Source organism: Streptomyces sp. NPDC048295 (assembly GCF_040652135.1).
Lineage (GTDB): Bacteria > Actinomycetota > Actinomycetes > Streptomycetales > Streptomycetaceae > Streptomyces.
In genome coordinates this window covers 170840-226251 of record NZ_JBEZLL010000012.1, presented here as the reverse complement: position 1 = coordinate 226251, position 55412 = coordinate 170840, and the positions used below count along the sequence as shown (strand labels likewise).

Below are 55412 nucleotides of genomic sequence, written 5' to 3'. Positions count from 1 at the left end.
CAGCAGGAGTACCCCAACGTCCCGATCGGCTACAGCGGCCACGAGACCGGCCTCCAGACGACCCTCGCCGCCGTCGCGCTCGGCGCCGCGTTCGTCGAGCGCCACATCACCCTCGACCGCGCCATGTGGGGCTCCGACCAGGCCGCCTCCGTCGAGCCGCAGGGCCTCACCCGCCTCGTCCGCGACATCCGCACCATCGAGGCCTCGCTCGGCGACGGCGTCAAGAAGGTGTACGAGTCCGAGCTCGGCCCGATGAAGAAGCTCCGCCGGGTCGCGGGCGTCGTCGCCGAGAGCACCGAGGCGGCCCCGGTCGCCGAGCCGGTCGCGGTCTGACGGGCCGACCGGTGAACCTCGCCTTCGTCGAGAGCCCGGTCCAGCTCCTGAACGTCCTGGAGTGGGCCTACACAGAGGGAGGCGGCGACCGGGTCCTCACGGACATCACGGTCGTCGTCCTCCCCCCGGTCGACCCGATGTCGCGCGGTCAGCTGCGCCGGATGGCGGAGCTGGCCCGCGACGAGGGCATCAACGTCCGTTGGCAGGAGGCGCGCGGCGGCGCGGGCGCGCCCCTGAAGAGTCTGCGCGACCTGTCCGGACTGGTCCGCAGGGCGCAGCACGTCGTCATCGGCGACCCGTTCTCCCGGTACGTACAGCTCCTGCTCACCATGGTCCGGGCCCGCCGCCTCACCGTGGTCGACGACGGCACGGCCACCATGGAGTTCGTCGCCCAACTGGCGCGCGGCGAACGCCTGGTGCGCTGGCACCGCAAGGGCAGCTCGGGCCCCCGCGAACTGGTCCTGGCCCCGGTCACGGCCCGCGCCCGCAGCCGCTTCACCCCGTCCGCCACCCGTACGGTCGAGGTCTTCACGGCCATGCCGGTCGAGGCTCCGCCCGGCGTGACCGTCACCCCCAACACCTTCGCCTGGACCCGCGCCCGCTTCGGCCCGCCGCTGCTCACCAAGGGCGCGGACCTGGTCGGCACCTCCCTGGTCGAGACGGGCGTGGTCGACCGGGACCAGTACCTGGAGGCCGTGGCGTCGCTGTCCCGCACCCACGGCGCGACCCGCTACTTCGCCCACCGCCGCGAGTCCACCGACAAGCTCCACGCCCTGGAGGCCGCCACCGGCCTGGAGATCGTCCGCCCCGACCTTCCCCTGGAACTCATCGCCCGCCGCGGCCCCATCGGCCGCACGGTCCTCAGCTTCCCCTCCACGGTCGTCCACACCCTGCCCCTGGCCCTGGCCGGCACCGAGGTGAAGGTCGCCGTCTGCGACATCGCCCCGGAATGGCTCCGCGAGACGGCGTCCCCGCGCGCCCAGGGCTTCCTGAGCGGCGTCACGGAGACCGCCCGCGGCGTACAGCGCCTGGCGCCCTGGCGGGCCACGGCGGTGACGGAGGCGTAGCCGGTACGTGCGGGGGCAGCCTCCGCATGGTGAGAAGTCGATCGGTAGCCGCACCTGAGGCGGAGGAGCGCGTGGGGAGCGGCTCCGTGGGCCCGAGGAGCCGCCACTGCCTGCCGGACGGTTCCGAGTTTCGCCCCGCCCCCGCCCTGACCGGCAGGCGACAGGCTCGGGGCCGTCAGACGTGCATGACCTGCACGTCGTAGGAGGGGATCCGCTTGTCGCGGGTCAGGATCGTCATTCCCTCGGTCTGGGCCCGCGCGATCAGTATCCGGTCGAACGGATCGCGGTGATGTGCGGGCAGTCTGTCCGCCCGCACGCCGTGTCCCGCGGTGATCGGAGTCGCAGGGACGGATCGGCGGGTGGACCAACCACTGGACCAAGTTTGCCGCGATCCGGACGCATGCGCCGGTGACGGCTCTTGCCTGCCGGGTCGGGGGCGGCGGTCGGTGCCGATGCCGCGCGCAGGCCCGAGCAGTCCGTGAGGGATCACCCTGACCCGTAAGCAGTAGGCGTCCAGGGTTCGTTGGGGGTGAGCCCTGATGGTGGGAAGGGGCCTCCGGGCGCGAGCATCGGCGCATGACGACGATGCGGACGGCGACGGAGCGACAGGGTGGAACGGCCGGTGGACCCGGCATGGCCGGTGTGCCCGGGGTGACGCTGGGAACGGCACTCCTCGCGGGGCCGGCCCTGATGGCGGGGTACGGGGTGGTGCGGCTGGTCGGGCGGGCCGTCGGCGACTACGGGCCCGGAGTGTGGTGGACGGCGGCGCATCTGCTGTTCCTGGCCGGGGTGCTCGCCTTCGTGCCGGTCTTCCTGGGGCTGCGGGGTCTCGCCGGGGAGCGCGGGGGCAGGCGGATCGCGGGCGAAGTGGCCGCCTGGACCGGGCTGCTCGGTGCGGCGACGGTGGTGGCGCAGGCGGTCATCGACCTGGGGGTCGCGTTCGTCTCGGCGGACAAGGAGGCCATGGGCGAGCTGTTCGACCGGGTGCAGGGCGTGCCCGGGGTGATGCCCCTGGTCTACACCGTGGTGCCGATGCTGTTCTGGCTCGGGCTGCTGGCCCTCGTCACCCTGCTGGCCCTGCTCCGCCGTGACCTGGTCCGGGCGTGGGCCCCGGTGCTGGTGCTGGCGGGGACGGTGGCGATGGCCGTGAGCCTGGACCTGCTGCCGGTCGGGGCCCTGTGCATCGGGGCTGCCCTGCTGCCGGTGCGCCGGGGGCTGTCCGGCTGAGGAGGAGGGCGGGGGAGGGGCGCCGGGCGGGTCCCGGAGTGGCGGAATCCGGACCGTGCCCACGCCGTCCGACGGTCATGGGGCAGCGGCTTCGTCCCGGGTGGGACGCCGCCCGTCCGGCGGGCTGCGCGATGCGGCAACGGGACAGGGGTCCTTCAGCCATGGCGACGGCACCCCGCAGCAGGGCCTGTTCCTCCGCCAGGAGGACGGGTCCCGCTTCTTCACCTGCTACGCGTATCCATCCAGCGGGTCCGAGACCCGGGCACGGGCGTACTACGACCGGTGCAACACGGCCGTGCCGGCCCAGGACACCGACTCCGGCACAGGCCTGGCCAGACACTGGCTCCCGCTGGCATCCCCGACCAGCAGCGATACGGCAGTCCGGTCAAGACCACAGCGGCCGGCTTCACGACGATCGCCACCGCGTACTGCGTGAAGTGGCAGCCGAAGCCGCGTGTTCGCCCGCACCGCCGTCGTCGGCACAGCGACCGGCGATGTCCGGTTCTCGATCAACGGGTCCGCCCGGGGAACCTCGGCCCCGGCCGGATCCGGGCTCGATGTCACCGACGTCATCGACGGCGTGGAGATCGGCGACCGGTTCACCCCCGACGTCCAGGCCCGGCGTCACAGGCACTGGCAGGATCGCCGCACAAGTCCGCATGATCTACGGAAGGCAGACGTGACCACCTTCAACGAGCTCCCCGCTGTCCTGTACTCCGCCCATCGCGGCGGCGCCGGCGAGGCTCCGGAGAACAGCCTGGAAGCGCTCCGCTCAGCGGTGTCGTGGGCCGATGTCCTCGACATCGACACGCAGGTGCTCGCCGACGGCACACCCGTGCTGATGCACGACGCGACCGTGGACCGCACCACGGCGCGGTCCGGACCGGTGGCCTCGTTCGGGCTCGCGCAGTGGCTCCAGCTCCGCGCCGACCCCGCCACCTGGTTCGCCGCTGCGTCTCCCGCCCTCACCGTGCCCACGGTCGCCCAGGTCCTCGACGACCTCGGCGGAGCGCGAGCAATGACCGTGGAAGCGAAGGACCCGGCAGGGGTGCAGGCGCTGGCCCGTCTGGTTCTGGACCGGGGACTGCAGGAATCCGTGCTCATCAACACGAACGATCCGGCGGTGGTACCGCTCATCCGGGCGGCCGGGTGCCGAGCGCATCTGTGGCGGTCCGCCGCACAGATGGCCGGCGACGACTTCGGCGCGTTCGTCGCCGCGGGGGCCGATGTCCTCGACATCGACATCGCCGCGTCCGACGCGCTGATAGCCGCCGCAGTGGCCGCGGCCCCGCCGCTCGGCGTGTGGGCGCACACCCTGACCCGCCGCGTGCAGCGCGACCGCGCGCTCGCCCTCGGCTGCCGCGGCATCGTCACCGACTATCCGGGGTACGTGTCCGGGCGGGCGCCGCGCCGCACGGCCACGTCGACGAGCACTGGGTTCTGGGGGCTCGGCTGGGTGCCCTCCGGCAAGGCCCGCCCCGTGCTCGACTCCAGTGGCCGAATCCCTCTCCCCGCACCCACCTCCTCGACCGACACCCAGGTGCTCCTCGCCGGCGAGGTGAGCGCCGCCCCGGCGAACGGGACCTTCGAGGTCCGGTTCAGCGTGCCGACGGCCGGAGCTTCCGGCTGGTCGCTGTTGTCCCTGCACCTCGGCCGGGACGACGCGCCCACCAAGATGTCCTCGGCCGAGATCCTGCACGACGGGTACACCGTCCAGGTCAGCAACAACAGCAGCCTGCGGGTCTACCGCGACGACGCCGCGGCCGGCACCAGCACCCAGCTCGCGAACACTGCATCAGGCGCCACATTGGCCGCGGAGACCGTCTACACCCTGCGCTGCGCCATCACCGCCACCCAGCTCACGGTCTCCGTGCCCGAGGCAGGCGTTTCCACCACGGTGACGGACAAGACGCACAGGGCCCCCTGGTCCGTGTTCGTCGGCCGGAACCACAACGCCTCGGCCACCGGCCTGATCCGCATCATCGGCGTCACCACCAGCTGACCGAAGCACCCCTGGGACTGGGCCGGCGGATCGACCAGGGCTGCTTCTCCGCCCCCACGCAGGTTTCGCTCAACGTCATCTCGCTTAGGCTCACTTGGCATCGCGGCCTCATTCGAGCTTCCTTCGACAGGAGATCAGATATGTCCGTTCCAGAAGGTGCCTACGCAGTTCAGTTCGTGATCACGGCCTACGCCGAAGGCGTCGAGATCGGCACGAACTTCGAGATCCCGTTCAGCACGTCCCTGTCCCAGCTGCCGCACGAGGACGCTGCGGCACAAGCCGCCGCCGAGGCCTACATGGCCAGCATTGCCGCCGCCTACTCGTCGGCAAGGGTCTACGCGAACCGCGTCTACCTCTGCCGGCAACCCGGCGACCCCATGCCGACATCCGCGGACGAGGCCATAGCCCCCGCCTGACCACACCCACAGCGACGCCCCCGTGCACCGGCACGGGGGCGTCCTCAGGTCTGGAGGCATCATGGCCGTACCTTTGTCCGCCGCCGCCGCCGTCCTCGCCGTCCTCCGTGCCGAGGGCGTGCACGTAGTCGGAGTCGGCAACTGGCGCACCCGCAACCGCGCGGGCCGCGGTGCGTGGAATCGGTGGTTTCCCGTCGATCTCACCGGTGGTGTTCCGGCCGGTGTGCCGTCCGGGTGTCCGGCCGATGCCGGGATCCCGCCACCGGGTGTCCGGCCGGCACCGGGTTCCCGTCGCGGCCGCGGGGCCCGGCGGACGCGGCGCCGCAGCGGCTCGGCGCCGTGGGTGGCCGCCCCCGGCGGCGGCGGAGTTTACCCATCCCCCTTCCGCGTCACTCGCCTTCACACCATCTTTTATTCGTCTATGTGGCTGAACTTTTCTTGTTTCATGGTCAGTTGAAGGGGGAAGGGCCTTACCCTTCACCAGGTGAGCCAGTTGATGTCCCGCGATTCCGATGCCCAGCCGCCCGGCGACGAGGCGCTGCCCGGCACCCTGCCCGAGGGTCTGCGTGCCGAGCTGATCGCCTTCCGGCGCGACCTGCACATGCACCCCGAGCTGGGCAACCAGGAGTTCCGTACCACCGCGGCCATCAAGGCCCGGCTGGAGAAGGCGGGACTGGAACCCCGGGTGCTCGACACGGGGACGGGGCTCATCTGCGACGTGGGCACGCGGGACGAGTCCACCGCGCCGATGCTCGCCCTGCGCGCGGACATCGACGCACTGCCCATCCCGGACACCAAGACCGGCGTCCCCTACCGCTCCACCGTCCCCGACCGGGCGCACGCGTGCGGACACGACATCCACACCACCTCGGTCCTCGGCGCCGGCCTCGTGCTCGCCGGGCTGGACCGGCGGGGGCTGCTCCCGAACCCCGTGCGGCTGATCTTCCAGCCGGCCGAGGAGGTGCTGCCCGGCGGTGCGCCCGACACGATCCTGTCCGGGGCGCTGGAGGGCGTCGGGCGGATCATCGGAGTGCACTGCGACCCGAGGGTGGACGTGGGGCGGATCGGGCTGCGGGTCGGGGCGATCACCTCGGCCTGCGACCGGCTGGAGGTCAGTCTCGACGGCCCCGGCGGACACACCGCCCGCCCGCACCTGACCACCGACCTGGTCACCGCCGCCGCCAAGGTCGCCACCGAGGTGCCCGCGCTGCTGGCCCGCCGGGTCGACGCGCGCGCCGGGCTCGCCGTCACCTGGGGGCGGCTGGAGTCCGGTCACGCCTGCAACGTGATCCCGCAGCACGCCGAACTGTCGGGGACCGTCCGCTGCCTGGAGCTGGCCGCCTGGCGGGAGGCCCCCGACCTGGTGCACGCCGCGATCGACGAGGTGGCCGGAATGTACGGCGCCAAGACGGTGATCGACTACGTCCAGGGCGTCCCGCCGGTCGTCAACGACGCCGCGGTCATCGATCTGCTCGCCGGGGCGATGACCGCGCGCCGCGGATCGCGGGCGATCGAGGACACCGAGCAGAGCCTGGGCGGCGAGGACTTCTCCTGGTACCTGGAACACGTGCCCGGCGCCATGGCCCGGCTCGGCGTCCGCACCCCCGGCGACAGCGCCCGTCTCGACCTGCATCGCGGCGATTTCGACGCCGACGAGGAGGCGATCACGGTGGCCGTGGAGCTGTTCACTGCCTCCGCGTTGCTCGACGGCAACCATCCGTAACCGGACTCGTCACCGCTGGTTCGCGACGATCCGATAACGGCTTCCGTACAGGGCTTTATCTGACATCTACGCGCGTTACGATCGCCGCGAAACCAGCGCCGGAAGAGGCGCTTCGGTCAGGTTTGAAGGAGCCTTCCCTTGCGCCGGATCACCCGGATCACCACCGTGGGCCTCGCGTCCGCGGCGCTCGCGCTCAGTGCCACGGCCTGCGGCGGCAAGACGTCGTCGGACGCTGGTTCCGACTCCAAGGGGGCCAAGACGGCCCTCGCGTACGACATCGGTGGCCGCGGCGACCAGTCGTTCAACGACGCCGCCTTCGCGGGCCTGGAGAAGGCCCAGAAGGAGCTCGGATTCAAGGGCACCGAGGCCGAGCCGTCGGACGGCGAGTCGGACGCCGACAAGGTGCAGCGTCTCACCACGCTGGCCCGCGCCGGCAACAACCCGGTGGTCGGCGTCGGCTTCGCGTACGCGCCCGCCATCAAGAAGGTCGCGCCGAAGTTCCCGAAGATCACCTTCGGCATCATCGACGACGCCTCGGTGACCGGCAAGAACATCGCCAACCTGGTCTTCAACGAGGAGCAGGGCTCGTACCTCGCCGGTGTCGCGGCGGCCAAGGTGAGCAAGTCCAAGACGGTCGGCTTCATCGGCGGTGTCGAGACCCCGCTGATCAAGAAGTTCCAGGCGGGCTTCGAGCAGGGCGTGAAGGACACCGACCCGTCGGTGAAGGTCCTCTCGCAGTACCTGACCCAGCCGCCGAACTTCGACGGCTTCTCCAAGCCCGACCTCGGCAAGGCCGCCGCCCAGGGCCAGCTCGACAAGAAGGCCGACGTCATCTACGCGGCGGCCGGTCTGGCCGGCTCCGGGTCCATCGAGGCCACCGCGAAGGCGGGCAAGTGGGCCATCGGCGTGGACTCCGACCAGTACAGCCAGAAGGGGCTGGCGGCGTACAAGGACCAGATCCTGACCTCGGTCACCAAGGACGTCGCGGACTCCGTCTACAACCTGATCCAGTCGGTCAAGGACGGCAAGCCGCAGTCCGGTGAGATCCGTTACGGCCTGGACAAGGACGGCGTCGGCCTGGCCGACTCCAACCCGGCCTTCACCAAGATGACCGACGTCATCGCCGCTGTCGACAAGGCGAAGAAGGCCATCATCGACGGCAAGGTCACCGTCAAGACCACCCCGTAACGGCAACTGCCGTACGGCTGGTTTCCCCGGGCCCGGAGCGTGCATCGCCGCTGCTCCGGGCCTCACGGGGTGTTCGTCCGAGAAGTTCCGCCCGTCACAGCGTCGCTCCACCACGGGGCCGACCCCCGGTCTCCCTCCGTACCGTGCACAACTGCCTTACGATTCGGCAGCACTACGCGTGTAGACAGCCCTCCGGCGCGATAACTTCACCCCGCCCCTGCCCCTCCGCCCCCGCTCCTGTCCGGCCAAGGAGAGTGCGTCATCAACGCGTCCAGCCCCCCCGCCGTAGAACTGCGCGGCATCACCAAGCGTTTCCCCGGTGTCGTCGCCAACCGGGACATCGACATCACCATCCGCAAGGGCACGGTCCACGCCCTCGTCGGTGAGAACGGTGCCGGCAAGTCCACACTGATGAAGATCCTCTACGGCATGCAGAAGCCGGACGAGGGCACCATCACGATCAACGGGACCGAGGTGGCGTTCGGCAGCCCGGCCGATGCCATCGAATGCGGCATCGGCATGGTGCACCAGCACTTCATGCTCGCCGACAACTTCACCGTCCTGGAGAACGTGGTTCTCGGCGGCGAGAAGCTGCACGGCATCGGCTCCGCCGCACGCAAGAAGATCATGGAGATCTCGGACGCCTACGGTCTGGGGGTCCGGCCCGACGCCCTCGTCGAGGACCTCGGCGTCGCCGACCGTCAGCGCGTGGAGATCCTCAAGGTCCTCTACCGGGGCGCGCGCATCCTGATCCTGGACGAACCGACCGCCGTGCTCGTGCCGCAGGAGGTCGACGCGCTCTTCGACAACCTGCGCGAGCTCAAGGCGGAGGGCCTGACCGTCATCTTCATCTCGCACAAGCTGGGCGAGGTGCTGTCGGTCGCCGACGACATCACGGTGATCCGCCGCGGCACGACGGTCGGCACCGCGGACCCGGCCGACACCACCACCAAGCAGCTCGCCGAGCTGATGGTCGGCAGCGAACTGCCCTCTCCCGAGACCCGTGAGTCCACGGTGACGGACATCCCGATGCTGCGCATCGAGAACCTCGCGCTCACCGTGACCGATCCGGACGGCGCGGTGCGCGATGTGCTGGCCGGGATCGACCTCACCATCCACAAGGGCGAGGTGCTCGGCATCGCCGGCGTGGAGGGCAACGGCCAGACCGAGCTGATCGAGGCCCTGATCGGCATGCGGAACCCCGACGGCGGTGTGATCACCCTCGACGGCGACGACATCTCCCACGCCCCCACGCGCAAGCGGCGCGAGAGCGGCATCGGTTACATCCCCGAGGACCGTCACCGGCACGGTGTGCTGCTGGAGGCGTCCCTCTGGGAGAACCGTATCCTCGGCCACGTCACGGAGCGGCCCAACAGCCGCGGCGGGCTCCTGGACATCAAGGCGGCCCGCGCCGACACCGAGCGGATCGTGCGCGAGTACGACGTCCGCACCCCGGGCATCGAGGTCACCGCGGCCTCCCTCTCCGGCGGCAACCAGCAGAAGCTGATCGTCGGCCGCGAGATGAGCCACGACCCGAAGCTCCTGATCGCCGCGCACCCCACCCGCGGCGTGGACGTCGGAGCGCAGGCGCAGATCTGGGACCAGATCCGCGAGGCGCGCCGCGAGGGCCTCGCCGTCCTGCTCATCTCGGCGGACCTGGACGAGCTGATCGGGCTCTCCGACACTCTGCGCGTCATGTACCGCGGTCGGCTGGTCGCCGACGCCGACCCCGGCACCATCACCCCGGAGGAACTGGGCTCGGCCATGACCGGCGCCGCCACCGGTCATCTCGAGGCAGCACCGGAGGACGAGGACCGATGAAGAAATTCGACAAGGACCGGCTGATCCTGGGCTTCGCCGGCCCCGTTCTCGCCCTGGTCGTCGCCTTCGTGCTCACCACCGTGGTGCTGCTCGCCTCGGGCAAGAACCCGTTCGAGCCGTACCGGCTGATGTTCGACTCGGCGACCTACGTCGACGTGCAGGTGCTGATCATCAACCAGGCGGGTACGTACTACCTCGCCGCCCTCGCGGTCGCCGTCGGCTTCCGGATGAACCTCTTCAACATCGGCGTCGACGGCCAGTACCGGCTCGCCGCGATGGTTGCCGCGCTGGTCGGTGCGAGCGTCGATCTTCCGGGAGCGCTGCAGATCGCGCTGATCGTGATCGTCGCGATGCTGGTCGGCGCCTTCTGGGCGGGCATCGCCGGCTTCCTGAAGACCACGCGGGGGGTGAGCGAGGTCGTCTCGACGATCATGCTCAACTCCATCGCGACCGCGCTGATCGCCTGGCTGATCCTGCCGAAGAACTTCGGTGTGCAGCCCGCCGGGTCCAACAACCTGACCACCGGCGACATCCCGGAGTCCGCCTGGTTCCCCGGCCTGTCCATGGGAGCGGAGGCGGGGGAGATCTACGGATTCACCTTCGTCGCGGCCGCCTGCGGTGTCATCTACTGGTTCGTCCTGAACCGCACCCGCTTCGGCTTCGACCTGCGGGCCACGGGCGAGAGCGAGAGCGCCGCCCAGGCCTCCGGTGTGGACGCCAAGAAGATGGTCCTCACCTCGATGCTGATCTCCGGAGCCGTCGCCGGTCTCGCCGGCATGCCGACGCTCCTCGGTGACACCCACACCTACAGCCTCGACTTCCCGACCGGGATCGGCTTCACCGGCATCACCATCGCCCTGCTGGGCCGGAACAACCCGATCGGCATCGCCTTCAGCGCCCTGCTGATCGCCTTCCTGGACAAGACATCCGCCTCGCTCGACCAGTTCGGGTACGAGAAGGAGATCGCCACGATCATGCAGGGCCTGATCGTGATCTCGGTCGTCGTCAGCTACGAACTCGTGCGCCGTTACGGAACCCGCCGCCAGCAGCAGAAGGTCGGCGAGGAACTCGCCGCCGGCCATGCCCTCAAGACCGAGAAGGAGGCCGCACTGTGAGCGCAACCCAGGTTTCCGCCGCGAGCGTCGCCCCCAAGAAGGGCGGCGGCCGCCGCAAGCTCACCCTGCCCGTCATCCTGCTGATCATCGCGGGCGGGCTCGCGCTGGTCTCGCTCGTCCGCCTGATCAGCGGTGCCAACGACGTGACCTCCGTCGGTCAGGTCGCGGGCGCCCTCGAACTGGCGGTCCCGATCGGCCTCGCCGGACTCGGCGGCCTGTGGGCCGAGCGCGCGGGTGTCGTCAACATCGGTCTCGAAGGCATGATGATCCTGGGCACCTGGTTCGGTGCCTGGGCCGGGTTCCAGTGGGGCCCGTGGGTGGGTGTCCTGTTCGGCATCATCGGCGGCGCGCTCGGCGGCCTGCTGCACGCGGTCATCACCGTCACCTTCGGGGTGAACCACATCGTCTCCGGTGTGGCCATCAACATCCTCGCGGTGGGACTGACCCGCTACCTCTCCAACTTCGCCTTCGACGGCGTGGAGGGCGGCTCGTCCAAGCAGTCCCCGCGGATCGAGGCGATCGACCGGATCACCATTCCAGGCCTGTCGGACTGGCTTCTCGATCTGCAGGAGAAACACTGGTTCTTCGTCTCCGACGTCGCCGGGGTCGTCGGTGGCCTGATCACCAACCTGTCCTGGCTGACCGTCGTCGCGCTGCTGCTGATCCCCGGCACCTGGTGGGTGCTGTGGCGCACCTCCTTCGGCCTGCGGCTGCGTTCCTGCGGCGAGAGCCCGGTCGCCGCGGAGTCGCTCGGCGTCAACGTCTACAAGTACAAGTACATCGCCGTCGTCGTCTCCGGTGGTCTGGCCGGACTCGCCGGTGCCTTCCTGGCGATCGTCTCCACCGGCATCTACCAGGAGAGCCAGACCGGTGGCCGCGGCTACATCGGTCTCGCGGCGATGATCTTCGGCAACTGGATGCCCGGCGGGATGGCGCTCGGTGCGGGCCTGTTCGGCTTCACCGACAGCCTCAAGCTGCGCGGCGGTGCCGAGAACGTGCACGCGATGCTGCTGCTGCTCGCGATCCTGCTGGTGGTCGTACTGTTCTGGCAGCTGTACCGGAAGAAGTACGTGGCCGCGGTGGCCTCGGCGGCGGTCTCCGCGCTGCTCTTCACCTGGTACGCGCTGACGGACCAGGTGCCGAGCCAGTTCGTCGACGCCGCTCCGTACGTCACGACCCTGCTGGTCCTCTCGCTCTCGGCGCAACGCCTGCGCATGCCGAAGGCGGACGGTCTCGTCTACCGCAAGGGCCAGGGCAAGTGACGGCCGCCGCGGAGGTCGACTGGGCGGCGCTGCGGAGCGCCGCACAGTCCGTGATGACCCGCGCGTACGTCCCGTACTCGCACTACCCGGTCGGCGCCGCGGCGCTCGTCGACGACGGCCGTACGGTCTCCGGCTGCAACGTCGAGAACGCCTCGTACGGCATCGGGCTGTGCGCCGAGTGCGGCCTGGTCTCCCAGCTGCACGCCACCGGGGGCGGCCGGCTCACCCACTTCACCTGCGTGGACGGGGCCGGCGAGATCCTGGTGCCGTGCGGCCGGTGCCGGCAGCTGCTGTACGAGTTCGGCGGCCCCGAGCTGGTCCTGGAGACGCCCGACGGACTGCGCACGCTCGACGAGATGCTGCCGCAGGCGTTCGGCCCGGGCCATCTGAAGTAGCGGGCGCCCGCGGCGCGTCCACCGTGGCCCTCCCGCCCGCCGGGAGGGCCACCCCCATCTCCACCCTCTATGCGCGTAGAGTCATTCGGGACTCTTGCGTACCGTACGTACCGGCCGGAAGGACTCCCAGGACATGGACGCCATCTCCGTCATCCGCACCAAGCGGGACCGAGGCGAGCTGACCCCCGAGCAGATCGACTGGGTCATCGACGCGTACACCCGCGGTGAGGTCGCCGACGAGCAGATGTCCGCGCTGGCCATGGCGATCCTGCTGAACGGCATGAACCGCACCGAGATCGCCCGCTGGACCGCCGCGATGATCGCCTCCGGCGAGCGGATGGACTTCGCGTCGCTCTCCCGGCCCACCACCGACAAGCACTCCACCGGTGGTGTCGGCGACAAGATCACCCTGCCGCTCGCCCCGCTGGTCGCCGCCTGCGGCGCCGCCGTGCCGCAGCTCAGCGGCCGGGGCCTCGGCCACACCGGCGGCACCCTCGACAAGCTGGAGTCCATCTCCGGCTGGCGCGCCCACCTCTCCAACGAGGAGATGCTGAACGTCCTGGACACCACCGGCGCGGTGATCTGCGCCGCCGGTGACGGGCTCGCCCCCGCCGACAAGAAGCTCTACGCGCTCCGCGACGTCACCGGCACCGTCGAGGCCATCCCGCTCATCGCCAGCTCCATCATGTCCAAGAAGATCGCCGAGGGCACCGGCGCGCTCGTCCTGGACGTCAAGGTCGGCTCCGGCGCCTTCATGAAGACCATCGAGGACGCCCGCGAACTGGCCTCCACCATGGTCGCGCTGGGCACCGACAGCGGAGTGCGCACCGTCGCCCTGCTCACCGACATGGCCACCCCGCTCGGCCTGACCGCGGGCAACGCCCTGGAGGTGCGCGAGTCGGTCGAGGTACTGGCCGGCGGCGGCCCCAAGGACGTCGTCGACCTCACCCTCGCCCTGGCCCGCGAAATGCTCGACGCGGCCGGGCTCAAGGACGCCGACCCCGAGAAGGCACTCGCCGACGGCTCGGCGATGGACGTCTGGCGCCGCATGATCTCCGCCCAGGGCGGCGACGTGGACGCCCCGCTCCCGGTCGCCCGCGAGCAGCACGTGGTCACGGTCCCGTCCACCGGCGTACTGACCCGCCTGGACGCCTACGACATCGGCGTCGCCGCCTGGCGCCTCGGCGCGGGCCGCGCCCGCAAGGAGGACCCTGTCCAGGCCGGAGCAGGCGTCGAACTGCACGCCAAGCCGGGCGACACGGTGACGGCCGGCCAGCCGCTGCTGACGCTGCACACCGACACCCCCGAGAAGTTCGACTACGCGTTGAAGGCCCTGCCCGACGCGTACGACATCGCCCCGGCCGGCACGGCGTTCACCGCCACCCCGGTGGTGCGGGAACGTATCGCCTGACCTGCTGCTTTCCCATTCGGGTGAACGGGACCGGCGGACCGCCGCCGGTCCCGTTCGGCATGCTGGACTCGGTGGCACACCGACAGGAGGAGACCGCCATGAGCGCACTCACCGTCGACCCCGCCCCCGGCCACGGCCGGGAGTGGGACGACCTCGTCCGGATCTGGGAGGAGACGGACGCGCCCGAGGGCTGCAAGGTGGAGATCATCCAGGGGATCATCACCGTGTCGCCACCGCCGTCCAAGGACCACAACACCACTGCGGAACTGCTCCAGCGCAGGCTCTACGGCGTCATCCCCGAGGACTGGGGGATCTACCAGACGCTCGGCGTCTCGGTACCGGGGCGGGCCGGGCTCTACATTCCTGATCTCGTCGTCGTACCGCGCGCCGTGGCGACCGGACCGGGCAACCGCGTCCCGGCAGAGGAGGCCCGGCTCGTCGTCGAGATCACCTCGCAGGCCAACGCCAACGCCAACCACGACCGCATCGGCAAGGTGCACGGCTGCGCGGAAGCCGGTGTCGAGCTGTTCCTGCTGCTCGACCCGTGGCACTCGGGCCGCCCCACCGCCACGCTCCACGGGGAGCCCGACGGCGGCACCTACCGGGTGCTGGACACCGTCGAGTACGGGGAGAAACTGACACTGCCCGAGCCGTTCGGGCTGGACCTGGACACGGGGATCTTCCCGGTGGGCTGAGCCGAGCGATGTCGCGGCGCCGGTCCTCCCGGTGCGGTCCGGAGACGCGAGCGGCCCGCCGGGACGGATTCCTCCGTCCCGGCAGGCCGCTTTCATGCGGTCGGTGCGGCTATGCGCTCACTTGCCGAAGTACGCGTTGTAGATCGACACCGACGACTTGTTGCCCTTCTTGTCCGTGACGTTCGCCCGGTAGGAGATGGACTTCCCCTTGGCCGGGTTCTTCACGGAGATCTTGCCCGCCTTGACCGTGGACTTCTTCCAGGTCTTGCCGGCGTCGTAACTGACGTACACGGTCAGCGACTTGAGGTTCTTTCCGGCGGCCGCACCCTGCACCGTCACGGGCACGGAAGCGGTCCGGCCGGCCGTGACCCTGCTGTCCGCGGTGACGTTGGGCGTGAACCGCACCGTGGAGACCGGCAGCATGGCCGGGCCCGAGGTCCGCTTGGAGCGGAAGGTCCAGCTCGCGTCGATCCGGGTGGAGACCGGGGAGAGAGCGGTGCTGCGCCGCATCGAGGTCGTCAGCCGGTAGTCGGCGGCGGCGGACGGCACGGCGATGGGGGCCAGGCCCGTCAGCGGGTCCTCGTTCTGGGCGAACTTCTTGCCGTTGCGGTACAGGACCGTCTTGGCCGAACTGTAGGCGGAATCACCGAGGTTGCCATGTCCGTCGGTCACCATCGGCAGCATGCCGACGATGTCGTTGCCGTCGCGGAGGACGCCGTACTCGGCGTTGACCGCCGGGCCGAACACCGCGGTGTTGACCTTCTTCGTGTAGGACTTGCCCGCCTTGAAGCTCTGCGGGGCGCCGAGGGAGTACGACGCCTCGGTCACCGGGTAGCCGTCCTCGTCGACTCCGCCGTCCTGGGCGAAGTCGAAGCTCCATGTCGCCTTGTCGGAGGTGGAGACGTAGGAGGTGACGCTGCCGGGGATCTTGTGGAGGGACAGGGCCGCCCAGCCGCCGTCCCAGCCGGGCAGCGAGCCCGAGGCGGCTACTTCACCGGTCTTGCCCTTGGCGGGCGAGCCGAGGGAGAGACCGACCTTGGCCAGCTGGCCGGCGGTGTACTTCCGCTCGTAACCGGTGGCCGCCCGGGTCACCGGGCCGCCGGTCACGATGTCGTACCGGGTCGAGGTCCCCTTGGACCAGCTGCCGATCCAGTGCTGGGAGAGCGAACCGTCGGTCACGTCCGGACCGAAGTGCGCGGTGCGGAAGTTCTTGTACGTGTCGAGGATCCAGCCGTAGGTGTAGCCGGTGTCCTCGGTCGTGAACTGGAGGTCGGGCGAGGCCAGCAGGGACTTCGTCCCGGTGGCGGGCACGGTGATGTTCACCGGCTTCGCCTTGCGCGCGTCGAGCGTCACGGTGAGGTTCTTGGTGACGTCCAGCTTCGGCTGCGTCAGCCAGTCGGTGCCCTTGGAGTAGTCCTCCGGGTCGACGGTGACAGCCCCGTTCAGCGTGTAACCGCCCCGGGGAAGGCGGACCTTGGCCGTGCCGTCGGTGTTCGTCGGGGAGAGCCACTGGCCGAGCGCCGTTCCCGAGAGGCCGAAGAGGTCGGTCTCGGCGGTCTCGGAGGGCTTGCCGTCGCGCCCGATCGTCCTGATCGTGACGTCGTACGACTCGATCTCGCGCTCGACCGCGGCCGCGGTGCGGACGCTCTGGCCGCCGCCGGTCCCGACGACGTACGCGGAGTAGGTGCCGTCGGCCGTGCCACCGAGCTTGGTGTTCACGGTCAGCGGCACGTCTGCGGTGCCGCCCGCGGGGACGGTCACCTTGTCCGCGCCGAGGCCGAAGAATCCGGCCGGGGCGGGCTTGCCCCCGGGGCCGGTGGCCGTGACCGCGAGGTCGAGGGTGACATCGGTCGTGCCGAGGTTGCGGTACGTCACGTTCTTGGTGACCGGGGTGTCGTCGGTGTGCGGCCACTGCTGCACCCCGAAGCTCACCGACACCGGGTCGGCGACGACGGTCTGGGCGATCGCCCGGTCGACCGCGATCCGGCCCGTGCCCTGCTCGAACGGCGTGTACGCGCCCGGCTTGGCCGAGGCCGTCAGCGCGCCCTTGAGCTCGGCGTACTTCCACTCCGGGTGCTGCTGCTTGAGGAGCGCCGCGGCGCCCGCGACATGCGGGGTCGCCATCGACGTACCGGAGATCGTCAGATAGCCGGGCGGGTTCTGCCCGACCTCCTGGTCGATGGCGGAGCCGGGGGCGGCCGCCGCCGTGATGTCCACGCCGGGGGCGGTGACATCGGGCTTGATCGCTCCGTCGCCGACGCGCGGGCCACGGCTGGAGAAGTCGGCCAGCTGGTCCTTGTCGTCGACCGCGCCGACGGTCAGCGCGGCGTCCGCGCTGCCCGGGGAGCCGACCGTACCGGCCCCGTCGCCCTCGTTGCCCGCCGCGATGGCGAACAGGACACCCTTGTCGGCCGACAGCTTGTTGACCGCCGCTTCCAGCGGGTCCACCTCGGGGGTGTCGCTGCCGCCGAGGCTCAGGTTGATGACGTCGGCGCCCTGTGCGACCGCCCACTCCATGCCGGCCAGGATGCCGGAGTCGTCGCCGAAGCCGTCGTCGTCGAGCACCTTGCCTTCCAGCAACTGGGCGTCCGGGGCGACGCCCTTGAACTTGCCGCCCGACTTGGCGCCCGAACCGGCCGCGATCGAGGAGACATGGGTGCCGTGGCCGACCCGGTCCTTGGTGTCGGGCGAGGCGGTGAAGTTCTTCGTGTCGAGGATCCGGCCCTGGAGATCGGGGTGGGTGGCGTCCACACCGGTGTCCAGTACGGCGATCTTGACGCCCTTTCCGGTGTAACCGGCCTTCCAGGCGGCAGGGGTACCGATCTGCGGCACGCTCTTGTCGAGGCTCGCCCGGCGCACCCCGTCGAGCCAGACCCGGTCGATCCCGGCGGCCGTGGTGCGCTGCGCACCGTGCGCCGACTTGTCGGTGAGCGCCTGCCAGATGTCCTGGGCGTCACGCTGCGGCGTGGTCACCGACTGGGCGTTCAGCGAGTTCAGGGTCCGGCCGACCCGGGTGGAACCCGCGTCCCGGACCTCGGCCTTCGCGGCCGCCGCCCGGGCGCCCCGGTAGGAGACGATCAGCTTCAGGCCCGCCTTCTGGGCCCTGCGGTTCTCCACCCGGTTCAGCTCGGTGATGTCGAACAGCCGTTGGTCCAGCTTGCCGGAGCTGATCAGCCGGTGGGCGTCGGCCGGGACGAGCAGGGTGTGCCCGTCGCGTATCTGCCGCTGCACGGGTATGTGCTCGCGGCCCTTGGCGGCCCGGAAGGACACGAGCTTGCCCTTGGCGTCCACGGTGACGCGGTCACCGGTGACGAGCGTCAGCTCGTGCCGGTCGGCGGACCGGGCGCCGCCGGAGCGGGTGGTGTCGGGCTGGGCCACGGCCGGGCTGGTCATCCCGGCCGCGAGCACCACGGCGGCGGCCATGGCGACGGTCGAAACACACGCGTTTCTCACGTGTCTGCGCAACTCTCCCCCTGGAGAATCAGGCGGCCCCGAGGGGCCACTGGTCAGTCGGCACCGCTGGGACGCCGGTGCCGGCCGGTTCACGTACCTAGAGGGGGAATCGACGGGAGAGGTTCACAGAAGGCGCACAGGTAACCGGAGTTGACGGAAGTTCACCGGTCGGGTGCGTGCGGATGCGGGGAGGCGGAGGAGGGTGCGGGCGACGCGAGGGCGGCTGCCGGGCGGGTACGTGGCGTTCGCCCGGCCCGGGGGACCCGGAAGGCAGCAGGCCCGGGCAACGATGAGTTTCGGCCGCCGGACCGGTCTGTCTGGTGTGGAACCCATGACCCCGAAGCTTCTCGTCGTCACCGGCCGCGTCACCAGGGCCGCGGTGCCGGGACTCTGCGCCGAGCTGGAGACGCTGCTGTACGACCCCGACGGCTCCGTCCGCGACCCGGACACGGGGGTGGACTGCGACGTGGGCGGGGTGGTGCATGTGGATCTGGCCCTGGTCGAGGCGATAGCGCGGCTGGGGCTCGTCGCACGACGGGCGGGCGGCAGGAGGCTGCGGCTGCGCAATGTGCCGCCCGAACTGCAGAGCCTGCTGGACCTGGTCGGGCTGGCCGACGTGGTGGACGTGGGGTGCGGAACGGGAACGGGGGTGGAGGCCGGGGCGGGGGAGGACGGGGGCTGAACGTCCGGGCCGCCCCGGGCCCCGCCCCGCTCGGTCCGCGCGCCCGGCCACCCCGGCCCGTACGCAGATCACCGGCGTGAGCCGGGCCGTCCCGCCGTCGACCGGTGCCGCCGATGCCGGCAGACGCGGGGCCGGGGCGGCTGCGGGGCGCCGGGCCGAGTGGCCGACGGCGTCGTCGCAGGCCGCCTCGGGCTGCGACCCCGGCTCACCGCCCCGCCCGGAGGACCGGGCCGAACCGGGCTCGGGGCCGCCGGTGGCGGACGGCTCGCCCATCCACTGGGCCGGCCCCCGGCCACCGGCCGCCGGCACCCCCCAGCCGGCCACCAGTCCGTTCCGTATGCCGCGCCTCAGGCCGCGTCGGCGTCGAGACGGTCCGGCAGTCCGAAGAGCGGGAACCAGCGCGGGGTGTCCAGGAAGCAGTGCATCCCGGTGATCGCCCCGTCCGAGATGTCGATGACCTGCACCGCCCATGGCACGAACCCGGGCCCGTCCGGATCCGGCTTGTAGTGCGCGAACGCCGGGGTGCCGTTCGCCGATGTCGCCACCAGCCGCGAGCCCGCACAGCCCGCACCGATGGAGAGCATGAAGCCGGTGATGTCGTCGTGCCCCTGGAGCCAGAGGTCGAACGGCGGCATGGTCATCACCGCGTCCTCATGGAGCAGCGCCGTCAGCGCCACCATGTCGTAGCCCTCGAAGGCCGCCACGTACCGCTCAAGGAGCTTGCGCTGCTCCTCGTCGAGCGGATTCGAGGCGTCGACGGGCTTGCCCTCGTGTTCGGTGAGGGTGGCCCGCGCCCGCTGGAGGGCGCTGTTGACCGAGGCGACGGAGGTGTCGAGCAGCTCGGCGACCTCGCTCGCCCTCCAGGCCAGCACCTCGCGCAGGATCAGCACGGCACGCTGCTTGGGCGGCAGGTGCTGGAGCGCGGCGACGAACGCCAGGCGCACCGACTCCCGGGCCACCGCGGCCTCCGCCGGGTCGGCCACCGTCGGCAGGATGCGGCCGTCCGGCATCGGCTCCAGCCAGGTGTTCTCCGGCAGGGGGTTGAGCGCCGCCTGGGCGAGCGGTGTCGGGCCCGTCAGATCGACCGGACGGGCCCGCTTGTTCCCGGCGTTCAGCATGTCCAGGCAGACATTGGTGGCGATGCGGTACAGCCAGGACCGCAGCGAGGAACGCCCCTCGAACTTGTCGAAGTTGCGCCAGGCACGCACCAGCGTGTCCTGCACCGCGTCCTCCGCCTCGAAGGCCGAGCCGAGCATCCGGTAGCAGTAACCGGTCAGTTCGACCCGGTGTCCCTCCAGACGGCTGTCGATATCCGACGGCGCTGTCAGATCACTCATCGTTCCACCCCTGTTGTGCTGTGACACCACTCACTCCAGCACTTCGGAAGCTACCGCAGGCCACTGACAACGGGGGCGGGAAGTACCGAAGCCGCCCGGTTCCGGTCACGTTCCGGGCTTGCGCCCGTACACGTACACGTCGTCGCCGTTCCTCAGCAGATTCCAGTACGACTTGGCGTCGGCGGTACGCATGTTGACGCAGCCGTGCGACCCCGGCGGGTTCCACATCTTCACGCCCACGGCGTGGAAGGCCTGACCCCCGTCGAAGAACTGGGAGTACGGCATCGACACGTGGTAGAGCGACGAGACATGGTTGATGTGGCGCCAGTAGATCTTCTTCGCCCCGGTGCGGGTCTCGTACTTGTCCCGCCCGGTCCGTACCGGCACGGGGCCGAACTTCAGTTTGCTGCCGTCCTGGATCCAGCTCAGCTGCCGGGTCAGGTCCACGCATGCGATGCGCCCCTTGTTGGTGGGGCACTTCTTGTCCTTGTTCGGGTTCTTTCCGGCGGCCTTCTGGGCGGTGAGCGTCTTCATCGTCCGCCAGGTGACCGGGCCCGCGTACCCGATGGTGGGAGTGACCCCGTAGGTGCTCTGGAAGGACCGGATCGCCTTGCAGTCGGCCGCCGACTGCTTGCCGTCCACCGGCCGCTTCAGATACTTCTCGACCTGCTTCTGGTACGGCCCGGTGGACGACGTGCAGGACGCCGCCTGCGCCGAACCGCCGGTGGCCAGCACCAGCGCCGGTACCGCGGTCAGCCCCGCGACCGACAGCGCGAGCCCGCGCCGCAGCCGTGCTCCCCGTATGTTCCCCGCGACTCTCATGTACGCCAACTCCCCTTCGCGCGTCGTGCGGTGATTCCGCCTGCTAGACGCCCGTCGGGGAGTGGATGGTTGTGCGCCGGATGTATCGGTTCTGTACGGAGGCCGTGCCCCGGTCCGGCACGGCCTCCGTTTCTCAGTGCGGTACGGACGCCACCGGCACCGGCCGGCGCCGCTCGGCACGGGCGGCCCGCGTCCCGTACAGCGTGATCGAGACGACACCGAGGACCGCGAGCAGTCCCAGCGACACGGTCCCGGCCCAGCCGCCGGCGTGGAAGGCGACCGCGCCGAGCGTGCCGCCCGCGCTGGAACCCAGGTAGTACGCGGACTGGTAGAGCGCCGACGCCTGGGCGCGGCCCTTCGTCGCGGTGCGGCTCACGGACGAGGAGGCGACCGCGTGCCCGGCGAAGAAGCCCGCCGTGATCAGGACCAGACCGAGGAGCACGGCGGCCAGCTGGTCGGCGAGCGAGAGCAGCAGGCCGGCGGCCGTGGTGGAGACGGCCAGGTACAGCGCGCCCCGGCGGCCGAGCCGGGCGACCAGCTTGCCGGCCGCGGCGGAGGAGACCGTGCCGACGAGGTAGACCAGGAAGATCGAGCCGACGACGCCCTGCGGGAGGTTGAACGGGGCCTCCACCAGGCGGTAGCCGATCACCGTGTAGACCGCGCCGAACACCGTCATGAACAGCGCGCCGATCGCGTACAGCCGGCGCAGCAGCGGATCGGCGAGGTGTCCGCCGACGGTCTTCGCGAGGGCCTTCGGGTTCAGCGTCCCGGGGGTGAAGTTCCGCGCCCGGGGGATCATGAAGTGGAAGACGACCGCGCAGGCCACGGCCAGCACCCCGACCGCGCCGAGCGCCGCCCGCCAGCCCCACAGCTGGGCGATCCAGCCGGTGAGGATACGGCCGCTCATGCCGCCGATGCTGTTGCCGGCCACGAACAGCCCGATCGCGGCGACCAGTGCCTTCGGCCGTACCTCCTCGGCCAGATACGCCATCGCGGAGGCGGGCAGCCCGGCCAGTGCCGCGCCCTGGACGGCGCGCAGCGCGATCAGCCAGCCCAGCGAGGGGGCGAAGGGGACGAGCAGCCCGACCAGCACGGCGACCGTCAGCGAGGCGGTCATCATCTGCCGCCGTCCGAACCGCTCGGAGAGCGCGCTCATCGGCAGCACGCACAGCGCCAGTGCGCCCGTCGCCGCGGAGACCGTCCAGCTGGCCTGCCCGGCCGTGGCGCCGAGGGAGGCGGAGACGGCGGGCAGCAGGGCCTGCGTGGAGTAGAGAAGCGCGAACGTCGCGACACCTGCGGCGAAGAGCGCGAAGCTCATCCGGCGGTAGCCGGGGCGGCCCGGTTCGAGACGGTCCGGCGCGACGGAGCCGGCGGTGGCGGCGGGAGCGGCGACGGGGGACGGCTGGGGCGAGGCGGCCACGGTGAGCGTGGACGCCCCGGTACTGGCAGGAGGCATGCTTCGAAAGTAGGCTCTCCGGTTTCATGCGTCCAATGCACGAAGTGGCGATAATCAATCCCATGGTGCATGAACGCAGCTCACAGCCCCGGCTGTCACCCAGTAGTTACGAAGAAGACATTCGCGCCGTGCTCGCACCGCGACTGGCCCACTTCGAGGCGGTGGCCCGCCACGAGCACGTCACCCGCGCCGCGCAGGAGCTCGGCGTCCCGCAGTCGACGCTGTCGCGGGCGATGGTCAGGCTCGAACAGGACCTGGGAGTCGCCCTGTTCGCCCGCAAGGGCCGTACCGTCTCGCTCACCCCGGCGGGCCGCACCTTCCTCGGCTCCGCCGAGCGGGCCCTCGCCGAGGTCGAGAAGGCCGCCGACTCGGTACGGGCCGACGCAGACCCCGCCACCGGCAAGGTCGCCTTCGGCTTCCTCCACACCATGGGCTCGGAGACCGTCCCCGCCCTCCTGCGCGCCTTCCGCGCCGACCACCCCCGGGTCCGCTTCCAGCTCGTGCAGAACTACGGCGAGGCGATGATCGAGCGCCTGAGGGCCGGTGGCCTCGACCTCTGCCTCACCTCACCCGTCCCGGACGCCCCCGACCTCGTCGCCCGCCGCCTGGACGAACAGCGCCTGCGCCTGGTCGTCCCCGAGGACCACCGCCTCGCCGGCCGCCGCCGCATCCGCCTCGCGGAGGCCGCCGACGAAAAGTTCGTCACCCTGGAGCCGGGCTACGGCCTGCGGCGCATCACCGACGACCTCTGCGCCGAGGCGGGCTTCACCCCCCGGGTGGCCTTCGAGGGCGAGGAGGCGGAGACGCTGCGCGGCCTGGTCGCGGCCGGCCTGGGCGTGGCCCTGCTGCCGCCACCCGCCGTGCCCCGCCCCGGCGTCGTCGAACTCACCGTCACGGCCCCGAGGGCGGCCCGCGAGATCGGCGTCGCCTGGCTGGACGGCCACCCGGACACACCGCCGGTGGCCGCCTTCAAACGCTTCCTGCTGTCGAGGCGGGGGCACCTGCTGCCGGACTGACCAGAGCGCCCCGGAGCCGTGCCTATGATCGACTTCGGCCGGCCCGGAGCGTCTGACCTGCGCATCCCGTGCCGTCCGGTACCTGAGCACGCAAACGAGGGAGAGCACATGAAGAGCGCCGTACGCGGCCTGACGGCCGCCGCTGCCACCGCGGTCCTCGCCGGCGGCCTGACCGTCGCCCTGCCGGGCGCGGCGAGCGCCAACGACTACGGCTACACGTGCAAGAACTGGAAGACCGGCAGCTCCACATGGTCCGCCTCCTGCGCCGTGACACGCGGCAAGGCCCGCACCGTGACGGAGTGCTCCAACCGGACGGTCTACGGTGCCTGGGTCGGCAAGGGCAACTGGAAGTTCGGCGGCGACTGCGGCAAGTACGCGCTGCGGGCCTACGACGTCCAGTGGAAGAAGGCCTGACCTTCCTCTCGCGGCTCCGGCCGCGGTCCCGGCGGACCGCGGCGAGACCGCGCCCGGGGCCGGCGGGCACCCCGCGTGCCCGCCGGCCCACCGGCTCCCGTCAGGCCCGCAGCGACTTCCCGAACCCCGCCGCCAACGGCATCCGCAGCCCCAGCGGGGGCGGCGCGGCCAGGGCGTCGGCCACCGGGCGTGCGTAGGCCCGGCCGAACAACGATCCGCGGACGAAGTCCGCGGCCAGGGACATGACTTCGGCGCGGTGCTGGCGCAGCCCGTGGCCGTCCGAGTGGACCTCGAAGCGGCAGGTGTCGCGGTTGGTCTTCTTGGCGCGCTCGGCCAGCCGGAAGGACAGCTCGGGGTCGGTGCGGGCGTCGTTGGTGCCGTGGACGAGCAGCACGTGACGGCCCAGCAGATGCTTCACCGGCTCCGGTTCCTCCGCCCCGCTCCCGGGCAGCCAGGGGGCCATCGCCAGCACGGAGTCGACCGCCGCGTGGCCGCCCGCCCGGAGCGCGGCCCGGCCGCCCATGCCGTGGCCGGCCAGGCAGACGGGAACGTCGCCGTAGCGTCGTACGACCTCGTCCACCGCCCACTCGGCGTCCGCCGCGAGGTGTGCGTCGGTCGCGTTCCAGCCCCGGCAGCGGTAGCGCACCACATGCACGGCGAGCCCGTCCTCCTGGCCGGCGCGGGCCAGGGTGCGGGCCAGGGGGAGCTGGAGTGCGTAGGAGAGAGGGGAGGGGCGGCGGTGCGAGTCGGCCTCGCCGTCCGGGAGCAGCAGGACCACGCCGCTGACCGCGGTCGGAGCTCCGGCCGCCCTGACGGCCCGTCCCAGCCTTGCGGCGGGCAGGGGGAGTGCTCGCTGTGCCATCAGTTCTCCTTCGAGGGGGCCACCGCACCCGTACGTGTGAGGTTTGGGGAGCCGGGGGTTGATGTACCGGTGACGTTCGTATGGTCGTGTGGCTGTGGCTGGCTGTGGCTGGCTGTGGCCAGGAAGGTTCGCCGCTTCCCCGGCGTTGTGTGCGACCCCGGGCCGCGCGTCGTGCGGTGCCCGGAGTACCACCGCCCGGTCCGGGGCGGCCCGGTCGCGGCGCGCCCGGGCGAGCTGACCCGGCAGAAGGCCGACGCACGGGGGTGGGAGCGATCCGCGGACCCGTGTCCGCCTCCAGGGCGTCGGTCATGTCCGTGTGCATCGGCAGGGGCCCGTGCAGGGCCGGGTGAGGACGGGCGGCGTCGAGCGCGGGGACGCCGTCGGCACGTCGTCCCCGCCCGTGACGAAGTGCCCGGGGAGCCGCTGCCGTCCATCGGCACCGTGGCCGGCGGCGACATGGGCGTCACCCGCTTCCTGACCACCTCGGACGGCGCACACGTCACCACCCCGAAGTTCCTCGGCGGGGCGGCCGGGGAGCTGACCGGCGCACCTCGCGAAGGAGAACCGCGTCACCCGGGCCGAGTCCACCTGTACGGCGTGCGGCTTCACCGCCGGCGCGGACCACGCCGGCGCGACGAACGCCCTCGCCGGGGCGGCCGGGCGGGTCCTCCGCGACGTGGCCTGGCCACCGGCACAGGAGGCCTGTGCGTTTGCGCGTGGGTGGAGTCACGACAGAACAGTGTCAGAAGGCCGGGTGTACTCCACCTGTATTGGCGGTCACTGTTACGTATCGGCGAGCGACAATCTACGCGCGTAGGGATTAGAGTGCGCAGATGATGAGCCCGACCCTTCACGTGCCCGGCCAGGACCAGATCCGGCGTGCACCCAAGGTGCTTCTGCACGACCATCTCGACGGCGGCCTGCGTCCGGGGACGATCGTCGACCTCGCTCTCGCGAGCGGATACGAAGGACTGCCCGAGACCGAGCCCGACAAGCTCGGCATCTGGTTCCGCGAGGCGGCCGACTCCGGATCGCTGGAGCGCTACCTGGAGACGTTCGCCCACACCTGCGCCGTCATGCAGACCCGCGAGGCCCTGGTCCGGGTGGCCGCCGAGTGCGCCGAGGACCTGGCCGCGGACGGTGTCGTGTACGCCGAGGTGCGGTACGCCCCCGAGCAGCACCTGGAGGCCGGGCTGACCCTCGAAGAGGTCGTCGAGGCGGTCAACGAGGGCTTCCGCGAGGGCGAGCGGCGAGCCCGCCTGGACGGGAACCGGATCCGGGTGGGTGCCCTCCTCACCGCGATGCGGCACGCCGCCCGCTCCCTGGAGATCGCCGAGCTGGCCAACCGCTACCGCGACCAGGGCGTGGCCGGTTTCGACATCGCGGGCGCGGAGGCGGGCTTCCCGCCCACCCGGCACCTCGACGCCTTCGAGTACCTCAAGCGCGAGAACAACCACTTCACCATCCACGCGGGCGAGGCCTTCGGGCTGCCGTCGATCTGGCAGGCGCTCCAGTGGTGCGGCGCGGACCGGCTCGGTCACGGGGTCCGCATCATCGATGACATCGAGGTCGCCGAGGACGGCGGTGTGAAGCTCGGCCGCCTCGCCTCCTACGTACGGGACAAGCGCATCCCGCTGGAGCTGTGCCCGACCTCCAACCTCCAGACCGGCGCCGCCGCCTCGTACGCCGAGCACCCCATCGGGCTGCTGCGGAAGCTGCATTTCCGTGCCACCGTGAACACGGACAACCGGCTGATGAGCGGTACGAGCATGAGCCGTGAATTCGAGAAGCTGACCGAGACCTTCGGATACACGCTCGACGACATGCAGTGGTTCACCGTCAATGCGATGAAGTCGGCGTTCATTCCTTTTGATGAGCGTCTGGCGATGATCAACGATGTGATCAAGCCCGGATACGCCGAGCTGAAGTCCGAGTGGCTCTTCGAGCAGACCTCGGCGACCAGCGTTTCTTCCGCTTCCGTCGGCTGATCGACGCCCTTGCGCGGAAAGGCCGGGAAGTCGAATTTCCGGCCTTTCCCGGTGTGTCGGAATGTTTGTGGGAAGGGCGGTGGGACGACTACGTTTCGGAACCCCCACGTCCCTCTCCCCAAGGATGAATTTCACATGAAGCAGTCTGCTGCCAGGACTCTCGGCGTTGCCGCTCTCGGTGCCGCTTTCGCCGCCGCCGCGGGTACCGCCTCCGCCGCCGTGCTGCCGGCCGACGCCGCGGGCACCGCCCTGCCGGTGGCGACCACGGCACTGGGGACCGCGACCCAGAGCCTGCCGGTCCAGGAGACGACCACCAAGCTCCTGGGCACCGGCCAGCAGAAGCTCGTCGGCGGGGCCACCGCCCCGGTCAAGAGCCTGCTCGGCGGCCTGCCCGCGGGCGGCATGAAGACCAGCGGCCTGTCGGCCAACGGTCTTCCGCTCGGCGGCTGATCCCCGTACACGCCTGTGGGGCGGACACCCGGACCGGGTGTCCGCCCCACAGGCGTATCCATGTGCGCGAGGGTCACCAGTCGGTGGCCGACGAGGTCCTCTCGGACGGGAACAGCAGCCACAGCGCCAGGTAGAGCAGGAACTGCGGCCCCGGCAGCAGGCAGGAGACCAGGAAGATGACGCGCATGGTTCCCGCGGAGGTGCCGAAGCGCCTTGCCAGCGCTGCGCACACTCCGCCGATCATGCGTCCGTCACGGGGGCGGGCAAGTGCGGCCATGGTGGGCTCCTTCGCGAACCGTTGCTGAGGGAGCAGCTCCGTCGTGCTCCCGATGGCTCCATGGTGGCTCGGAGAACGGGGGCAAAGCGTCGCTCTACGGGGCGATCCCGACCCTGGGAATCGTCGGGGTCGCACCCTGACCCGTCTCGTCCCTGCGGTGGGGCACCGCCCCGGTCTCGTCCCCGGTGCGGCGTACCGCCCCGGCCCGCCCCTGCTTCCGGCGGCGCAGCCGCGCCCGGCACATGGGGACGACGAGCAGATGGGCGAGCGCCACACCGGCGGTGTTCAGCAGCAGCGAGTCGACGTCGACGACCTGTCCGGGCACTCCGGTCTGGGCCAGTTCGATGGTCGTGGAGATCAGTGACCCCGCCGCGACGGTGCGGGCCAGCGAGGCCCAGGGCGAGACGGTGACCCGGCCGCCGGCCATCGGCAGCAGTACGCCCAGCGGGGCGAGCAGCAACAGCCCCTCGCCGATCCGGCGGGTCGCCTCGACCGGGCCGAGGGACAGGTCGGCTCGGATGCCGGCGAGCGGCTGGAGATTCGAGGCGGTCGTCCAGGGCACGTCGAGGGGGCGCAGTGTCAGCCACCCGACGAGCAGCAGATGCGCGAGGAGGAGAGCTACCCCGGCCGCGCGGAAACGGATGACGGTTTGACCGTCCGAACCTTGACGCACGCCCCCCAAGACGCCGCGAACGGCAGGATCGGTTCCGCCGGGCCTGAATCCGGCCCGGCGGGCGTCCGACCGGCGCCGGAGGGCGGGCGGCCGGACCGGCGCGGGCCGGTCAGCCGCCGGTGCCCGCCACCGGCGTCGGGACGGTCTTCGGTCTCGCCTTCATCTCCGAGGTGCACAGATAGCCGCGCGGCGCGTAGTTCCCCGGCCCGCCGAGTACGACCGTGCCCTGCGGGGCGAGCGTCTTGCTCTCCGCGTACGTGCACACGATCTGCGCCAGCGCCTCGGACCGCAGGTCCTCCGGCTGTTCGCTCAGCCGCAGGGTGCCCTGCCGGTCACCGGGGCGGGCCGCGGCGACCCGCAGGTTCTTCGGTACGGCCGTGGAGTACCCGGCCCGCCGTTCCGCGGTCGGCGGCTTGCGGCGCAGTTCGTCCAGGAGCGCCTGCGCGACCGGCACCCGGTCCGAGCCGTTCCCGTCGGCCCGCACCGTGCGGTCCACCGTGACCAGCTGCGAGGAGCAGACCAGATAGATCTGTACGGGTATGCCCTTGAGGGCCTGTGTCGTGACGCTCTCCGCGGACATCGAGCACGGCACCTGGGACGGCGCGGCCCCGGCGTCCACCGGCACCGTGGTGGACCTGATCCCGCAGCCCGCGGCCAGCACGGCGCCGGCCACGGCCCCGGCCAGTGCCAGGGCCGAACGGCGCGCCCGGCGGTTGTCGCTGCCCATCACGTCGCGTCGCCCTCCTCGTCCCGGTCCCCGCTGTCGTGCCCGTCGGCGGAACGGGTGAGCTGCTCGGCATCGCGCGGAAGCCGCAGCACGAAGACCGCGCCGTCGCCGTCCGGCGAGTTCGCGGCCGTGATGTCACCGCCGTGGATGTGCGCGTTCTCCATGGCGATCGACAGGCCGAGACCGCTGCCCTCGGAGCGCGGGCGCGAGGCACTGGCCTTGTAGAACCGGTCGAAGACGTGCGGCAGCACATCCTCGGGGATACCGGGTCCGTGGTCGCGGACCTCGATGACGAGTTCGTCGCCCTCGGTCCGCACCGCGACCCGTACCGGCGAACCGCCGTGCTTGAGCGCGTTGCCGATCAGGTTCGCCAGGATCACGTCGAGCCGGCGCGGGTCGAGGCGGACCATCATGCCGCGCTCGGCGTCCAGGTCCACCGCGTCCAGCCAGGCGCGGGCGTCGATGCAGGCGGTGACCTGGTCCGCGACGTCGACGGTGTCCAGGACGAGCCGGGCCGTACCCGCGTCGAAGCGGGTGACCTCCATCAGGTTCTCCACCAGGTCGTTCAGACGCCGGGTCTCGCTCACCACCAGGCGCACCGCGGGCGCGATCATCGGGTCGAGGCTGTCCGCCTCGTCCTCCAGCACCTCGGTGACGGCGGTCAGCGCGGTGAGCGGGGTGCGCAGCTCGTGCGACATGTCGGCGACGAACCGCCGGCTCGCCTCGTCCCGTGCGCTCATGTCCGCGACCCGCTTCTCCAGCGAACTCGCGGTTCTGTTGAACGTACGGGAGAGATCGGCCAGTTCGTCCGTGCCGGAGACCACGAGCCGGGTGTCGAGCTTGCCCTCGCCGAGCTTGCGGGCGGCGTCGCCGAGCCGCTGCACGGGCCGCAGCACGGTGGTCGCCGCGGCCTGCGCGAGCAGCGCCGAGCCGATCAGCGCCAGCCCGGTGGCGATCCCCAGGGACCAGGCCAGGGAGTTGAGATCCTGCCGTTCCTGGTCGAGGGACTTCAGCATGTAGCCGGTCGGACCGCCGCCGATGATCTTCGTGCCGCCCACCAGGTACGGCGTGCCGCGGATGCTGGTCCGCTGCCAGAACAGGTGGTACTCGTACTTGTTGCCCGCTTCCAGCGGCTGCTTCTTGTTGACCGCCTTCTGGAGCGACAGCGGTACGTTGTCGAGCGTGAAGCTGTCCAGGTCGGAGTTGCCGACGATCGGCTTGCCGGTGTCGCGCTCGTCCACCAGCAGCACGCTGTAACCGGGCGAGCTGCTCGCCATCTGCACGGCGGCGTTCTGCAGGTCGTCCCTGGTGGGGTGGAGCGGCAGCGAGGCCGCCCGGCCCTGCATCTCCTGACGGAAGTCCCCGAGCGCGGAGTCCTGGGTGCGGGTCAGCACGGCCTCGCGGTTCAGCCAGTACGCGATCCCCGACGCGGACACCGCGGCGGTCAGAGCGACCAGCGCGAACACCACGACGAGACGCAGTCGCAGACTGGTCCAGCGAAGCCCGGTGAGCAGACTCCGTTTGACGGCATTGCTCACTGAGGCGAGTCCAGCCGGTAGCCCACACCCCGGACGGTGCGGATCAGTGTCGGCGAGGACGGCACGTCCTCCACCTTGGCCCGCAGCCGCTGCACGCACGCGTCGACCAGCCGGGAGTCACCGAGGTAGTCGTGCTCCCAGACCAGCCGCAGCAACTGCTGCCGCGACAGGGCCTGGCCCGGGCGGCGGCTCAGCTCCAGCAGGAGGCGCAGCTCGGTCGGCGTGAGCTGCAGATCCTCCCCGTTCTTGGTCACGGTCATCGCGGAACGGTCGATCACCACGTTCCCGAAGGACGCGGAGTCGGTGGATTCGCGTTCACCGCGGCGCAGCACCGCGCGGATGCGGGCGTCGAGCACCCGGCCCTGCACGGGTTTCACCACATAGTCGTCGGCACCGGACTCCAGCCCGACGACGACGTCGATGTCGTCGCTGCGGGCGGTCAGCAGAATGATCGGCAGCTGGTCGGTGCGCCGGATACGCCGGCACACCTCGAAGCCGTCGATACCGGGCAGCATCACATCCAGCACGATCAGGTCCGGCCGCTGCTCACGCAGCAGTTTCAGGCCGTCCTCTCCTGTCGCCGCAGTGGCCACACGGTGGCCCTGGCGCGACAGCGAGAGTTCGAGGGCCGTGCGGATGGCGTCGTCGTCCTCGATCAGCAACAGGAAAGGCACGCTGGTCATTCTGACCCATGGCAGAGCCTCAGTTCGACAGTTGGGGCCGACTCATACCTCCGGCACGCCCTCGGCGCACGGACGGCAGGCCCTGTGACAGGCCTGTGACAGTCGGCGGACAGCGTCATGAAACTGCCCCGGCAAGCTCATTGGCACAAGGAACGGACGGACTCCACCGATGGGGGGCGCGAGATGAACGCAACTCACAGCATCACCGCAAGCGCAGTTGTCACGCGTCTCCACGACGTCGGCCGGGGCACCGAGAAGTCCGGCGCCGGGAATGGACGGGGGTGCGTTCGTGGCGCCGGGCGTCAGCACCCGTCGTACATGACGGTGGTTGACGTGCCCGTGGGGGGCAACGGGGGGAACAACGGGGGCAAGGCGTACGGGGAGGGCACGGAGGAACGGACGGTCCCGGCGCAGGGCGAGGACGCCGAAGCGGCGTTCACGGCCTACGTCCAGGAGCGCCGCGCCTCCCTGTACGCGACCGCCTACCACCTGACCGGCGACCGGTTCGAGGCCGAGGACCTGCTGCAGAGCGCCCTGTTCTCGACGTACCGGGCGTGGGACCGGATCAGTGACAAGGCGGCGGTCGGCGGCTATCTGCGCCGCACCATGACCAATCTTCACATCAGCGCCTGGCGCAGGCGCAAGCTCAACGAGTACCCGACCGAGGAGCTGCCGGAGACGGCGGGCGACACGGACGCGATGCGCGGCACGGAACTGCGCGCCGTGCTCTGGCAGGCGCTGGCGCGGCTGCCGGAACTCCAGCGCACGATGCTGGTCCTCCGTTACTACGAGGGCCGCACCGATCCGGAGATCGCGGCCATCCTCGACATCAGTGTCGGCACGGTGAAGTCCAGCATCTGGCGGTCGCTCCGCCGGCTGCGCGAGGACGAGGTCCTCAGCTTCGGCCGTGACGAGGAGGAGTCCTTCGGCGAGCTGGTGGCCTGAGGCGAGGGGGGAGCACGGGGGAACACGGGGGCGCTGCTTCGGGGGAGGCGGCGCAGTACGGGGGAATTGCTGCGGGGTCGGACGGGCCGGGGGGGCCTGTCCGACCCCGTTCGCGTGTGTACGGGGCGGGCCCGCTATGCCGTCCCGCGTGCCGCGGGCGCCCGCCGGCAGCGGCCCGCCGCCGCCGCGGCCAGCCGGCCCAGGGCCTCTTCCTTGCCGCAGGGGTGCGCGCCCAGCGCCGTCTGCCGCGCCACGATCCGCCGCTCCGCCCGCATCAGTCGCCACCCGCGCCGCAGCAGGAACAGCACCGACTTGCGTCCTTCGCGCAGGTCCCGCAGCAGCCGGCGGCGGAACGTCGTCGTCGGACGGCCGCGCAGGCAGAGCGCGTCCGCCAGGACGCCCAGCTCCTGGCACCGCTCGACTATGTCCGCCGCGAAGATCCCCTCGGCCACGAACAGCGGCGTGCGCTCGATGTGGAGGGCCTCCCGGTCGACCCGGGAGCTGGTGGAGATGTCGTAGACCGGGACGTGGGTGCGGCCCGTGCGGCAGAGTTCCTCGATCGCGGCGACCGCGGCGTCGGCGTCCCAGGACTGCGCGGAGTCCCAGTCGATGTCCGTGCTGCCGGGGACGAGCGGCAGCGTGGGGTCGTCGCCCTCCTTGTAGAAGTCGTCCAGGCGCAGCACCGGCAGGTCGGTGCGGGCGGCGAGGGAGGACTTGCCGGAGCCGGAAGGGCCCGCGAGCAGCACCACGCGGGTCGGGATCGGTTGGGAATTCACAGAACATGAGTGTGAGGCATTGACCCGCGCAGGGGATCCCCCGGTGCCCGTGTTGGTATCGAGCATCACACCTCAACTACTCTACGCACTCAGTTGATTACTCGATCGTCTCGATCAGGTGGGAACTCCATGGCACGTCATGCACTTTCCAGGTCCCGGCGCCGCGCTCTGCTGAGGGCAGGTCTGACCGTCACCGCGGTGGGTGCCGCGCTCGGTGCGGGGGGTGCGGCGGCCCAGGCGGCGCCGCTGCCCCATGTGCCGGTCGTGGGCGCCGACACCAGCCTCGGCGAGGCCGGGGACGCCGCCGGGGGCGCGGTGACCGGCGCGCTCGGCCACTCGCTCCGCAACGGCATCGCCCCGGTGACGCATCTGCGGCTCGACCCGCTGGCCGGTACCGGCACGGATCCGCTGGACAACACGGTGGGTACACGGCTCGCCGACTTCAAGCCGGTGTCCACGGCCGCCGTCACCGACCCGCTGACCAGCGGCGGTGCGCTGAAGGACCTGCCGCTGGCCGGGCCGGTGGTGCAGGCGCTGCACGGCGGCTGAGCGGCGGGCGACGGCCTGTTCCGCCGGGGTGCCGGAGGAACGGGCCGTCGCCGTGCGGGGACCGGGTCAGTACGAGGAGCCGGAGACGCCCAGGGCGCCCGTCGGGTGCCAGACCGTCTTGGTCTCCAGGAAGGCCGTCAGGCGGTGGGTGCCCGGGTCGGCCGTCCAGTCCGCGGCGCCACCGTCCACAGGTTGTGGACGAAGGACGCGCTTCAGGTTGTCCGCCGCCGCGATCTCCAGCTCCTTCGCCAGCGCGGCGTCGGCGCCCGTGAGGTCGATGGCGTTGACGTCCTGGTGGGAGGCGAGCGGGGCGGCGATCTCCGCGGTCTTCCCGGACAGGATGTTGACCACTCCGCCCGGCAGGTCGGAGGTGGCCAGCACCTCGCCCAGCGAGAGCGCGGGCAGCGGGGAGTCCGCCGAGGCGATGACGACGGTCGTGTTGCCGGTCGCGATCACCGGGGCGATCACCGAGACCAGGCCCAGGAACGAGGACTCCTGGGGCGCCAGGACCGTGACCACACCGGTCGGCTCGGGCGTGGACAGATTGAAGAACGGGCCCGCGACCGGGTTCGCCCCGCCCACGATCTGGCCGATCTTGTCGGTCCACCCGGCGTACCAGACCCAGCGGTCGATCGCGGCGTCGACGACGGCCGCCGCCTTGGACTTCGACAGGCCCTCCGCGTCCGCCACTTCCCGTACGAACTGGTCCTTGCGGCCCTCCAGCATCTCCGCGACGCGGTAGAGGATCTGGCCGCGGTTGTACGCGGTCGCTCCCGACCAGCCGCCGAACGCCTTGCGGGCGGCCACGACCGCGTCGCGCGCGTCCTTGCGGGAGGACTGGGGGGCGTTCGCCAGCCACTTGCCCTTCGAGTCCGTCACCTCGTACACCCGGCCGCTCTCGGAGCGGGGGAACTTGCCCCCGACGTACAGCTTGTAGGTCTTGAAGACGCTCAGACGGTTATCGGACATCGAGGTACGCCTCCAGGCCGTGACGGCCGCCTTCGCGGCCGAAGCCCGACTCCTTGTAGCCGCCGAAGGGCGAGGTCGGGTCGAACTTGTTGAACGTGTTGGCCCAGACGACGCCCGCCCGGAGCTTGTTCGCCACCGCGAGGATGCGGGAGCCCTTCTCCGTCCAGATGCCGGCCGAGAGGCCGTACTGGCTGTTGTTGGCCTTGGCGACCGCCTCGTCGGGCGTGCGGAACGACAGCACCGACAGCACCGGGCCGAAGATCTCGTCGCGGGCGATGGTGTGCGCCTGGGTGACGTTGGTGAACAGCGTCGGGGCGAACCAGTAGCCGGCCGAGGGGAGTTCGCAGGGGGCGCTCCAGCGTTCGGCGCCCTCCGCCTCGCCCGTCTCGGCGAGTGCGGTGATCCGGGCGAGCTGCTCCGCGGAGTTGATCGCGCCGATGTCGGTGTTCTTGTCCAGCGGGTCGCCGAGCCGGAGTGTGGACAGCCGGCGCTTCAGCGCGTCCAGCACCTCGTCCTGGACCGACTCCTGGACCAGGAGCCGCGAGCCCGCGCAGCAGACCTGGCCCTGGTTGAAGAAGATGCCGGTGACGATGCCCTCGACGGCCTGGTCGACCGGGGCGTCGTCGAAGACGATGTTGGCGCCCTTGCCGCCCAGTTCGAGGGTGACCCTCTTGTCCGTACCGGCGATCTGGCGGGCGATCGCCTTGCCGACCGCGGTCGAGCCGGTGAAGGCGACCTTGTTCACGTCCTCGTGGGCGACGAGCGCGGCGCCCGCGTCGCCGTACCCGGTGAGGATGTTCACGACACCGTTGGGCAGGCCCGCCTGGCGGCAGATGTCCGCGAAGAACAGCGCGGAGAGCGGGGTCGTCTCGGCGGGCTTGAGGACCACCGTGTTGCCGGTGGCGAGCGCCGGGGCGATCTTCCACGCGAGCATGAGCAGCGGGAAGTTCCACGGGATGACCTGGCCCGCGACACCGAGCGGGCGCGGGTTCGCGCCGTAGCCGGCGTGGTCCAGCTTGTCGGCCCACCCCGCGTAGTAGAAGAAGTGCGCCGCGACCAGCGGGAGGTCCGCGTCGCGGGTCTCCTTGATCGGCTTGCCGTTGTCGAGGGTTTCGAGGACGGCGAGCTCGCGGCTGCGCTCCTGGATGATCCGGGCGATCCGGAAGAGGTACTTGGCGCGCTCGGAGCCGGGCAGCGCCGACCACTTCTCGAACGCCTTGCGGGCCGCCTTCACGGCCCGGTCGACGTCGGCGGCGCCGGCCTGCGCGACCTCGGAGAGCACCTCTTCGCTGCTCGGCGAGACGGTCTTGAAGACCTTGCCGTCGGCCGCCTCGGTGAACTCGCCGTCGATGAACAGCCCGTACGAGGGGGCGATGTCGACGACCGAGCGCGACTCGGGAGCGGGGGCGTACTCGAATGCAGATGCCATGGGGATCAGTCCACCGTCACGTAATCGGGGCCGGAGTAACGGCCGGTGCTGAGCTTCTGGCGCTGCATCAGCAGATCGTTCAGCAGGCTGGAGGCGCCGAAGCGGAACCAGTGGTTGTCCAGCCAGTCCTCGCCCGCGGTCTCGTTCACCAGCACCAGGAACTTGACCGCGTCCTTGGACGTACGGATGCCGCCTGCCGGCTTCACCCCGATCTGCACACCGGTCTGCGCGCGGAAGTCGCGCACGGCCTCCAGCATCAGCAGGGTGTTCGCGGGCGTGGCGTTCGTCCCGACCTTGCCGGTCGAGGTCTTGATGAAGTCGGCGCCGGCCAGCATGCCGAGCCAGGAGGCGCGGCGGATGTTGTCGTACGTGGACAGCTCGCCGGTCTCGAAGATCACCTTCAGGCGGGCGTCGGGGCCGTCGGCCCGCGCACACTCCGCCTTCACGGCGAGGATCTCCTCGTACACCTTCAGATAGCGGCCGGAGAGGAAGGCCCCCCGGTCGATCACCATGTCGATCTCGTCGGCCCCGGCGGCCACGGCGTCGCGGACGTCCGCGAGCTTCACGTCGAGCGCGGCGCGGCCGGCGGGGAAGGCCGTCGCCACCGACGCCACCTTCACACCGGAACCGGCCAGCGCGGCGACGGCGGTCGCCGCCATGTCGGGGTAGACGCAGACCGCCGCGGTGCGCGGGGTCGTGCGGTCGGTCGGGTCGGGGTTGACGGCCTTGGCGGCGAGGGCCCGGACCTTGCCCGGGGTGTCCGCGCCTTCCAGCGTCGTCAGGTCGATCATCGAGATGGCCAGGTCGATGGCGTAGGCCTTGGCCGTCGTCTTGATCGAACGGGTGCCGAGGGACGCGGCGCGCGCTTCGAGGCCGACGGCGTCGACGCCGGGCAGCCCGTGCAGGAAGCGGCGCAGCGCACTGTCGGACGCGGTCGCGTCGGCGAATGCGGGAGCTGTGGTGGGCATGGTCACCAGAGGAGCATATCTACGCGCGTAGCGACCTGTACAGGGGGACCACCTCTCCGCGCGGGGCGCGGTCCGCCGGGCGGCACCGTGCCCCGGTCAGGCAGAATCGGGCCCATGACGAGCCCCACACCACCCGCCGAGCCGGTCTACGCCGACCGGACCTTCCGCTCGCCCGCCGGGATCGTCGGGGGCGTCCTGCTGCTTCTGCTCATCCTCTGGATCGGCGGGGACGCCACGATCCGAGGGAACGGCCGGGTGCCGTGGCTGGCGCTGGCGGGGATGCTGACCTCGGTGCCGCTGGTCGTCGCGTTCACGCTGCGGCCCGTCGTGCTCGCCAACGACCGGCGCATCCGGATCCGTAACCCGTTCCGGACGATCACCATGCCGTGGACCGAGGTCTCCGATCTGCGGGCCGGGTATTCGAGCGAGCTGTTCACCGAGGGCGGCGCCAAGTACCAGCTGTGGGCGGTGCCGGTCTCGCTGCGACAGCGCAAGAAGGCGGCCCGGCAGCAGTCCCGGCGGTCGCTGGACGACCCGTACGACCGCACGTCCGTGCAGGCCGATGTGCGCGACACCCGGGCCCGGACGGCGTCGGCCGACCAGACCATGGCCGATCTGCGCGAGCTGGCGGAGCGGGCGAGGACGGGCGGAGCGGGCGCTGCCGCGGGGTCCGCGGAGCCGTCGGTGTCGGTGCGCTGGGCGTACGAGGTGATCGCTCCGGCGGTGGTGGGCGCGGTGCTGCTCGTGGTGCTCCTCGCGACCGGCTGAGGCCTTGGTCCGGTGAGGCCCGCACCGTGCCGGTGCGGGCTTCACCCTTGTTCCGGGGCCTACTTGACGTCGACGTAGTCCCCGCCGGCGGTCGCGCCGCCCGTCGTGGACGTCTCGCCGAAGGTCCAGCGCCAGTAGCCGTCCGCGGACGCCTTGACCGTGGTCCTCAGGTTGCCCGAGGAGTTCGCCTTGACGATCTTCACCGTGGAGTAGGCGCTGGTGCCCGCCTTGCGGAACTGCAGCTTCGCCGACTTGGAGCCGTAACCGGTGTAGGTGTGCTTCACCCAGTCGGCGCGCGTGAGCCGTCCGGTCACGGTGAGGGTCCTGCCCTTGGCCACCGGCTCGGGGGAGGCGTTGACGGTCGCCCGCGCCGCACGCTTGACCTGCGCCGTGCCGAGGGCGGGCAGGTACTCCTGGCTCTTCGGCTGACCGTTCGCACCCCAGATGCGTGCGGCCGCGCCGACCTTCCAGGTCGTGGCGTCGTTGTTCGAGTCCAGGGTGTAGCGCGGCTCGATGTACAGCTCGCCCTTGCAGTCGGCGGCGCGCGAGCCGTCCTCGTAACAGGTCATGCTGCTCAGGTAGATGCCGCCGTCGTCGGCACCCTTGCCCGCGGTGGTGTCGTGGTACAGGTACGGACTTGCCTCCACGTCGGAGAGCGAGTGGCCCGCGGACCAGGTGACGTGGAAGCTGACACCGGGGAGTTTCTCCTCGGTCGTGCCCACGACGACGGGCCTGCCCGAGTTCACGACCATCTTCGACACCTTGATGCCGGTGTCGGCGGCTTCCGCGGCCGGGGCGGTGAACGCCGCAAGGGCGAGCGCTCCCGCGAGGGCGGCCACGGTGCCGGTTCTGCCTGTGCGCATGCACGGCCTCTCACTGGTAGGTATGCGAGTCGCCGCAGACTACCGCCCGGCGCCGGGCGGAACGCCCCCGTGCATGCCGGGCGCACGAGAGGCGACTTCCGTGCGAAAGCCGACCGCTGCGGTGGTTTCGGGTCCCGGCGGTCCTGCCGCTCTCCACGCATCGCGGGTGCCGCCCGGCTTCCGGAGCGGGCGGCGGGGGTGGGGCGGGACGACGGACGGCGGCGGTTCCGGCAGAGCGAGCGGACGCCACCGGCGCGCGCTGAGCGGTCTCCGTCCGGTTCGCGGTGACCGCAAGGTCATGGACCGGCCCTCCACGCGCCGGAGGTCACCGCACTCATCGGCTGCGGCACGTCGGCGTTCCTGCGCATCCTCGACCGGACGCACGAACCGACCGGCTCCGCCGCCCGCCCGGCCGGGTCCTGCCGGGCGGCGAGGACATCCACGACCGCGGCCGCCGCATCACCCGTGCCCGCCGCGAGATCGGCATGGTCTTCCGGAAACCCGACCGCTCCCCGCCATGCCCCTGTACGACAACGTCCTCGCGGGCCTGGAACTCAACGGCATCAAGGCGGCCAGGGACAGCCGGGACGACCTCGTCGAGGAGTGCCTGACCAGGGCGGGCCTGTGGCGCGAGGCCGAGGACCGGCTCCGCCGGCCCGGTGGCGCGCTCTCCGGCGGACAGCAGCAACGCCCGTGCATCGCCCGGTTGTTGACGGTACGCACCCGGGTGCTGTCGATGGACGAATCCTGCTCCGCCCTCGACCCGGCCTCCACCCGCCGGATCGAGGAGACCACCGCCGGCCTCGGGGCGGAGGTCACCATCGTGATCGTCACGCACACCATGCAGCAGGCGGCGCGGGTCCCCGGCCACTGCGCGTTCTTCCTCGCCGAACAGGGCACGCCCGGCATCGTCGTCGAACACGGTCCGACCGGCGGGACGTTCGGCTCCCCGCGGGACCCCCGGACCGCCGACTACGTGAACGGCCGCTTCGGATGACGCCCCGGGGTCCCGCGCCGACTGCCCCGCTCCCGCTCAGATCCCGGCCGCGGCCGCCAGGTCGCGCTTGATCCCGGCGAGCAGCTCCGCACCCTTAACACGGGCCGCCGGCAGCTCGTCCGCCGAACCGACCGGCACCACGACCTCCAGATAGCACTTGAGCTTCGGCTCGGTGCCGCTCGGGCGCACGATCACCCGGGCGCCCCGCAGGTGGTAGCGGAGCCCGTCGGTGGGCGGCAGCTGCTCCGTGCCCCGCGCCAGGTCCTCGGCGGAGGTGACGGCGAGGCCCGCGAGCGCGGCCGGCGGCTGCTCGCGCAGCCGCGCCATGGCGTCGGAGATGACCGACAGGTCCTTCACCCGGACCGAGAGCTGATCGGTGGCGTGCAGTCCGTGGGCGACCGCGAGGTCGTCGAGGAGATCGAGGAGCGTACGCCCCTGCTCCTTGAGCACGGAGGCGAGCTCGGCGATGAGCAGCGCGGCCGTGATCCCGTCCTTGTCGCGCACGCCCTCGGGGTCGACGCAGTAGCCGAGCGCCTCCTCGTACCCGTACCGCAGCCCCTCCACCCGGGCGATCCACTTGAAACCGGTCAGCGTCTCCTCGTAGCCGTTGCCCGCCTTCTCGGCGATCCGGCCGAGCAGCGAGGACGAGACGATCGACTCGGCGAAGACACCGATGGCGCCCCGGTCGACCAGATGGGCGGCGAGCAGCGCCCCCACCTCGTCGCCGCGCAGCATCCGCCAGCCGCCCTCGGTACCGGGGTCCGGGACGGCGACGGCGCAGCGGTCGGCGTCCGGGTCGTTGGCGATGACGAGGTCGGGGTCCGCGCGGCGCGCGGTCGCGAAGGCGAGGTCCATCGCGCCGGGCTCTTCCGGGTTGGGGAAGGCGACGGTCGGGAACGCCGGGTCGGGCTCGGCCTGTTCGGCGACGAGCACCGGCGCGGGGAACCCGGCCCGGTCGAACGCGGCGGTCAGCACGGACGTGCCGACCCCGTGCATGGCGGTGTACACGACCCGGGCGGTACGCGGCGACCCGGCGGCGAGCACGGCGTCCGTGCGGGCCAGATAGGCCGCAAGGACCTCCTCGCCGAGGACCTCCCAGCCGTCGTCGGGGCGGGGCACGCCGTCGAGCGGGCCGACCGCGGCGATCGCGTCGGCGATCTCGCCGTCCGCCGGCGGGACGATCTGCGAGCCGTCGCCGAGATAGACCTTGTAGCCGTTGTCCCGCGGCGGGTTGTGGCTGGCGGTCACCTCGACGCCCGCGACGGCGCCCAGGTGCCGTATGGCGTACGCGAGCACGGGGGTGGGGAGCGGGCGGGGGAGCACCGCCGCCCGCAGGCCCGCGCCGGTCATCACGGCCGCGGTGTCGCGGGCGAAGTCGGCGGACTTGTACCGGGCGTCGTACCCGATGACGACGAGGCCGCCGCCCTGCCCCTGCGCCCTCAGGTACGCGGCGAGCCCGGCCGCCGCGCGGATGACGACGGAGCGGTTCATCCGCATCGGCCCGGCCCCCAGCTCACCGCGGAGCCCGGCGGTGCCGAACTGCAGGGTGCCGGCGAACCGTGCGGCGAGCTCGTCGAGATCCTCGGCCTCGATGAGTCCGGCGAGCTCCTCGCGGGTCTCGGGATCGGGGTCCTCCGCGAGCCATGTCCTGGCCCGCGCGATGAGGTCCTGCAGCACGGTGTCCGCCTTTCTGCGGTGTAGGGGTCCGGCCCCGCGGGTGTGCGGGGGCGCGGGGTCTCAGATCCGGTCGAGCACCCGGGCCAGCAGCGAACCCATCCGGGTCGCCGAGTCCCGCCCCGCCTGCAGCACCTCTTCATGGTTGAGCGGCTCCCCGCTCAGCCCGGCCGCGAGGTTGGTGACCAGCGAGATGCCCAGCACCTCGGCACCGGCCTCGCGCGCGGCGATGGCTTCGAGCACGGTGGACATGCCGACCAGGTCGCCGCCCATCACACGGACCATGTTGATCTCGGCCGGCGTCTCGTAGTGCGGGCCGGTGAACTGCACGTACACGCCCTCTTCGAGCGTCTCGTCGATCTCCTTGCACAGCGCGCGCAGCCGCGGCGAGTACAGGTCGGTCAGGTCGACGAAGTTGGCGCCGACGATCGGGGAGGCCGCCGTCAGGTTGATGTGGTCGCTGATGAGCACCGGCTGACCGGGGCGCATGCCCTCGCGCAGACCGCCGCAGCCGTTCGTCAGGACGACGGTCCCGCACCCGGCCGCGACGGCGGTACGGACCCCGTGCGCCACGGCGGCGACGCCCCGGCCCTCGTAGAAGTGCGTGCGGCCGAGGAAGACCAGGACACGCTTCTCGCCGATCCGGTACGAGCGGATCGTGCCGCCGTGCCCCTGTACGGCGGGTGCCGGGAACCCGGGCAGCTCGGTCACCGGGAACTCGGCCTCCGGAGTGCCGAGCGCATCGCCCGCGGGTGCCCAGCCGGAGCCCATCACGAGCGCGACGTCGTGGGTCTCGGCACCGGTCAGCTCGCGCAGGCGGGCGGCGGCGTCGGAGGCGGCGGCGTACGGGTCGCCCTGGATCTGGTCCGGAATAACTGATGCGTTCACGCGGATGAGGGTAACCGCTGATTCCCTACGCGCGTAGATGCCCTTGCGCAGAGACTGCGCGCACTTGCTCGTACTTTCACACAAAAGCGCTGGTCGGCAGGTCAGCAGGGGCGCTTGCGCAGTTCCATCACATAGTCGTGCGGCGCGCCCGCGGACTCCGCCGCGTCGGCGATCTCACCCAGATAGCGGGCGGACGGCAGGCCGCCCTCGTACCCGTTCAGCACATACATCCAGGCCGGCTCCTCGCCGTCCAGGGTGTGCACCCGCACCCGCATCCGGCGGTAGATGTCGAGCCCGACACCCTCCCACCGGTCCATGGAGTCCTCGTCCATCGGAGCCAGGTCGTACAGCGCCACGAAGACCTGGGAACGGGGGGCCTCCACCACCGTGGCGAGCGCGCCCTCCCAGCCCATCTGCTCCCCGCCGAAGGTCAGCCGCCAGCCGTTGAGCCAGCCGGTGCCGCGCAGCGGGGAATGCGGTGCGCGGCGCGTCATCAGCCGCGCGTCGAGGTTGCCGGCGTACGCGGCGTAGAGCGACATGGGTTCGAGGGTACGGGAGGTGACGGGGAGAACGTCGACTCCGGTGCGGAAGACCACTCAGAGGGTTCCGCTTCCCGCTCCCGGGCCCCGGCGCGCACGCCCCGGCGCACGTATGGAGGGCCCCGGGGCGAAGCACCTTGGCGCGTGCGGGACAATGAAGTACGTACTGCATTCCCCCGGGGCGCTCCCCCGGACCCCCGGCCGGGGCAGCAGACGGCCGCGGGATGACATACGCGAGGCGGACTTTTCGTGACCCGGATCGTGATCATCGGCGGCGGACCCGGCGGCTACGAGGCGGCACTGGTGGGCGCCCAGCTCGGCGCGGAGGTGACCGTCGTCGACTGCGACGGCCTCGGCGGCGCGTCCGTGCTCACCGACTGCGTGCCCTCGAAGACCCTCATCGCGACGGCGGAGGTGATGACCACCTTCGACTCCTCGTACGAGGAACTGGGCATCATCGTCGCCGACGACACCCCTTCCGTCGAGCAGGCCGCCCGTGTGGTCGGCGTCGACCTGGGCAAGGTCAACCGACGGGTGAAGCGCCTGGCGCTCGCCCAGTCCCACGACATCACCGCCTCCGTCACCCGCGCCGGCGCCCGCGTGATGCGCGGCCGCGGCCGTCTGGAGGGTCTCCAGGCCGCCGACGGCTCCCGCAAGGTCGTGGTGACCGCCGCCGACGGCACCGAGGAGACGCTCACCGCCGACGCCGTGCTGATCGCGACCGGCGGCCACCCCCGCGAGATAGAGGGTGCGCTCCCCGACGGCGAGCGCATCCTGAACTGGACCCAGGTCTACGACCTCGACGAGCTGCCCGAGGAGCTCATCGTGGTCGGCTCCGGCGTGACCGGTGCCGAGTTCGCGGGCGCCTACCAGGCGCTCGGCTCGCGCGTCACCCTCGTCTCGTCCCGCGACCGGGTGCTGCCGGGCGAGGACCCGGACGCCGCCGCCGTCCTGGAGGACGTCTTCCGGCGCCGCGGCATGAACGTCATGGCCCGCTCCCGCGCACAGGCCGCCAAGCGTGTCGGCGACCGGGTCGAGGTCACCCTCGCCGACGGCCGGGTCATCTCCGGTTCGCACTGCCTCATGGCGGTCGGAGCGATCCCGAACAGCGCGGGCATGGGCCTGGAGGAGGCCGGGGTCCGGCTCAAGGAGTCCGGCCACATCTGGACCGACAAGGTCTCCCGCACCAGCGCCCCGGGCGTGTACGCGGCCGGTGACGTCACCGGGATCTTCGCCCTCGCCTCGGTCGCCGCCATGCAGGGCCGGATCGCGATGTACCACTTCCTCGGCGACGCGGTGGCCCCGCTGGACCTGAAGACGGTCTCCTCGAACGTCTTCACCGACCCCGAGATCGCCACCGTCGGCTACACCCAGGCCGACGTCGACGCCGGAAAGATCGACGCCCGGGTCGTCAAGCTGCCGCTGCTGCGCAACCCGCGCGCCAAGATGCAGGGCATCCGCGACGGCTTCGTCAAGATCTTCTGCCGCCCCGGCACCGGCATCGTGGTCGGCGGCTGTGTCGTCGCGCCGCGCGCGAGCGAACTCATCCACCCCATCTCGATCGCGGTCGACAACAATTTGACGGTGGAACAGATCGCAAACACCTTCACCGTGTACCCGTCCCTGTCGGGTTCGATCGCGGAAGTGGCCCGGCAGTTGCACACCCGTAAGCGCACGGGCGAGGCGTAAGCGCCTCCGGTCACCCCGGAGAACCCCGGCAACTTCCGGCGAGTCCCGGCAACTCGGGCGGTCCGGTGACCGCCGTCCGGTCAGTACAGAACAACAACGGGGCCGCCTATATCACTTGGCGGCCCCTTGTATGTACAACTTCCGTTATTCGGCGCAAACTGCTGAAAACACTCGGGCGGTCACGTTACTGTCAGTTTCGTGTTCGCTGCAGAACGTCGTCAGTTGATCCTCGAAATGGTGCGTGCCAACGGGGCGGTATCGCTCCGTGAGCTCGCCCGCGTCGTCCAGACCTCCGAAGTGACCGTACGGCGGGACGTGCGGGCACTGGAGGCAGAAGGACTCCTCGACCGCCGGCACGGCGGTGCGGTACTGCCGGGCGGTTTCACGCGGGAGTCCGGCATTCCGCAGAAATCCCATCTCGCCACCGCGGAGAAGACGGCCATCGCCGACCTGGCCGCCGGTCTCGTCGAAGAGGGCGAGGCCATCGTCGTCGGCGCCGGTACGACCACGCAGGAGCTGGCCCGCCGGCTCGCGCGGATCCCCGGCCTGACGGTCGTCACCAACTCCCTCCTGGTCGCCCAGGCGTTGGCCCATGCCAACCGGGTGGAGGTGGTGATGACCGGCGGCACACTGCGCGGTTCCAACTACGCCCTGGTGGGCAGCGGCGCCGAGCAGTCCCTCCAGGGCCTGCGGGTCTCGCGCGCGTTCCTCTCCGGGAGCGGGCTCACCGCGGAGCGCGGCCTCTCCACGTCCAACATGCTCTCCGCGAGCGTGGACCGCGCGCTGGTGCAGGCCGCCGCGGAGGTGGTGGTCCTGGCCGACCACACCAAGCTCGGCTCCGACACCATGTTCCAGACGGTGCCCACGGACCTCATCACCCGCCTGGTGACGGACGAGCCCCCCGGCCACGACGACCGTGCCGCCACCGAGCTCCAGGCCCTGGCGGACCAGGGCGTACAGATCGCGGTGGCCGGTTCGGGCGGCGGCGGCCCCGCAGCGGCCGAGCCACTCCCGCACGGTCGTCAGGGCCGTCGCGACCTGCCGCTGCCCGGACAGCGCCGTACGCACGGGGGCGGCCCCGGATCCCCGGGCCCGCAGCAGCTGCGGAGCGCCGCGTCCCTGACGGAGCAGGGCCAGGGCCCCGGGGACCGGGCAAGGGTCGCGGACCTGCGGCGCAGGTAGCGGCCGAGAGCCGGCGTGCGAGGCGCGGGGGCGGGAGCGGAGCCGCTCAACACCCCTCCGCGCTCGGCCCCTTCAGCCCCTGCAAGGTCAGCATCAGCAACCGACCCGCCAACTCCGGGTCGTCCGGCGACTGTTCGGCGGCCAGCGCGATCGCGTTGGTCAGCTGCATCAGATCGTCGATCGACGCATCCGGCCGCACGGCCCCGCCTGCCTGCGCCCGCGCCAGCAGCACCGCCCCCGCCTCGCGCAACGGCACATTGCACTGGGCCAGGGCCGAAGTCTCGTCCCGCGACGTCGACATGAGTGCCTGCGCGAGCCCGCGGTACTCACCCGCGTGGGTGATGATCGCGCCCAGCCACTCCACCAGGGCCCGGCAGGGCTGCTCCGCCTCCGCGAGTTCACGGGAACGGGTGATCAGTGACGTCAGGGCGTCCTGGAAGACCGCGTTCATCAACGCGTGCCGGTTCGGGAAGTGCCGGTACAGCGTGCCGATCCCCACGCCCGCGCGCCGCGCGATGTCCTCCAGGGACGCGTCGGTGCCGTGCTCCGCGAAGGCGGTCCGGGCCTCGCTCAGCAGCCGGCCGTGGTTCCGGCGCGCGTCGGCACGCATCGGCCGGGCCGGTGTCCGTGCCGCACTGATCGCCATGGCGCAGTCCTCCCTTTCTTCCGCCCCGGGGTCCAGGATGCCATCGCCGCCGAAGGGGTGAGGCCGCGCGGAGTGACGCACGACAGAGGTCCCCGCCGAGTCGCACGACTCGGCGGGGACCCCGGTGGAACGTCGGGTGCCGCCCGATCAGTCCTTGATCTCGCAGATGACGGCGCCGGAGGAGACCGAGCTGCCGACCTCGGCGGCAAGGCCCTTGACGGTGCCGGAGCGGTGTGCGTTCAGCGGCTGCTCCATCTTCATGGCCTCCAGGACGACGATCAGGTCGCCCTCCTGGACCTGCTGGCCCTCTTCGACCGCGATCTTGACGATGGTGCCCTGCATCGGGGACGCCAGGGTGTCGCCGGAGACCGCCGAACCGCTCTTCTTCGCTGCCCGGCGCTTGGGCTTGGCGCCCGCGGCGAGCCCGGTACGGGCCAGGCTCATGCCGAGCGAGGAGGGCAGGGAGACCTCCAGGCGCTTGCCGCCGACCTCGACGACCACCGTCTCGCGGCCGGTCTCCTCCTCGGCCTCCGCGTCGGCGGTGGCGGTGAAGGGCTTGATCTCGTTGACGAACTCGGTCTCGATCCAGCGGGTGTGGACCCGGAACGGATCGCTGGTGAACGCCGGGTCGACGACGACCGCGCGGTGGAACGGGATGGCGGTGGCCATGCCCTCGACGTTGAACTCGGCCAGCGCACGGGCGGCCCGCTGGAGCGCCTGCTCGCGGGTCGCGCCGGTCACGATCAGCTTCGCCAGCAGGGAGTCCCAGGCGGGGCCGATGACGGAGCCGGACTCCACACCCGCGTCGAGGCGGACACCGGGGCCGGTCGGCGGGGCGAACGTGGTGACGGTGCCCGGGGCGGGCAGGAAGCCGCGGCCCGGGTCCTCGCCGTTGATCCGGAACTCGAAGGAGTGTCCGCGCACGGCCGGGTCGTCGTAGCCCAGCTCCTCGCCGTCGGCGATGCGGAACATCTCGCGTACGAGGTCGAGGCCGCTGACCTCCTCGGTCACCGGGTGCTCGACCTGGAGCCGGGTGTTGACCTCCAGGAACGAGATGGTGCCGTCCGTGCCGACCAGGAACTCCACCGTGCCGGCGCCGACGTAGCCGGCCTCCTTCAGGATGGCCTTGGACGCCGCGTACAGCTCCGCGTTCTGCTCGTCCGACAGGAACGGGGCCGGGGCCTCCTCGACCAGCTTCTGGTGGCGGCGCTGGAGCGAGCAGTCACGGGTGGAGACCACGACCACGTTGCCGTGGGTGTCGGCCAGGCACTGCGTCTCGACGTGACGCGGCCGGTCGAGGTAACGCTCCACGAAGCACTCGCCCCGGCCGAACGCCGCGACGGCCTCACGGACCGCGGAGTCGTACAGCTCCGGGATCTCCTCCAGCGTGCGCGCCACCTTCAGCCCGCGACCGCCGCCGCCGAAGGCGGCCTTGATCGCGATCGGCAGCCCGTGCTGCTCGGCGAAGGCCACGACCTCGGCGGAACCCTCGACCGGGTCGGGCGTGCCGGCCACCAGCGGGGCCCCGGCACGCTGTGCGATGTGCCGGGCGGCGACCTTGTCGCCGAGGTCCCGGATCGCCTGCGGCGGCGGGCCGATCCACGTCAGACCGGCGTCCAGCACGGCCTGGGCGAACTCGGCGTTCTCCGACAGGAAGCCGTAGCCCGGGTGGATGGCGTCGGCCCCGGAGTCCTTGGCAGCCTGGAGCACCTTGGCCATGTCCAGATAGCTGGCGGCCGGGGTGTCACCGCCCAGAGCGAATGCCTCGTCGGCCGCGCGCACATGCAGAGCGTCGCGGTCAGGGTCTGCGTAGACGGCCACGCTCCCGATCCCGGCATCCCGGCATGCCCGAGCAACACGGACAGCAATTTCGCCACGGTTGGCGATGAGCACCTTGCGCACGATGGCTCCCTCCTTGAAACAAGCTGAGTTTAGGGACTACCGACACGGCCCTACGACCCGTCCCCAATGGTGAGCTTGCCCACACGGAGTGTGATTCGAGGCTTGCTCAAGTCGCGAAATCCCTTGTGGCACCACGGTACGCCGGGTTTCATAACCGCACAGTAGCCACAAGGTGTGGTCCAGGTCTCTGTTCGTGCGAGCTGCGAGTTTTCGCGTTTCTTTGTCGAGTCCCCACTAATGGGCGAACGATTCTTTGCGCGACGCCCGAGAGCCGCGCCCAGGGGGCGTGCGACGAATGCGCCCGCGCGCGCGTGGCGCGCGGGGTGGAGGCGGAGATCGTCCGGGCCCTTGTCCGGAGCATTACCCGTTAGTAGGGTCCGCGCTATCGCACGTACTGCAGGTAACAGGGGGTGAGCGCCGTGGTGCGCAGACCGGTGGCGTTCGTGGCCGCGCTCGTGCTGTTCGCGGAAGCCGTGGGCGTCGTGCTCATCAACGGCATCCTGGCGACGGTGGTCAAGAACCAGGACATGTCGCTGGCCGGGATGGACCCCGCCGTCATGTCCAGCGGCACCTGGGTGATGGGCGGCGTCTTCGGGCTGTACCTGCTGCTGTGCGGCCTGCTCCTGCTGCTGGCCGGCATCCGCGACCGGGCCCCCGGCCGCTTCGCCCGTGTCGTCCTGATCCTCTGCGCCGTGGTGCACGGGGTGCTGGGCGCGCTGGTGGTCGGCCTGGTCGGCTGGACCGCGTTCGCGTTCCTGATGGTGGTGCTCGGGCTGATCGTGCTGACGCTGGTGGCGTACGGCACCCGGTCGGACGAGCCCGGCGACGAGCCCGCCGGCGACGCCGGAGCGAGCGCCCCGGCGACGGTCTGACGGGCCGGTCCCGGCCGGTGGGTTCTCAGACCCAGAGCTCGGTGACGGAGATCCCCAGCTCGCCCAGCAGCCGGCGCAGCAGCGGCAGCGAGAGCCCGATGACATTGCCGTGGTCGCCCTCGATGGAGTCGACGAACGGTGCCGAACGGCCGTCCAGGGTGAAGGCGCCCGCGACATGGAGCGGCTCGCCGGTGGCCACGTAGGCGGCGATCTCGGCGTCCGTCGGTTCGCCGAAACGGACGGTCGTGGAGGCGGTCGCCGAGGCGCTGCGCCCGGTCGCGGTGTCGATCACGCTGTGGCCCGTCCGCAGTACCCCGGCCCGGCCGCGCATGGACTTCCAGCGGGCGATGGCCTCCTCGTCGTCGGCCGGCTTGCCGAGCGCCTCGCCGTCGAGTTCCAGCACCGAGTCGCAGCCGATGACCAGGGCACCCGCCGCCTCCGGCCGTCCGGCCACCACCGCGGCCTTGGCCTCGGCGAGCACGAGCGCCAGCTCGGCCGGTGTCGGTGCGCTCAGCGCGTCCTCGTCCACGCCGCTGACGATCACCTCGGGCGCGAAGCCGGCCTGCCGCAGCAGACCGAGGCGGGCGGGGGAGGCGGAGGCGAGCACGAGACGGCGCTGATCAGTCATACGGGCCATCGTAGAAGAGGCGGACCGGCCCCGGCCCCGCTCGGTGAAGAGGCGGACCGGCCCGGCCCCGCTCAGTGCAGGCCGGCCACGAACATCGCGACCACCATCGCGAGAGCGAGCACCAGCCCCGCACGACGCATCATGGCCTGGGCGTCGCGCAGTTCCTTCGGCGGCTTGTTCTCGGGGTCGGACCACAGCATGGAAACGATCCTGCTGCCGCGGCGGACGGGCGCGCCTGAGTACGGGTACTCAACCGTCGTGGTGCCTACGGACCAGATCGCGCCCGGACGCGCCGGAGGCCCGGACCCGAAAGGGCCCGGACCTCCGTGAACGTGGGGGAAGGGATGCTTCCGCGCCTACCCGGGCCAGTACGTCCGGGCCCAGGCCCGCGGCCCCGGCAGATGACGTGTGCTCCGGGCGATGCGTCCCGGGTCGGACCACTGGCCGGGCAGCGCCGGCGTGCCGTCCGGCGCACCGGACGGCTCGCCGGACGCCGTCGCCGCGGCGCGCGCCCGCACCACCGCCAGGGCGGCGGCCAGTTCCTCAGGGGTCGGGTTGCCCCGTACGACCTTGATCATGGCCAGGACCCTTTCTAGAGGGGGATGTTGCCGTGCTTCTTCGGGGGCAGCGACTCCCGCTTGGTACGCAGCTGGCGCAGCCCCTTCACGATGTGGGCCCGGGTGTCGGACGGCATGATCACCGCGTCGACGTAACCGCGTTCGGCCGCCACGTACGGGTTGAGCAGCGTGTCCTCGTAGTCGGTGATCAGCTCGGCGCGGGTGGCCTCCTGGTCCTCGGCCGCGGCGATCGTCCGGCGGTGCAGGATGTTCACCGCACCCTGCGCGCCCATCACCGCGATCTGCGCGGTCGGCCAGGCGAGGTTGATGTCGGCGCCCAGGTGCTTGGAGCCCATGACGTCGTACGCGCCGCCGAACGCCTTGCGGGTGATCACCGTGATCAGCGGGACGGTCGCCTCGGCGTAGGCGTAGATCAGCTTGGCGCCGCGGCGGATGATGCCGCCGTACTCCTGGTCGACGCCGGGCAGGAAGCCGGGGACGTCCACGAAGGTCAGCACGGGCACGTTGAAGGCGTCGCAGGTGCGCACGAAGCGCGCGGCCTTCTCGCTCGCGTTGATGTCCAGGCAGCCCGCGAACTGCATCGGCTGGTTGGCGACGACGCCGACCGGGTAGCCCTCGACGCGCCCGAAGCCGGTGATGATGTTCGGCGCGAACAGGGCCTGGGTCTCCAGGAACTCGCCGTCGTCCAGCACGTGTTCGATGGCGGTGTGCATGTCGTACGGCTGGTTCGCCGAGTCCGGGATGAGGGCGTCGAGTTCGCGGTCCTCGTCCGTGGTGGCGAGATCGGCCGCCTCGGGGAAGGCGGGCGCCTCGGACAGGTTGTTCGAAGGGAGGTACGAGAGCAGCGACTTGACGTACTCGATGGCGTCCTTCTCGTCGCCCGCCATGTGGTGCGCCACACCGGAGGTGGTGTTGTGGGTGCGGGCTCCGCCGAGCTCCTCGAAGCCGACGTCCTCGCCGGTGACCGTCTTGATGACGTCGGGGCCGGTGATGAACATGTGCGAGGTCTGGTCGACCATGACCGTGAAGTCGGTGATCGCGGGGGAGTAGACCGCGCCGCCCGCGCACGGTCCGACGATCAGCGAGATCTGCGGCACGACACCCGAGGCGTGCACATTGCGGCGGAAGATCTCCGCGAACAGCCCGAGCGCGGCCACGCCTTCCTGGATCCGGGCGCCGCCGCCGTCGTTGATGCCGATGACCGGGCAGCCGGTCTTCAGCGCGAAGTCCATCACCTTGACGATTTTCTCACCGTAGACCTCGCCGAGCGAACCGCCGAAGATGGTGAAGTCCTGCGAATAGACGCAGACGGGGCGGCCGTCGACCGTCCCGTAACCGGTCACGACGCCGTCTCCGTACGGGCGGTTCTTCTCGATGCCGAAGTTGGTGGAGCGGTGCCGGGCGAATTCGTCGAGCTCCACGAAGGAACCCTCGTCGAGCAGCAGGTCGACCCGTTCGCGCGCGGTCAACTTGCCCTTGGCGTGCTGCTTCTCGACCGCGCGCGCGGAGCCCGCGTGCGTCGCCTCGTCGATTCGGCGCTGCAGGTCCGCGATCTTGCCCGCGGTGGTGTGGATGTCGGTCTCTTCCGGCTCGGACATCGGGTGGCGGCTCCCTGCCTGGTCACGGGGACGACTGTGCTGCTGATCAGGTACTGAAACACCTACTGACCCGTAGCGTATCGGCGCGGATACGGTTCGGCAGTGCGTCGTTTGACACACCTAGTCTGGCTTGCATGACACCTTCGGATGCGCCACGGAACCGTTGGTCGGACCTGGACCGGCCGCCCCTGAACCTCGCCGCGCTGCGCCGCGGACTGCTGCGGCCGGGCGGGCTGTGGACCTCGCTCGACGTCGTGGAGACCATCGGGTCCACCAACTCCGAGCTCAAGCGGCGGGCGGCGGCCGGGCTCGACGAGGGCACCGTGCTGGTCGCCGAGGAGCAGACCGCGGGCCGCGGCCGCCTCGACCGCACCTGGACGGCTCCGGCCCGTTCGGGCCTGTTCTTCTCCGTCTACCTGGAGCCGGGCGAGGTGCCCGCCGAACGCTGGGGCTGGCTGCCGCTGCTCACCGGCGTCGCCGCGGCGACCGGCCTGGCGAAGGCCGCGGGCGTCGACACGGCCCTGAAGTGGCCCAACGACCTCCTGGTCACGGTGGAGGGCGTGGAGCGCAAGGCGGGCGGCATCCTGGCCGAGCTCGCCGGCGCCGGCGTCGTCATCGGCATGGGCCTCAACGTCTCCCTGCGCGCCGAGGAACTGCCCGCCCCCACGGCCGGCTCACTGGCCCTGGCCGGGGCCGTCTCCACCGACCGCGAGACCCTGCTGCGGGGCGTGCTGCGCTCGCTGGAGCACTGGTACGGCCAGTGGCGCGCGGCGGAGGGCGACGCGGCGGCGAGCGGCCTCCAGGGGGCGTACGCGGCGGGCTGCGCGACTCTCGGCCGGACGGTACGGGCCCAGCTGCCCGGAGACCGCACGCTCACCGCCGAGGCCGTGGCGATCGACGGCGACGGCCGCCTGATCCTGTCCACCGAAGACGGCCTCCAGGAACCGGTGTCGGCCGGCGACATCGTCCATCTGCGAGGCGTGGGGGGCGGCCTGGTCTGAGGGCGGGCGGCGGCGGGCCGTCGCGACGGGGCCTGCCCCGCGTCCGCCCCGGCCCGGTGGGGCCTGTCCCGCCGAGCCCCATGGCCCGCCCCGGACACGTACCCGGGGCCTGGAACCGCGCCCTCCCGGAAACCCCTCACCGGCCGGAACCACCCACGCCCCCCGGCCCGCCCAGGAACATTCCGGGACGCCATACGGGCGTGAGCCACGGCACACCTGCCGTATCGTTGAGGCGATCCACCGACAGATCGGCAGGGCAGTGCGCAGGGAACGGGCAGGAGGCGGCTGGTGACCGTCGACGACACGACCTCCGGTGCGGGCGCACAGCCCCCGTCGGAACCCTCGGTCCACGCGACACCGCATCACGAAGTCGACCATACGGCGGAACCGACCGACGACCCCCTCGCGATCCGGCTGGAACAGCTGATCCTGGGCGCCGACCGTCGCTACACGCCGTTCCAGGCGGCCCGTACCGCCGGTGTCTCGATGGATCTGGCCTCCCGGTTCTGGCGGGCCATGGGCTTCGCCGACATCGGGCAGGCCAAGGCGCTCACCGAGGCCGATGTGCTGGCGCTGCGCCGGCTCGCCGGTCTCGTCGAGGCGGGGCTGCTCAGCGAACCGATGGCGATCCAGGTGGCCCGGTCCACCGGGCAGACCACCGCCCGGCTGGCCGAGTGGCAGATCGACTCCTTCCTGGAGGGGCTGACCGAGCCGCCCGAGCCCGGAATGACCCGCACCGAGGTCACGTACCCGCTGATCGAGCTGCTGCTCCCGGAGCTCCAGGAGTTCCTGGTCTATGTGTGGCGGCGCCAGCTGGCCGCCGCCACCGGGCGGGTCGTGCAGGCCGCCGACGACGAGGAGATGGTCGACCGCCGTCTGGCCGTCGGCTTCGCGGACCTCGTCGGGTTCACCCGGCTGACCCGGCGGCTGGAGGAGGCGGAGCTCGGCGAGCTGGTCGAGGCCTTCGAGACCACCTCGGCCGACCTGGTGGCCGCCCACGGCGGCCGTCTCATCAAGACCCTCGGCGACGAGGTCCTCTTCGCCGCCGACGACGCGGGCACCGCGGCCGAGATCGCGCTGCGCCTGATCGAGGCGATGACCCAGGACGAGATCATGCCGGCGCTGCGCGTGGGCATCGCGTTCGGCACGGTCACCACCCGGATGGGCGATGTCTTCGGTACGACGGTGAACCTCGCCAGCCGGCTGACCTCGATAGCTCCGAAGGACGCCGTACTGGTGGACGGGGCGTTCGCCGAGGAGCTGACCCGTACCGGCGACGCCCCGGCCTCCGAGGCGCAGGCGGCCCAGGAGGCCGCGGTGGCCGAGAAGGAGCGCCAGGAAGGCCTGGAGCCGGTCGCCCTGCCCAGGTACCGCTACGGGCTGCAGCCGATGTGGCAGCGCCCGGTGCGCGGCCTCGGCGTGGTGGAGCCCTGGCTGCTGGCCCGCCGTACCACCTCCTGAATCCCGGGCCCGGACACTCCCGGGTCCGCTGTCCGGGCCGCGCCATAGGATCCCTCCGGTAACGATCGTTAACCGGAGGGGTGAAGCCATGACCGTCACGTCCGAGCAGCGGTTCGGGGAATTCGTCGTCGTACGGGTCCACGAGGGGCAGGAGCACGTCGCCGAGCTGGTCCTGGACCGGCCCAGGGCGATGAACGCCGTGTCCACGGACATGGCCCGTTCGATCGCCGCCGCCTGTGCCGCGCTCGCCGCCGACCCCGGCGTACGGGTCACCGTCCTCACCTCCAGCCATGAGCGGGCCTTCTGCGTGGGCGCGGACCTGAAGGAGCGCAACTCCTTCACCGACGCCGACCTGCTGCGCCAGCGCCCCACCGCGCGGTCCGCGTACACCGGGGTGCTCGAACTGCCGATGCCGACGATCGCCGCGGTGCACGGCTTCGCGCTCGGTGGCGGATTCGAGCTGGCGCTGTCCTGCGACCTGATCGTCGCCGACCGTACGGCCGTGGTCGGCCTGCCCGAGGTGTCGGTCGGTGTCATCCCGGGCGGCGGCGGTACGCAGCTGCTGCCGCGGCGGATCGGTGCGGCGCGCGCCGCCGAGCTGGTCTTCACGGCCCGGCGGGTGGAGGCGGCCGAGGCGCTCGACAGCGGACTGGTCGACGAACTGGTGGAGGCCGGGCAGGACCGCGTGGCCGCGCTGGCGCTGGCCGGCCGGATCGCCGCCAACTCCCCGGTGGGGCTGCGGGCCGCCAAGCGGGCGCTGCGGCTGGGGCACGGCCTGGATCTGCGGGCCGGTCTCGAAGTCGAGGACGCCGCTTGGCGCTCGGTGGCCTTCTCCGGGGACCGGGCCGAGGGTGTGGCCGCGTTCAACGAGAAGAGGAAGCCGAACTGGCCCGGCGAGTGACCTGGAGTGACCTTTGGTAACCGAATAGACACGAAGCGCACGCAACGAAAGCCCCAAACTGATCAAATCACCACAAAACTACATAAGCTGTAGCGATGGGTGGTGATGATGCACGGCTGCGGGCCGTGGTTGCGCTTGCGCAGGCGATGGCGGCGGCGCACACCCCGCGGGGGTCGTGGCGAGCGGCCGCGCTGGGGGCGTGCGAGGCGCTGGGTGGCAGTTTCGCCGCGCTCTCCGTGTGGGAGCGGGGGCGCGGGGAGCTGCGGGTGCTGGTGAACGCGGGCGAACGGGCCGCGGGGGAGGAGGAGTTCCCCGAGGCGGAGACGTATCCGGTGCACCAGTTCCCGGAGATCACCGAGTTCCTGCACGAACGGTGGGCCGGGGGCGGTGAGCCGGACGCCTGGGTCGAGACCGCCGACGGTCCGCCCGGCGGGGCGCCGGGCGGGGACGCGGGGCTGCGGGAGTACGGCAGCGGGTACGGCCGGGAGCGGGTGGCCGCGCTGCGCCGGCGCGGGCGCAGCTGCTGCGTGATCGCCCCGATCGTGCTGCACGGGCG

At 71.4% G+C, this 55412-nt stretch carries 54 protein-coding genes (2 of these 54 running past the window's edge); 29 read left to right on the top strand and 25 right to left on the bottom strand.

What is annotated here, in order from left to right:
* Together AB0D53_RS20105 and AB0D53_RS20100 are read left to right on the top strand one after the other, a co-directional pair.
* Positions 1 to 333, top strand: the 3' end of a protein-coding gene (locus AB0D53_RS20105) for an N-acetylneuraminate synthase family protein (protein WP_329818784.1). It extends 603 nt beyond the left edge of the window; 333 of the gene's 936 nt are visible here — the last part of the coding sequence; the start codon falls outside the window, past its left edge; the stop codon is at positions 331 to 333.
* 11 nt (positions 334 to 344) lie between these two features.
* Positions 345 to 1400 carry a hypothetical protein gene (locus AB0D53_RS20100; protein ID WP_362448220.1) on the top strand — a complete coding sequence of 352 codons (1056 nt, stop codon included), beginning with the start codon at positions 345 to 347 and terminating at the stop codon, positions 1398 to 1400.
* A gap of 175 nt (positions 1401 to 1575) precedes the next feature.
* Here AB0D53_RS20100 and AB0D53_RS20095 read toward each other — a convergent pair whose 3' ends face one another.
* Positions 1576 to 1890, bottom strand: a complete 315-nt coding sequence (locus AB0D53_RS20095; protein ID WP_362448217.1) for a type II toxin-antitoxin system VapC family toxin — start codon at positions 1888 to 1890, stop codon at positions 1576 to 1578.
* A gap of 86 nt (positions 1891 to 1976) precedes the next feature.
* Here AB0D53_RS20095 and AB0D53_RS20090 point away from each other — a divergent pair, with 86 nt between their 5' ends.
* The 11 genes from AB0D53_RS20090 (at position 1977) to AB0D53_RS20040 (ending at position 14655) form a co-directional block, all read left to right on the top strand.
* Positions 1977 to 2627, top strand: a complete 651-nt coding sequence (locus AB0D53_RS20090) for a hypothetical protein (RefSeq protein ID WP_362448214.1) — start codon at positions 1977 to 1979, stop codon at positions 2625 to 2627.
* Positions 2628 to 3081: 454 nt separating this feature from the next.
* A complete protein-coding gene (locus tag AB0D53_RS20085; RefSeq protein ID WP_362448211.1) occupies positions 3082 to 4629 on the top strand; it encodes a glycerophosphodiester phosphodiesterase family protein in 1548 nt (515 codons plus the stop codon).
* Between the two features lie 140 nt (positions 4630 to 4769).
* Positions 4770 to 5045, top strand: a complete 276-nt coding sequence (locus AB0D53_RS20080; protein WP_362448208.1) for a hypothetical protein — start codon at positions 4770 to 4772, stop codon at positions 5043 to 5045.
* 496 nt (positions 5046 to 5541) lie between these two features.
* Entirely contained in the window at positions 5542 to 6768 is a 1227-nt protein-coding gene (locus AB0D53_RS20075) for an amidohydrolase (RefSeq protein WP_362448269.1), read from the top strand.
* 138 nt (positions 6769 to 6906) lie between these two features.
* The gene (locus AB0D53_RS20070) at positions 6907 to 7956 is read left to right on the top strand and encodes a BMP family ABC transporter substrate-binding protein (protein ID WP_362448205.1); all 1050 of its coding nucleotides are present in this window, start codon (positions 6907 to 6909) and stop codon (positions 7954 to 7956) included.
* Positions 7957 to 8193: 237 nt separating this feature from the next.
* Positions 8194 to 9777 carry an ABC transporter ATP-binding protein gene (locus AB0D53_RS20065; RefSeq protein WP_362448266.1) on the top strand — a complete coding sequence of 528 codons (1584 nt, stop codon included), beginning with the start codon at positions 8194 to 8196 and terminating at the stop codon, positions 9775 to 9777.
* The gene (locus AB0D53_RS20060; protein ID WP_362448202.1) at positions 9774 to 10892 is read left to right on the top strand and encodes an ABC transporter permease; all 1119 of its coding nucleotides are present in this window, start codon (positions 9774 to 9776) and stop codon (positions 10890 to 10892) included. The genes AB0D53_RS20065 and AB0D53_RS20060 overlap by 4 nt, the downstream gene beginning before the upstream one ends.
* A complete protein-coding gene (locus AB0D53_RS20055) occupies positions 10889 to 12154 on the top strand; it encodes an ABC transporter permease (protein WP_362448199.1) in 1266 nt (421 codons plus the stop codon). Before AB0D53_RS20060 ends, AB0D53_RS20055 begins: the two co-directional genes overlap by 4 nt.
* Complete coding sequence (locus AB0D53_RS20050; protein ID WP_362448196.1) at positions 12151 to 12549, top strand: cytidine deaminase; 399 nt, start codon at positions 12151 to 12153, stop codon at positions 12547 to 12549. Before AB0D53_RS20055 ends, AB0D53_RS20050 begins: the two co-directional genes overlap by 4 nt.
* A gap of 133 nt (positions 12550 to 12682) precedes the next feature.
* Positions 12683 to 13960: a thymidine phosphorylase gene (locus tag AB0D53_RS20045; RefSeq protein WP_362448193.1), complete on the top strand. Its 1278-nt coding sequence runs from the start codon at positions 12683 to 12685 to the stop codon at positions 13958 to 13960.
* Between the two features lie 98 nt (positions 13961 to 14058).
* A complete protein-coding gene (locus tag AB0D53_RS20040) occupies positions 14059 to 14655 on the top strand; it encodes a Uma2 family endonuclease (RefSeq protein WP_362448190.1) in 597 nt (198 codons plus the stop codon).
* Between the two features lie 117 nt (positions 14656 to 14772).
* On the opposite strand, the gene AB0D53_RS20035 is transcribed toward AB0D53_RS20040, so the two are convergent.
* The gene (locus AB0D53_RS20035; protein ID WP_362448263.1) at positions 14773 to 18078 is read right to left on the bottom strand and encodes a S8 family serine peptidase; all 3306 of its coding nucleotides are present in this window, start codon (positions 18076 to 18078) and stop codon (positions 14773 to 14775) included.
* Positions 18079 to 18397: 319 nt separating this feature from the next.
* Between AB0D53_RS20035 and AB0D53_RS20030 the strand changes: the two genes are divergently transcribed.
* Positions 18398 to 18790, top strand: a complete 393-nt coding sequence (locus AB0D53_RS20030) for an STAS domain-containing protein (protein WP_362448187.1) — start codon at positions 18398 to 18400, stop codon at positions 18788 to 18790.
* A gap of 347 nt (positions 18791 to 19137) precedes the next feature.
* On the opposite strand, the gene AB0D53_RS20025 is transcribed toward AB0D53_RS20030, so the two are convergent.
* The 3 genes from AB0D53_RS20025 to AB0D53_RS20015 form a co-directional block, all read right to left on the bottom strand.
* Entirely contained in the window at positions 19138 to 20127 is a 990-nt protein-coding gene (locus AB0D53_RS20025) for a sigma-70 family RNA polymerase sigma factor (protein ID WP_362448184.1), read from the bottom strand.
* 105 nt (positions 20128 to 20232) lie between these two features.
* Positions 20233 to 20949, bottom strand: a complete 717-nt coding sequence (locus tag AB0D53_RS20020) for a L,D-transpeptidase family protein (RefSeq protein ID WP_362448181.1) — start codon at positions 20947 to 20949, stop codon at positions 20233 to 20235.
* 133 nt (positions 20950 to 21082) lie between these two features.
* A complete protein-coding gene (locus AB0D53_RS20015; RefSeq protein WP_362448178.1) occupies positions 21083 to 22405 on the bottom strand; it encodes an MFS transporter in 1323 nt (440 codons plus the stop codon).
* 62 nt (positions 22406 to 22467) lie between these two features.
* On the opposite strand from AB0D53_RS20015, the gene AB0D53_RS20010 reads away from it, so the two are divergent.
* Both AB0D53_RS20010 and AB0D53_RS20005 read left to right on the top strand, forming a co-directional pair.
* A complete protein-coding gene (locus AB0D53_RS20010) occupies positions 22468 to 23421 on the top strand; it encodes a LysR family transcriptional regulator (RefSeq protein WP_329818802.1) in 954 nt (317 codons plus the stop codon).
* Between the two features lie 108 nt (positions 23422 to 23529).
* On the top strand, positions 23530 to 23835 hold the full coding sequence (locus AB0D53_RS20005) for a hypothetical protein (RefSeq protein WP_362448174.1): 306 nt from the start codon (positions 23530 to 23532) through the stop codon (positions 23833 to 23835).
* A 100-nt stretch (positions 23836 to 23935) separates the two neighbouring features.
* On the opposite strand, the gene AB0D53_RS20000 is transcribed toward AB0D53_RS20005, so the two are convergent.
* Positions 23936 to 24697, bottom strand: coding sequence for an alpha/beta hydrolase (locus AB0D53_RS20000; RefSeq protein ID WP_362448171.1), 762 nt, complete (start codon positions 24695 to 24697; stop codon positions 23936 to 23938).
* 833 nt (positions 24698 to 25530) lie between these two features.
* On the opposite strand from AB0D53_RS20000, the gene AB0D53_RS19995 reads away from it, so the two are divergent.
* Positions 25531 to 26685: an adenosine deaminase gene (locus AB0D53_RS19995; RefSeq protein ID WP_362448168.1), complete on the top strand. Its 1155-nt coding sequence runs from the start codon at positions 25531 to 25533 to the stop codon at positions 26683 to 26685.
* 135 nt (positions 26686 to 26820) lie between these two features.
* Positions 26821 to 27135, top strand: a complete 315-nt coding sequence (locus tag AB0D53_RS19990; RefSeq protein WP_362448165.1) for a hypothetical protein — start codon at positions 26821 to 26823, stop codon at positions 27133 to 27135.
* 73 nt (positions 27136 to 27208) lie between these two features.
* Here AB0D53_RS19990 and AB0D53_RS19985 read toward each other — a convergent pair whose 3' ends face one another.
* From AB0D53_RS19985 to afsQ1, 5 genes are all read right to left on the bottom strand, one after another.
* Complete coding sequence (locus AB0D53_RS19985; protein WP_362448163.1) at positions 27209 to 27412, bottom strand: PspC domain-containing protein; 204 nt, start codon at positions 27410 to 27412, stop codon at positions 27209 to 27211.
* A gap of 94 nt (positions 27413 to 27506) precedes the next feature.
* Complete coding sequence (locus AB0D53_RS19980; protein WP_362448160.1) at positions 27507 to 28085, bottom strand: VanZ family protein; 579 nt, start codon at positions 28083 to 28085, stop codon at positions 27507 to 27509.
* Positions 28086 to 28194: 109 nt separating this feature from the next.
* Positions 28195 to 28812, bottom strand: a complete 618-nt coding sequence (locus AB0D53_RS19975; RefSeq protein WP_362448157.1) for a hypothetical protein — start codon at positions 28810 to 28812, stop codon at positions 28195 to 28197.
* Complete coding sequence (locus AB0D53_RS19970) at positions 28812 to 30350, bottom strand: HAMP domain-containing sensor histidine kinase (RefSeq protein ID WP_362448154.1); 1539 nt, start codon at positions 30348 to 30350, stop codon at positions 28812 to 28814. Before AB0D53_RS19970 ends, AB0D53_RS19975 begins: the two co-directional genes overlap by 1 nt.
* Positions 30347 to 31024 (bottom strand): two-component system response regulator AfsQ1, encoded by a 678-nt coding sequence (gene afsQ1, locus AB0D53_RS19965; RefSeq protein ID WP_176729344.1) that lies wholly within the window; start codon positions 31022 to 31024, stop codon positions 30347 to 30349. Before afsQ1 ends, AB0D53_RS19970 begins: the two co-directional genes overlap by 4 nt.
* A 192-nt stretch (positions 31025 to 31216) precedes the next feature.
* Between afsQ1 and AB0D53_RS19960 the strand changes: the two genes are divergently transcribed.
* On the top strand, positions 31217 to 31978 hold the full coding sequence (locus tag AB0D53_RS19960) for a SigE family RNA polymerase sigma factor (protein WP_362448151.1): 762 nt from the start codon (positions 31217 to 31219) through the stop codon (positions 31976 to 31978).
* Between the two features lie 134 nt (positions 31979 to 32112).
* Here AB0D53_RS19960 and AB0D53_RS19955 read toward each other — a convergent pair whose 3' ends face one another.
* The gene (locus AB0D53_RS19955; RefSeq protein WP_362448260.1) at positions 32113 to 32820 is read right to left on the bottom strand and encodes a uridine kinase; all 708 of its coding nucleotides are present in this window, start codon (positions 32818 to 32820) and stop codon (positions 32113 to 32115) included.
* 63 nt (positions 32821 to 32883) lie between these two features.
* Here AB0D53_RS19955 and AB0D53_RS19950 point away from each other — a divergent pair, with 63 nt between their 5' ends.
* Entirely contained in the window at positions 32884 to 33303 is a 420-nt protein-coding gene (locus AB0D53_RS19950) for a hypothetical protein (RefSeq protein ID WP_362448148.1), read from the top strand.
* A gap of 66 nt (positions 33304 to 33369) precedes the next feature.
* Here AB0D53_RS19950 and AB0D53_RS19945 read toward each other — a convergent pair whose 3' ends face one another.
* The 3 genes from AB0D53_RS19945 to deoC are packed head-to-tail and all read right to left on the bottom strand — an operon-like array spanning position 33370 to position 36669.
* Positions 33370 to 34272 carry an aldehyde dehydrogenase family protein gene (locus tag AB0D53_RS19945; RefSeq protein ID WP_362448145.1) on the bottom strand — a complete coding sequence of 301 codons (903 nt, stop codon included), beginning with the start codon at positions 34270 to 34272 and terminating at the stop codon, positions 33370 to 33372.
* Complete coding sequence (locus AB0D53_RS19940) at positions 34262 to 35701, bottom strand: aldehyde dehydrogenase family protein (RefSeq protein WP_362448142.1); 1440 nt, start codon at positions 35699 to 35701, stop codon at positions 34262 to 34264. Before AB0D53_RS19940 ends, AB0D53_RS19945 begins: the two co-directional genes overlap by 11 nt.
* A 5-nt stretch (positions 35702 to 35706) precedes the next feature.
* On the bottom strand, positions 35707 to 36669 hold the full coding sequence (gene deoC / locus AB0D53_RS19935; RefSeq protein ID WP_362448257.1) for a deoxyribose-phosphate aldolase: 963 nt from the start codon (positions 36667 to 36669) through the stop codon (positions 35707 to 35709).
* Between the two features lie 114 nt (positions 36670 to 36783).
* Between deoC and AB0D53_RS19930 the strand changes: the two genes are divergently transcribed.
* On the top strand, positions 36784 to 37437 hold the full coding sequence (locus AB0D53_RS19930) for a PH domain-containing protein (protein WP_362448139.1): 654 nt from the start codon (positions 36784 to 36786) through the stop codon (positions 37435 to 37437).
* Between the two features lie 59 nt (positions 37438 to 37496).
* On the opposite strand, the gene AB0D53_RS19925 is transcribed toward AB0D53_RS19930, so the two are convergent.
* Positions 37497 to 38300, bottom strand: coding sequence for a hypothetical protein (locus AB0D53_RS19925; protein WP_362448136.1), 804 nt, complete (start codon positions 38298 to 38300; stop codon positions 37497 to 37499).
* Positions 38301 to 38817: 517 nt separating this feature from the next.
* Here AB0D53_RS19925 and AB0D53_RS19920 point away from each other — a divergent pair.
* Positions 38818 to 39297: an ATP-binding cassette domain-containing protein gene (locus AB0D53_RS19920; protein ID WP_362448133.1), complete on the top strand. Its 480-nt coding sequence runs from the start codon at positions 38818 to 38820 to the stop codon at positions 39295 to 39297.
* A gap of 36 nt (positions 39298 to 39333) precedes the next feature.
* On the opposite strand, the gene AB0D53_RS19915 is transcribed toward AB0D53_RS19920, so the two are convergent.
* The 3 genes from AB0D53_RS19915 to AB0D53_RS19905 all read right to left on the bottom strand — a co-directional run bounded on the left by AB0D53_RS19915 (position 39334) and on the right by AB0D53_RS19905 (position 42398).
* A complete protein-coding gene (locus AB0D53_RS19915) occupies positions 39334 to 40974 on the bottom strand; it encodes a phospho-sugar mutase (RefSeq protein ID WP_362448130.1) in 1641 nt (546 codons plus the stop codon).
* Between the two features lie 60 nt (positions 40975 to 41034).
* Positions 41035 to 41859: a purine-nucleoside phosphorylase gene (locus AB0D53_RS19910; RefSeq protein WP_362448127.1), complete on the bottom strand. Its 825-nt coding sequence runs from the start codon at positions 41857 to 41859 to the stop codon at positions 41035 to 41037.
* Positions 41860 to 41960: 101 nt separating this feature from the next.
* Positions 41961 to 42398, bottom strand: coding sequence for a gamma-glutamylcyclotransferase (locus AB0D53_RS19905; RefSeq protein WP_072486709.1), 438 nt, complete (start codon positions 42396 to 42398; stop codon positions 41961 to 41963).
* Between the two features lie 249 nt (positions 42399 to 42647).
* On the opposite strand from AB0D53_RS19905, the gene AB0D53_RS19900 reads away from it, so the two are divergent.
* Both AB0D53_RS19900 and AB0D53_RS19895 read left to right on the top strand, forming a co-directional pair.
* The gene (locus tag AB0D53_RS19900) at positions 42648 to 44087 is read left to right on the top strand and encodes an NAD(P)H-quinone dehydrogenase (protein ID WP_362448124.1); all 1440 of its coding nucleotides are present in this window, start codon (positions 42648 to 42650) and stop codon (positions 44085 to 44087) included.
* A gap of 198 nt (positions 44088 to 44285) precedes the next feature.
* A complete protein-coding gene (locus AB0D53_RS19895; protein ID WP_362448121.1) occupies positions 44286 to 45269 on the top strand; it encodes a DeoR/GlpR family DNA-binding transcription regulator in 984 nt (327 codons plus the stop codon).
* A gap of 46 nt (positions 45270 to 45315) precedes the next feature.
* Here the strand turns inward: AB0D53_RS19895 and AB0D53_RS19890 are convergent, their stop codons facing one another.
* Positions 45316 to 45915, bottom strand: coding sequence for a helix-turn-helix domain-containing protein (locus AB0D53_RS19890; RefSeq protein WP_362448118.1), 600 nt, complete (start codon positions 45913 to 45915; stop codon positions 45316 to 45318).
* Between the two features lie 147 nt (positions 45916 to 46062).
* The gene (locus AB0D53_RS19885) at positions 46063 to 47817 is read right to left on the bottom strand and encodes a biotin carboxylase N-terminal domain-containing protein (RefSeq protein WP_362448115.1); all 1755 of its coding nucleotides are present in this window, start codon (positions 47815 to 47817) and stop codon (positions 46063 to 46065) included.
* Positions 47818 to 48227: 410 nt separating this feature from the next.
* Here AB0D53_RS19885 and AB0D53_RS19880 point away from each other — a divergent pair, with 410 nt between their 5' ends.
* Positions 48228 to 48689, top strand: a complete 462-nt coding sequence (locus AB0D53_RS19880; RefSeq protein ID WP_362448112.1) for a hypothetical protein — start codon at positions 48228 to 48230, stop codon at positions 48687 to 48689.
* Positions 48690 to 48714: 25 nt separating this feature from the next.
* Here AB0D53_RS19880 and AB0D53_RS19875 read toward each other — a convergent pair whose 3' ends face one another.
* The 4 genes from AB0D53_RS19875 to AB0D53_RS19860 form a co-directional block, all read right to left on the bottom strand.
* Positions 48715 to 49326, bottom strand: a complete 612-nt coding sequence (locus AB0D53_RS19875; protein WP_362448109.1) for a nucleoside triphosphate pyrophosphatase — start codon at positions 49324 to 49326, stop codon at positions 48715 to 48717.
* 62 nt (positions 49327 to 49388) lie between these two features.
* Positions 49389 to 49517 (bottom strand): hypothetical protein, encoded by a 129-nt coding sequence (locus AB0D53_RS19870; RefSeq protein WP_362448106.1) that lies wholly within the window; start codon positions 49515 to 49517, stop codon positions 49389 to 49391.
* 156 nt (positions 49518 to 49673) lie between these two features.
* On the bottom strand, positions 49674 to 49895 hold the full coding sequence (locus tag AB0D53_RS19865; protein ID WP_362448103.1) for an acyl-CoA carboxylase subunit epsilon: 222 nt from the start codon (positions 49893 to 49895) through the stop codon (positions 49674 to 49676).
* Positions 49896 to 49909: 14 nt separating this feature from the next.
* Positions 49910 to 51493, bottom strand: coding sequence for an acyl-CoA carboxylase subunit beta (locus AB0D53_RS19860; protein ID WP_362448100.1), 1584 nt, complete (start codon positions 51491 to 51493; stop codon positions 49910 to 49912).
* 134 nt (positions 51494 to 51627) lie between these two features.
* On the opposite strand from AB0D53_RS19860, the gene AB0D53_RS19855 reads away from it, so the two are divergent.
* From AB0D53_RS19855 to AB0D53_RS19840, 4 genes are all read left to right on the top strand, one after another.
* A complete protein-coding gene (locus AB0D53_RS19855; RefSeq protein WP_362448097.1) occupies positions 51628 to 52494 on the top strand; it encodes a biotin--[acetyl-CoA-carboxylase] ligase in 867 nt (288 codons plus the stop codon).
* A gap of 288 nt (positions 52495 to 52782) precedes the next feature.
* Positions 52783 to 53955: an adenylate/guanylate cyclase domain-containing protein gene (locus tag AB0D53_RS19850; protein ID WP_362448094.1), complete on the top strand. Its 1173-nt coding sequence runs from the start codon at positions 52783 to 52785 to the stop codon at positions 53953 to 53955.
* Between the two features lie 88 nt (positions 53956 to 54043).
* Complete coding sequence (locus AB0D53_RS19845; RefSeq protein WP_362448091.1) at positions 54044 to 54856, top strand: enoyl-CoA hydratase-related protein; 813 nt, start codon at positions 54044 to 54046, stop codon at positions 54854 to 54856.
* 95 nt (positions 54857 to 54951) lie between these two features.
* Positions 54952 to 55412, top strand: the 5' end (the start) of a protein-coding gene (locus AB0D53_RS19840; protein ID WP_362448088.1) for a GGDEF domain-containing protein. Its footprint extends 709 nt past the window's final position; 461 of the gene's 1170 nt are visible here — the first part of the coding sequence; the start codon lies at positions 54952 to 54954; its stop codon lies beyond the right edge, outside the window.

Excerpts from the sequence above, each read along its gene's own strand:
- AB0D53_RS20090 (WP_362448214.1), top strand. The coding sequence starts at position 1,977 with ATGACGACGATGCGGACGGCGACGGAGCGACAGGGTGGAACGGCCGGT.
- AB0D53_RS20080 (WP_362448208.1), top strand. The coding sequence starts at position 4,770 with ATGTCCGTTCCAGAAGGTGCCTACGCAGTTCAGTTCGTGATCACGGCC.
- AB0D53_RS20075 (WP_362448269.1), top strand. The coding sequence starts at position 5,542 with ATGTCCCGCGATTCCGATGCCCAGCCGCCCGGCGACGAGGCGCTGCCC.
- AB0D53_RS20060 (WP_362448202.1), top strand. The coding sequence starts at position 9,774 with ATGAAGAAATTCGACAAGGACCGGCTGATCCTGGGCTTCGCCGGCCCC.
- AB0D53_RS20045 (WP_362448193.1), top strand. The coding sequence starts at position 12,683 with ATGGACGCCATCTCCGTCATCCGCACCAAGCGGGACCGAGGCGAGCTG.
- AB0D53_RS20040 (WP_362448190.1), top strand. The coding sequence starts at position 14,059 with ATGAGCGCACTCACCGTCGACCCCGCCCCCGGCCACGGCCGGGAGTGG.
- AB0D53_RS20035 (WP_362448263.1), bottom strand. The coding sequence starts at position 18,078 with ATGGCCGCCGCCGTGGTGCTCGCGGCCGGGATGACCAGCCCGGCCGTG.
- AB0D53_RS20030 (WP_362448187.1), top strand. The coding sequence starts at position 18,398 with ATGAGTTTCGGCCGCCGGACCGGTCTGTCTGGTGTGGAACCCATGACC.
- AB0D53_RS20025 (WP_362448184.1), bottom strand. The coding sequence starts at position 20,127 with ATGAGTGATCTGACAGCGCCGTCGGATATCGACAGCCGTCTGGAGGGA.
- AB0D53_RS20020 (WP_362448181.1), bottom strand. The coding sequence starts at position 20,949 with ATGAGAGTCGCGGGGAACATACGGGGAGCACGGCTGCGGCGCGGGCTC.
- AB0D53_RS20015 (WP_362448178.1), bottom strand. The coding sequence starts at position 22,405 with ATGCCTCCTGCCAGTACCGGGGCGTCCACGCTCACCGTGGCCGCCTCG.
- AB0D53_RS20010 (WP_329818802.1), top strand. The coding sequence starts at position 22,468 with ATGGTGCATGAACGCAGCTCACAGCCCCGGCTGTCACCCAGTAGTTAC.
- AB0D53_RS20005 (WP_362448174.1), top strand. The coding sequence starts at position 23,530 with ATGAAGAGCGCCGTACGCGGCCTGACGGCCGCCGCTGCCACCGCGGTC.
- AB0D53_RS20000 (WP_362448171.1), bottom strand. The coding sequence starts at position 24,697 with ATGGCACAGCGAGCACTCCCCCTGCCCGCCGCAAGGCTGGGACGGGCC.
- AB0D53_RS19995 (WP_362448168.1), top strand. The coding sequence starts at position 25,531 with ATGATGAGCCCGACCCTTCACGTGCCCGGCCAGGACCAGATCCGGCGT.
- AB0D53_RS19990 (WP_362448165.1), top strand. The coding sequence starts at position 26,821 with ATGAAGCAGTCTGCTGCCAGGACTCTCGGCGTTGCCGCTCTCGGTGCC.
- AB0D53_RS19985 (WP_362448163.1), bottom strand. The coding sequence starts at position 27,412 with ATGGCCGCACTTGCCCGCCCCCGTGACGGACGCATGATCGGCGGAGTG.
- AB0D53_RS19975 (WP_362448157.1), bottom strand. The coding sequence starts at position 28,812 with ATGGGCAGCGACAACCGCCGGGCGCGCCGTTCGGCCCTGGCACTGGCC.
- AB0D53_RS19960 (WP_362448151.1), top strand. The coding sequence starts at position 31,217 with ATGAACGCAACTCACAGCATCACCGCAAGCGCAGTTGTCACGCGTCTC.
- AB0D53_RS19955 (WP_362448260.1), bottom strand. The coding sequence starts at position 32,820 with ATGCTCGATACCAACACGGGCACCGGGGGATCCCCTGCGCGGGTCAAT.
- AB0D53_RS19950 (WP_362448148.1), top strand. The coding sequence starts at position 32,884 with ATGGCACGTCATGCACTTTCCAGGTCCCGGCGCCGCGCTCTGCTGAGG.
- AB0D53_RS19945 (WP_362448145.1), bottom strand. The coding sequence starts at position 34,272 with ATGTCCGATAACCGTCTGAGCGTCTTCAAGACCTACAAGCTGTACGTC.
- AB0D53_RS19940 (WP_362448142.1), bottom strand. The coding sequence starts at position 35,701 with ATGGCATCTGCATTCGAGTACGCCCCCGCTCCCGAGTCGCGCTCGGTC.
- deoC (WP_362448257.1), bottom strand. The coding sequence starts at position 36,669 with ATGCCCACCACAGCTCCCGCATTCGCCGACGCGACCGCGTCCGACAGT.
- AB0D53_RS19930 (WP_362448139.1), top strand. The coding sequence starts at position 36,784 with ATGACGAGCCCCACACCACCCGCCGAGCCGGTCTACGCCGACCGGACC.
- AB0D53_RS19925 (WP_362448136.1), bottom strand. The coding sequence starts at position 38,300 with ATGCGCACAGGCAGAACCGGCACCGTGGCCGCCCTCGCGGGAGCGCTC.
- AB0D53_RS19920 (WP_362448133.1), top strand. The coding sequence starts at position 38,818 with ATGCCCCTGTACGACAACGTCCTCGCGGGCCTGGAACTCAACGGCATC.
- AB0D53_RS19905 (WP_072486709.1), bottom strand. The coding sequence starts at position 42,398 with ATGTCGCTCTACGCCGCGTACGCCGGCAACCTCGACGCGCGGCTGATG.
- AB0D53_RS19890 (WP_362448118.1), bottom strand. The coding sequence starts at position 45,915 with ATGGCGATCAGTGCGGCACGGACACCGGCCCGGCCGATGCGTGCCGAC.
- AB0D53_RS19875 (WP_362448109.1), bottom strand. The coding sequence starts at position 49,326 with ATGGCCCGTATGACTGATCAGCGCCGTCTCGTGCTCGCCTCCGCCTCC.
- AB0D53_RS19870 (WP_362448106.1), bottom strand. The coding sequence starts at position 49,517 with ATGCTGTGGTCCGACCCCGAGAACAAGCCGCCGAAGGAACTGCGCGAC.
- AB0D53_RS19865 (WP_362448103.1), bottom strand. The coding sequence starts at position 49,895 with ATGATCAAGGTCGTACGGGGCAACCCGACCCCTGAGGAACTGGCCGCC.
- AB0D53_RS19860 (WP_362448100.1), bottom strand. The coding sequence starts at position 51,493 with ATGTCCGAGCCGGAAGAGACCGACATCCACACCACCGCGGGCAAGATC.
- AB0D53_RS19855 (WP_362448097.1), top strand. The coding sequence starts at position 51,628 with ATGACACCTTCGGATGCGCCACGGAACCGTTGGTCGGACCTGGACCGG.
- AB0D53_RS19845 (WP_362448091.1), top strand. The coding sequence starts at position 54,044 with ATGACCGTCACGTCCGAGCAGCGGTTCGGGGAATTCGTCGTCGTACGG.